Raw genomic sequence first — 56856 nt, 5'->3', positions numbered from 1 at the left:
GGGTGCCGACGCATGACCGGCGAGAAGATCCTCGTGGTGTGCGCCGCCAACGTCTGCCGCTCGCCGCTCGCCGAGCTCGCGCTGCGGCGGGGTCTCGGGGCGGACTCCACGATCCAGGTCGACAGTGCCGGCATCCGCGCGACCGCCGGGGATCCGATCTGCACCCTCGTCGCGTCCGTCCATGAAGACGAGGAGTGGCGCGCGCAGGCGCAGACGCATCGCGCCAAGCCCGTCACGCTCGAACTCATCGAGCAGTCGAGCATCGTCCTCGCCGCTTCGCGCGACATCCGCGGCGACCTGGTGCGGCTCGCCCCGCGATCACGGGACTGGATGTTCACGATCAAGGAGGCGGCTCATCTGGGCGCCGGCTTCTCCTCGTCGGCACCGGACCGGGTGGCGGAGTACGTCGCGCATCTCGACCGTGCGCGGTCTCGGGCCGTGCCGCTGGTCGGCTCCGACAGCGCCGGTGGTCGATTCCGGCGGCTCCTCGGGATCCGCGACTCCGGCGACCCCGCCAGCATCGCCGACCGGCACGGAAGCCGCGGCCACCGCGACACCATCAGCGAGGTGGAAGCCGCGGTCGCCACGATCCTGGCCCAGCTCGGCGGGCAGCGTCGGCACGCATCCTGAGCGGGGTCTTGTGGATTCCCGCCCTGCGCACTACCATTAGCCGACGCCGCGTTCTGCGTGGTTGAAGGGGAATACCGAGGCCGAGGGGGCCTCGGCGGGGATTCTGGCTTGTGGGGAGCTGCAGTGTTCAACGTTTCATCATGCCGTTCTGGGGACGGCTCTTCGCGCAGACGTGGCGCGATGTTCATCGCGCCTCTGGTCGCGCTCGCACTCCTGACGGCAGGCTGCACCGCAGCCCCTGAGGCCTCGGAGTCTCCTGCGCCCGAGGGCACCAGCACGACCGACTGGACGGCACCCGCCGACCCGGAGGCCGAAGGGCCCACCGAGGCGCCGGCACTGACCGAGGAGAGCGGGAAGCTCGCGGAGCCGATCACCCTCTCCACCGACATGGTCGTCACGATCGACAAGATCGCGACCACGACCATCAAGCCGCAGACGCCCGGCGAGTACGCGGGCTCCGCGGTCGTCGTCACGATCTCGGTGGCCAACGACTCGAAGCGGGCGCAGAGCGTCGACTCGGCCGTGGTCAACCTCGTCACCGATGACGGTGACATCGGCGTCGCCACGACCGCCGGTGGGAACGATCCCCTCTCGGGGGAGCTCGCCGCGGGCTCCGAGGCGACGGGGACCTACGTCTTCATGCTCGACCCGACGAAGGGGCGCTCGGTGAAGATCAGCGTCAACTACGCCGCAGGAGAGCCGGTCGCGACCTTCGCCGGCCAGCTGTCCTGACACACGCTTTTCGCATCTCGCTGTAATCGGCAAAGCAACACACTCACACTTTCGAAGAAGAAAACTGGCGGCTGGGGAGTCACTATGGGGAACACATCGACCTCGAGGCGGGCGCTGAGCGCTCTCGCCTCCGTCGTGACGGCGGCGTTGCTCGTCGCGGGCATGACGACGTTGGGCGCGCAGGCGGCATCGGCGGACGTGCCGTCGACGCCACCGCCGCTGCTGCAGCGTGACGAGAACGTCGTCACGTCGGATCCGATTCCGACGGTGCAGATCGACAACGGCTATGTCTGGTCGCAGACCGTCATCGGCTCGACCGTGTACGCGGTGGGCAAGTTCGACAACGCCCGTGCGCCCCTGGCGGTGCCGGGAACGAGCCTGACGGCCCGCTCCAACGTGCTCGCCTACGACATCAACACCGGACAGCTGCTGTCGTTCGCGCCGCAGGTCAACGGTGTCATCAAGGCCGTCGCGGCCTCGCCCGACGGCAGCCGCATCTACATCGGCGGATCCTTCAACTCGGTCAACGGCCAGACGCGCTGGAACTTCGCGGCTCTCGACGCCGTCACCGGTCAGCTCGTCCCCGGATTCTCTCCGTCGATCGGCGGCAGCGGCGTCTACGCCCTCGCCACCTCCGGATCGAGCGTCTACGTGGGCGGCCTGTTCACCCAGGGCAACGCCACGGCACGGAAGAACCTGGCGGCGTTCAGCGCCACCAACGGCGCACTGCTGAGCTGGGCACCGCAGACCGACCTCCAGGTCGACGCGATGGTCATGGACCCTGCCGGACAGAACGTCATCGCCGCCGGGCGCTTCTCGCAGGTGAACGGTGACCTGACCATGCGCGGCACCGCCGCCCTGGACAAGACGACCGGTGCCCTCGACACCGCCTGGGCACTGCCGCAGACGGTCAAGAACGGGTCGAACACCGGTGCCAACTCGGGCAAGGCGGGCATCTTCGGCCTGGCCGCCGACTCCACGGCCGTCTACGGCACCGGCTGGGTGTACGCCGACGCCGCGACCGGAAACCTCGAGGGGACGTTCGCTGCCGAGGCCGGCACCGGACAGGTCCGCTGGATCGCCGACTGCCTCGGCGACCACTACGGCGTGTACTCGACCGGCAAGGTCGTCTACACGACGAGCCACACGCATGCCTGCGGGACGATGAGCCTGCACCCCGAGCAGAACCCGCGCACGCACCGCTACTCCGAGGCGTACACGGCCGATGCTCGCGGCTCGCTGGGCAACCAGCCCGCGGCCGGTGGCACGTACAAGAACTGGGCGGGCACGCCCGCACCGTCGCCCTACGCCTGGACGCCCGACTGGGCCGTCGGCGTGACGACGGGAATGGGCCAGGCCGGACTCTCCATCACCGGAGCCGGCAACATGATCTCGATCGGCGGCGAGTTCCGCTCCGTGAACAACGGACGCTTCGAGGGACTCGTGCGCTTCTCGACGAACCCTCCCGGCGGAGCCAAGGACGGCCCGCGCCTGTCCGCGGCGAACTGGACCGGCACCGCGCAGTCGTTCATCCCCGGCCGGGTCCGGGTCTCGATCCCGGCGAACTGGGACCGTGACGACCTCACGCTCACGTATGAGCTGCGCCGCACCGGCACGGCCACCCCGGTCGCCACGACGACGGCCAAGGGCACCTGGTGGAACCGCCCGGCGGTCATCCTGGAAGACAAGACGGCACCTCCCGGCTCGCAGCAGGAGTACACGGTCGTCGCGAAGGACGGGAACGGCAACAGCGTCAGCAGTCAGGCCATGACGGCGACGGTGACCGCGGGAGCCGTCTCGAGCTACGTCAACGCCGTCTCGGCCGACGAGCCGCAGCTGTACTACCCGCTGGGTACTGCGGCCCAGGACTGGGCCGGCGCGAACACCCCCGTGTTCGGATCGGGCGTCACGTCGTCGACCTCCGGCGTCGAGAACACCGCCACCGGTGCCTCGACGTTCACCGGAACCACCACGGGGCGTGTCTCCACGACGGACAAGGTCGCGGCTCCCGAGGAGTTCTCGACGGAGCTCTGGTTCAAGACGAACACCACGACCGGCGGCAAGCTGATCGGCTACGGCGCTGCGGCGACCGGAGACTCGACCAGCTATGACCGGCACCTCTACATGACGAACAACGGTCGGCTCGTCTTCGGCACCTACAACGGGAGCACGCAGACGATCCAGAACAACACCGCTCTCAACAACAACGCCTGGCACCACGCTGTGGCGACGCAGAGCGCGGCGGGTATGAAGCTCTACGTCGACGGCGAACTCGTCGCCTCCGACGCGGGCGCGACCACGGCGGAGAACTACGTCGGGTACTGGCGCATCGGCGGGGACAACCTCACCAGCTGGCCCTCGGCGCCGAGCTCCAAGTACTTCAAGGGAGCGCTCGATGAGGTCGCGGTCTACCCGTACGCACTGACGCAGACCCAGGTGCAGACGCACTACGGCATCGGCAAGGGCTTCCAGGCCCCGACGGCGTCGTTCACCGCGACGGCGACCGACCTCGACGTGGCCTTCGACGCGAGCGCCTCCGCTCCGGCGGGTTCCGCCACCATCGCCGGCTACCGCTGGGACTTCGGTGACGACTCGGGCACGGGCACGGGCAAGACGGTCTCGCACACCTACGCGGCGACCGGCACCTACACGGCTCGGCTCACGGTCACGGACAGCAATGGGCTGGCCACGACGGTCGAGAAGCCGGTCGTGGTGCAGGCGGCGAACGTGCTGCCGACCGCCTCGTTCGAGCTGACCGGCACCGGTCTGTCGGTCTCCGCCGACGCCTCGGCGTCCACCGACTCCGACGGCACCATCGCCTCGTACGCGTGGAACTGGGGCGACGGATCGACCTCGACGGGTCAGGTCGCGAACCACGTGTACGCGACGCCGGGCACCCGCACGGTGACCCTGACCGTCACCGACAACCGGGGCGGGACCGCGTCGACCACGCGGCAGGCCGCCGCGACCCATGCGGACCCTGTCGCGGCCTTCACCTCGACCGCGTCCGGTCTGAGCGTGAGCGTCTCGGGCTCCGGCTCGAGCGCATCCGACGGCGCGACGCTGTCCTACTCCTGGAACTGGGGCGACGGCACTCCCGCCGGAACGGGCGTCACCGCCGGCCACACCTACGCGCAGGCCGGAGCACACGACATCACCCTCACGGTGACCGACAGCCTCGGCGGCTCGGCGACGGTCACGAAGTCCGTGACCGTCCAGGCACAGGTGTTCGCCGCGTCCGATGCTTTCGGTCGCGTCGTGTCGAGCGGCTGGGGCGCGGCTGATGTCGGCGGCACCTGGGCGCCGATGAGCGGCTCGGCCGCCGTCACCTCCGTCGGAGACGGCGTGGGCAAGGTGAACCTGACTCCGGGCGAGACCCGGGAGATGCTCCTGCAGGGAACGTCTCTCCTCGACACCTCGGCGCGCATCAGCTACACGCTGTCCGCCGGTCCGTCGACGGGCGTCGCCTACGAGGGACTGGGCGCACGTCGTTCCGGCTCGAACGGCTACCGCGCACTGGCGTGGCACCGTGCGGACGGGACCACGTGGCTCGTGATCCACCGCAACGGCACGGCGATCGCCAGCACGGCGGTCTCCGGCCTGACCTGGACCGCGGGGAGCACGTTCAACCTCCTGATGGAGACGACCGGCTCCGGCACCACGACGATCCGCGCCAAGCTGTGGGCGGGCGGGGCAGCAGAGCCCGCCACCTGGCAGCTGTCCACCACGGACGCGACGCCGGCCCTGCAGGTCGCGGGGGCACCGACGGTGTTCTCCTACCGTGCCGGCAGTGCGACCGGGACCAACATCGCGAGCTTCGACGACTTCTCCGTGAAGAACCTCGGCGCCGCGGCACCGGATCCCGATCCTCAGCCCGAGCCCGAGCCCGAGCCCACCAACGTCGCACCGACGGCGGCGTTCACGGCCACGGCGACCGCGCTGACGGTCAACGTCGACGGAAGCGCGTCGACCGATTCCGACGGGACCATCGCCTCCTACGCGTGGAACTTCGGCGACGGGACGACGGGCACCGGAGCGACGGCTACGCGCACCTACACGGCGGCGGGCACCTACACCGTGTCGCTGACCGTGAAGGACAACAAGGGTGCGACGCACACCGCGACCAAGCAGGTCACGGTCACGGCGCCTCCGGTCGATCCGGACCCGGACCCGAACCCCGCTCCGCTCGCGGGCGATGAGTTCGACCGCACCGCCGGTCCCGGTTGGGGCAGCGCGGTCACGGGTGGCGCATGGACGATCGCCGGTGGGTCGCAGGCGGCCGCCACCGTCGCCGACGGCCAGGGCAAGCTGGCCCTGATCGCGGGGGACACCCGGCACGCCACGCTCAACACCACCTCGATCGCCGATGCGGTGCTCGAGACGCAGTTCCGTGTCGACCAGGCACCGGCGGCGGGAGGCGCGTACATCGGCGTCATCGCGCGACAGTCCGCCGCGGGGAAGTACTTCGTCCGCGCCTGGCTGCGTCCTGACGGCACCGTCTGGCTCGTGGCGCACCGCGAGGGAACCGTGCTGCTCACGCAGGCCGTGCCCGGTCTCACCTGGTCGGCGAACACCTCCTACAACCTGAAGGTGTCCGTCACCGGAACGTCCTCGGCGACCCTGTCGGCGAAGTTCTGGGCGACGGGTGGCACCGAGCCGGCGAACTGGCAGCTCAACGCCACGGATGCGACGCCCCTGGGCGCCGGTGCCGTCGGCCTGAGCGGCAACCGGTCGGGGAGCTCGACCGCGGCACTGGGCGTCTCTTTCGATTCGTTCCGCGTCACCGCGCCCCAGTAAGATCCAGACGCATGGCCACTGCTGTTCCGATCGCGCTCCTCGCCGTCGGAGGAATCGCAGCAGTGGCCATCGTCGTGTTCGTCCTCCGACTGCTGCCGCGGGCCGCATTCGTGGTGTGGGCCTGCGTGCTCTTCTTCATCCCGCTCTGGGTGGGCGTGAACATCGGCTTCTACTGGGCTGCGATCACGCTGCTCACCGCGCTGATGATCCTCGTCAACTGGTCCGTCGTACCGCTTCGGGCCGCCGACGCCTGGGTCGCGGTGTTCATCCTGGTCGTGGTCGGCCTGTACGGCTTCGGCTCCGTCGACCTCCCGTCCCTCGTCGCGGCGCTGCTCGAATGGGTGATCCCGTACATCTGGGGGCGGGTCGTGCTCGCGCGGGTCGCGCCCGAATGGGTGACGTCGACGATCGCGGTCGTCGCCATCGTGGCGGCGACCCTCGCCGTCGTCGAGTTCTTCACCTCGTTCAACCCGTTCGTGCTCATCCCGGGTTCCGGCGTCGTCTACGACACCTGGAGTCCGCTGCAGGAGCGCGGGGGCGTGTTGCGCGTGGAAGGGGCGTTCGGACACTCGATCGCGCTGGGCGCGGCCCTGGCGATGTCGTCCGCGTTCGTCGTCGCCACCAAGTGGAGGCTGCTGCCCAAGATCAGCGGCATCGTGATCATCGCGGTCGCCACGGTGCTCACCTTCAGCCGTGTGGGACTTCTCACGCTCGTCCTCACGCTCGTGCTCTCGACGTTCCTGATCGTGGGCGTCTCCACGCGGTTCCGGGTGACCGTGGCGCTTGCCGGCGTCATCGGCACGGCCATCGTCATCCCGATCATCGACACCGTCTTCGGCGCCGCAGGGGAGGAGGCCGGCGGCAGCGCGGACTATCGCACCGATCTGCTGGTGCTCCTCGAACAGGTGCAGTTGTTCGGCAACCCGGGCGACTGGCATTCGCTGGTCTCCGGCGACTACTACCTGGGCTACTTCGCCCGCTCCGTCGACAACGCCCTGGTCCTCACCCTGCTCCGCTACGGCTACGTGCCGACGCTGCTGATCATGGCGGCGGTGGTGTGCGCGGCGGTGATGGCGTGGAAGCGCTCGACGCGGAGTCCGGCATCGCTCGCGGTCGTCGGACAGCTCCCGAGCCTCGTCGTCGTCGCGCTGATCACGCAATACAGCATGTTCCTCTGGTTCTGCGTGGGGCTGGCCATCACGTGGGCGAGGGACTCGGACGCCCTTCGCGGGGCGCCCGGCGCGTCGTCGGAGGTCGGATCCGGGTGGTCGGAGGGCGTGCGGATGCCCCTCGGGACGTCACCGCCGCAACCATCGTCGTGAGGGTGCCGAAACGGTGATTCCTCTAGTATCGAAGTCTCAGGGGGAATGGGGAGTCATGGGCGAGAGCCGGGTCAGTCTGCGCGTCATAGCCAGTTCGCTGCGGAAGTTCTGGTGGCTGATCGTGCTGTCGGCGGTCCTCGGCGCGGCGGGTTCCTACGGGTACGCCTCGCTGCAGACGCCGTTGTTCCAGGCGACCACCTCGCTCTACTTCGCGCTCAATCAGGGCACCAGCGCCTCCGACCTCAACCAGGGTTCGGTGTATACGCAGAGCCAGATGCTCTCGTTCGCCCAGCTCGCCACGAGCTCGCGCGTGCTCGAGCCGGTCATCGAAGAGCTCGGCCTCGACACCACGCCGCGTGCGCTCGCCCGCGACATCGAGGTCTCGATCCCGCAGAGCACGGTCACCCTGCGCATCACCGGGATCACCGATGACGCCGAGGCGGCGGCCGAGCTGGCGAATGCGGTCGCGGATCAGCTCATCGTCGTGGTGAAGGATGTGGCTCCGAAGGATCCGCAGGGCGAGTCCACCATCACGGCCCAGGTGATCGACGACGCGGTCGTGCCCGAGTTCCAGTTCACGCCGAGCAAGCCGCGCGACGCGCTCCTCGGCGGCTTCCTCGGAGGCGTCCTGGGGCTCGCGGTGGCGGTGCTGATCGGTGTGCTCGACACGCGTGTGCGCAACGAGGAGGCTCTGACCCAGGCGGGTGGAGACCCCGTGCTCGGTGTCGTCTCGAAGTCGCCGCTGCTCGCGACGCGGGGGATCGCCGTCTCGCAGGAGCCGCTCGGACACACCTCGGAGGAGTTCCGCCGCATCCGCTCGGCGCTCGCCTATGCGAACGTGTCGTCCCGCGTGAAGGTTCTGCTGGTCACATCGGGCATGCCCGCGGAGGGCAAGTCGACGATCTCGGTGAACCTCGCGATGACGCTCGCCGGACTCCGCAACTCCGTCCTCCTGATCGATGCCGACATGCGGCGCCCGCGCGCGCACGAGCATGCGGGTATCGACGGCTCGATCGGACTCACGAGCGTGCTGCTGGACGAGGTGGACTTCGAGGTCGCCAAGCACAGCGTCGCCGACAGCACCCTCGACATCCTGCCCGCCGGGACCGTGCCGCCGAACCCGGCGGAGCTGCTCACCTCCTCGCGCATGGCTCAGCTGCTCGACTTCGCCGCCGCCGAGTACGACTACGTGGTGATCGACTCGCCTCCGACGCTGAGCGTCGCCGATGCGAACCTCTTCGCCACGCAGACCGACGGCGTGATCCTCGTCGTGGACGCGACCAAGACGCGTCGCGCCGCGCTGGCGAAGAGCATCAAGTCGCTCGAGTCGGGCGGTGCCCGCATCCTCGGGACGGTGCTCAACCGTGCGCGTCCCGACCGTCATCGCAGCGAGTACTACAGCGACTGAGCCCCCGCGGCGCGCGGCGTGAGCGGCGGACGGAGCGAGTGCTCCATATCGGTATTTGCGTCGTACAGGTTTGTCTTGCCCGGATACCCGGGTTAGTCTTCATGAGTTGCGAGGGGGGCTCGCTCTTTGCCGCCGGGGTTTAAACTGCGGCGAAGGTGCTGGTTGATCGTAGAATCTCCCCAGAAGACGGTGACATCGTGTCCTTTCCGTTCCTCCCCCGCGCGTCATCTCGTATGACCGCTCTTCCGCCGCGGCGTCGCCGCGTCCGAACCACCGCCGGTGCACTCGCCGCGGTCCTCGCCGCGACCGCGGTGCTGACGGCGTTCCCGGCCTCCGCTCTCGCGGACAGCCCGCGCGCCTCGGCGCAACCGACAGGCGGCGCGCAGCCGGCAGCCGCCGTGCGATCGGCCGCCGCGACGTCGACGTCGGTCATCGACGACAAGATGGAGCGCGCCGTCCGCTCGGGATGGGGATCCTCGCCCGTCGGCGCCTGGCGCGTGGTCGAAGGCACCTCGAGCGTCTCGGGCGGCAAAGCCCAGCTCGCGAGCCGCAAGCCCGGGATCACGGCCAGGGCGACGGCAGACGGTGTCAGCGCCGCCGACGTGAACAGCCGGTTCGCCGTCACCGTGCCGACCCTCCCGAAGGGTGGTCCGCTCTACCTGGCCCAGGCCGTGCGCGTGTCGGGCAAGGACTCCTACGGCGTGCGGCTGCGCGTGCATCCGGACGGCTCGGCATACGTGTCGGTCGTCCGCCTCACAGACCTCACCGGCGTCAAGAGCCTCGCCGAACGCCGGCTCCCGCTCACGGTGAAGAACGGCACGACACTGAACGTGGCGCTCAGCGTCACCGGCACGAACCCCGTCGCCCTTTCGGCGAAGGCCTGGGCCGCGGGGGCCGCGGAGCCGGGTGCCTGGCAGGTGTCGTACTCGGATGCGTCCGCCTCGCGGCTCCAGGCCCGTGGCGGCTACGCGTTCGCGCTCTACACGTCTTCGGGGGCGAAGGCGGCTGTTCCGGTCCGGATCGACAACGTGCTCGCCACGACTCCGGTGGTCACGCCCCCGGCGCCGAAGCCGACGCCCACACCGACGCCCACACCGGTGCCGACGCCGACGCCGACGCCTACGCCGACTCCTGCTCCGGTGCCGACACCCACTCCGACTCCGACGCCGACGCCGACTCCGGCGCCGACGCCGACGCCCCCGACCGTGCCGGTTCCGCCGACCACCCCCGAAGGCGTGCGCGGTACCCCCGGTGCCGGAGCGCCCGGCTCACTGTCCTACCCGGCACCGGCGACGGCCGTCTACGCGGCGCCCGGAGGATACGACGGAGCGACCGGAACCCAGAACTCTCCGGTCAAGACCGTCGCGGCCGCGCTGCGGCTCGTGCCGAACGGCGGAACGATCGTGCTCCGCGGGGGCACGTATCACGAGGAGATCATCGTCCCGGCGCAGAAGCGCGTCACGATCCAGCCGGCGCCCAACGAGGCGGTTTGGCTCGACGGGACGAAGGTCGTCACGGGCTGGCAGGCATCGGGGAAGACCTGGGTCGTCAGCGGGTGGACCACGGCGCTCGACTCGAGCCCGACGTACACCCAGGGCGCGCCGGACAACACCCAGGCCGAGTGGCGCTTCGTCGACCCCGCCTATCCCATGGCGGCGCATCCTGATCAGGTGTGGATCGCCGGCGCCCAGCTGCGCCAGGTCGGGTCCGCGGCGCAGGTGACGACCGGCACCTTCTTCGTCGACACCGCGGGGAAGCGCCTCGTCATCGGAACGGATCCCAAGGGCAAGACGGTCGAGGCGAGCGTGCTCACGCAGGCGCTGTCGATCCGGTCGGCCGGCAGTGAGGTCCGTGGGATCGGCGTCCGCCGCTACGCGACCAGCGTTCCTCAGATGGGAACAGTGATCGCTGCCGCGGCGAACATCTCCCTGACCGACGTCACGATCCGCGACAACTCGACGACGGGCTTCTACTCCTGGGCTCCCGGCACCTCGTTGACCCGGGTCTCGTTGATCGGCAACGGTCTGCTCGGCGGCGGTGCCTCGCAGGCCGACGGCCTCAAGGTCACGAAGATGCTCTCCACCGGCAACAACTCCGAGCGCTTCAACCACTCGCCCGTGTCCGGTGCCTTCAAGGTCACGAGGACGCAGCGGGTGACGGTCACCGACAGCGCGTTCACCGGCAACTACGGACGTGGTCCCTGGTTCGACGAGTCGGTGGTGGACATCGCGTTCACGGGCAACGACGTCATCGGCAACGCCGGCCACGGCCTGCTCGTCGAGCTGTCCGAGCGTGCCGTCGTGGCCGACAACATCATCGCGCGCAACGGTGACTTCGGACTCTTCGTGCTCAATTCCGGAAACGTCAAGATCTGGAACAACACCTTCGTCGGCAATGCGAATCGCAACATCAGCATCGGGCAGGACGCTCGCCGTGCCTCCGACCCGAACGCGGCCGGTCACGACCCGCGGACGCGGTATGCACCGCTGGCGCCGTGGATCGTCCGCAACGTCGTGATGTCGAACAACGTCATGGCGGAGAGCGCCGGCAACTGCCTGGTCTGCGTGCAGGACTACTCGCTGCAGTACACCGGCTCGCAGATGGTGTCGAGCGTCAACGGAAACCTCTACCACCGGACCGCGGCCGGCACCCCGAGATGGTTCTCGGCGTGGTCGAAGGGCGCGGTCTCGAGAGATCCTGCGGTGACCGACACCCTGGCCGCCTTCGCCGCCTCGACCGGGCAGGACCGGCGGTCCCGGTTCGCGGAGGGGACGAGCGTGGTCACCGGTGCGTACGCCCTGCAGCCTGCGTATCGCGCGGTTCAGGCGTCCGTGGCGGTCCCGGTGCCGACGGATGTCGCTTCGGTATCGCGACTCCCCGGTAACAGCGCGACCCTGGGGGCCCTGCCACGGTGACGATGTAGGTATGGGTTCACTTCTCGCTGTCGGCGCCCGCGCGCTGACGATGGTCATCGCGCTGGTCTGTGGCGTTCTCACGACCCGGATGATCATCGGCGGCGCGGGCGTCGACAGCTTCGCCCTCTACACGCTGCTCACCACCATCCCCTCGCTGCTCACCTTCACCGACCTCGGCAGCGGGGCGGTGCTGGTCAATGCGGTGGCGACGAGTGACGATGTGCGCACCGATGAGAAGCTGCGCTACCAGCTGACCTCGGTCGGGCGCGTGCTCCTCATGTTCGCGACGACCGCGATGGCGATCAACACGATCCTCGTGCTCACGGGCGCCTGGGAACTGGTCTTCGGAGAGGCGGGCGGACGGCCGGGTGCGTCGCTGGCGGCGTTCTACTGCGTGACGATCTTCTGCCTCGGGATCCCGCTCGGGATCTGGGCGCGCATCATGCTCGGGCAGCGCCGGAACCACATCGTGATCCTGCTGCAGGGGCTCATCTCACCGCTCACCCTGGCCGGCGTCTGGCTGATCCTCACGTTCGGCGGCGACGACCTGCACTCCTTCGTGGCCGTGGCGTCGTTCGCGGCCTCGTTCCTGGTGTCGGTGCTGGGCGTGCTCATCACGGCCCGCACCACCTCCCCGTTGATCCCGGCGGCCGCCCGGATGGTCCTGCGTCCTCGTCGCTATCCCGGTGTGCGCGTGATGGATGTCGGCTGGCCGATGCTGGCGCAGATGGTCACCTATCCCATCGCCGTCGGCTCGCAGCGTTACGTGATCGCGCAGCTCGGCGGACCGGCCGACGTGGCCGAGTACGGCGTGGCGGGGCAGGTCTTCTTCGCGCTGAACGGCCTCGTCATGGCGGGCGGGCTCGCGCTCTGGCCGCACTTCGCGCGGATGCGACACGACGGTGGACTCCGCCGCGGACCGTTCCTGCTGTCCGCCCTGTTCGCCGCCGCCATCGCGATCGCGACGGTGATGGTGTGGCTGGTCGGTCCGTGGCTGTTCGGGTTCATCACTCAGGGCGAGCTGACCGTCCGTCCGACCACGATCTTCGCCTTCGGGCTGATGATCATGATGACCGCGGCCGTGTATCCCCTCGGCATGTTCATCATGGACAAGCCGGGCATCCGGTTCCAGGTCATCCCGACGCTCAGCATGGCGGCGGTGGGGATCGTGCTGTCGTTCGTCCTGACACCGGTGCTCGGCATCGCCGGTCCCCTGATCGGAGTCGCCTTCGCGCTCGTCGTGTGCCAGCTGATCCCGTTCTCGATCTACATCGTGCGACATCGCTCGCGCCTCACGGCCGGAAGCCGCGAATCGGTCGCGCAGGCCGGCGACGGCGGCGCGTAGGCGGCGGCCGTCAGCTCAGGACGTGTGCCGTGATGCTCGACCGGTACACAGCCGGAGCGTGGCGGCGAAGCGCCTCGGCACGGCTGTCGGCGACGGTCGAGACCATCTCGTCCCACCGGGTGTCGATGTCGGTGAGCGCGGCCGCGATCGAATCCGGGTCTCCGGGCGTGATGAGCTGCGCGGTCGCGTAGCCGCCGGCCGCCTCGCGCAGCCCGCTGCTGTCGCTCGCGATCACGGGACGCAGTGCGAGGATGCCCTCGACGGCGGTGTTCCCGAACGGCTCGTCGACGCGTGAGGGCACGACGAGCACGTCGGCCTCGGCGAGGAACGGCCAGATGTCCGGATGGAATCCCGCGAAGTCGACCGGGACCCCGGCCTCCGCGGCCTGCTGGCGCAGGTCACGCTCGAACCACTCGTACCCTTCGAAGACGGCGCCGAGGAGGGTGACGTCGACCGGGCGTCCGGCCGCGTGCATCCGAGATGCGGCGTCGATCACGAGGTCGGGGCCCTTGCGCGGCGAGAGGCGTCCGACGTAGAGCACGCGGAGCGCACGCTCGACGCGCGGTCGCGGGGCCAGGGGATGCGGCGGTGACGCGACCCCGTTGTAGACGACGTGCGAGCGGCGGGCGAGAGCGGGGAGCGCGGCGCGGATCGTGTCGAGGCTGAAACGACTGTTCACCAGCGTGCGGTGGGAGGCGAGGTGGGGGGAGTAGAGGATGCCGTTGACGAGGCGGTTGCCCGACGCCTCGGCCTCGTGGACGTGGCTCACCGAGCGCGTGCGCCGCAGCCGCGCGACGAGCGGCCACTGCGGGATGATGATCGTCGAGACGTAGACGACGTCGGGACGCAGCCGTCCGATCAGTCGCCACGCGGCGCCGAGACCGCGGAAGGTGTCGCGGAAGAGACGCGGAAGCCCGCGCGGTGTCAGCAGGACCTTGCGCAGGACGAGCATCGGGACGATGACGACCTCGGCGCCGGCCGCGACGAGTTCCTGGACGAGGAGTCCGGAACTCGGCAGAGCGACCACGACGCGGGCGCCCGTCTCGACGAGGCCGATGGCGCTCTCCAGGAGCATCCGGTCGGAGCCGAACAGCTCCGCACCGGGATGCACGAGGAGTACCGTCTGCCGTGACGTGTCGTTGCTCACGGCGCAGCCGATCCGGCAGGTGCGGGAGCCCAGTCGGTTGTCCGGCGCCGAGCGCGCCGGGCGCCCGGATGGATGGTCGAGCGCTCCGCGAGCCGTCGGGCCAGAGCTTCGTACTCGTCGGCGACGTCGTCCCAGCGGAAGCGCGTGCGTGCGAGTTCCTGCACGGTCGTCGCGAAGGAGGCGGTCCGCTCCGGGTCGGCCTCCGCGGCCATGACGTGCGCGGCGACGTCATCCGCATCGGAGAAGAACCAGCCGTTGCCGTCGAGCACCTCGCGGTTGAAGGGCACATCGAACCCGATCACGGCGGTCCCGGCACCCATGGCACGGAGCAGAGAGGGGTTGGTGCCCCCGACCGAGTGGCCGTGCAGGTAGGTCAGTGCGTTCGCGTACAGGGCGTCGAGGAGCTCCTGGTCGTAGACCCCGCCGACCAGCCGGATCCGGTCGTCGCTGTCGGCCACGCGCTGGATCTCCTGGGTGTACCCGGCGCTGTAGGGCGCGGAGCCGACCACCACGAGCGGCAGCTTCGCGTCGCTGGCGTGATAGCCCTGCACGATCTCGAGCACGTGGTTCTCGGGCTCGAACCGGGCCACCACCACGTGGTACCCGCCGGGCGTGAGGTCCATCTCGGCGACGCCGCGTGCGGGCAGCTCATCGAGGATCGGGGCGCCGTAGCGGATGAGCTCCGTCGGCACGTCGAACTGGTGGCGGTAGTAGTCGGCGATGCCGGGTGCGTCCGCGATCAGCGCGTCGGCCGTGCGCACGCCGAACTGCTCCGCCCAGCGGTAGTACGCCTTGCCGCGCGGTCCCCACTTCGAGCGCCGCCACTCGAGGCCGTCCATGTGCAGCGCGACGGGCGCGCGGCGCATCCGGAGCAGTGGCAGGAACGGCGAGTTGGCGGCGTTGAAGACGAAGGTGGCATCGGGTCGCCGTCGGAACATGAGATGCAGTGCCGACAACCCGGTGTGCGAGAGCGTCTCGACCTGCTTGATCGGCACCGCGGGGAGGTGCACGACCCGCATGCCGAGGTACTCCTTCTCGCGCCGCTCCGAACCGCGGGTGTACACGACGACGTCGTGGCCGCGGTCCGCCAGTCGGCGACCGACCTCCTCGACGGCGGTCTCGAAACCGCCATAGGCCGCGGGCACTCCTCGGGTCCCCACCATCGCGATGGTGAGGCGGTTCGAATTGCTCATCCGATCAGTATGCCCCGCTGGGCTGCACCATGACCTTGGCGGTGCGCCACATGATCTGCAGATCGTTCATGACCGACCAGTTCTCGACGTACCGCAGGTCGAGGCGCACGCTCTCGTCCCACGAGAGGTCGCTGCGACCGGAGACCTGCCACAGACCGGTGATCCCGGGCTTGATGTAGAGGCGACGGAACACGGTGCCGTCGTAGGCGGTGACCTCGGTGGGCAGCGGCGGGCGCGGCCCCACGACGCTCATGTCGCCGATGAGGACGTTCCAGAACTGCGGCAGCTCATCCAGCGAGAGCTTGCGCAGGACCCTGCCCACACGAGTGACGCGCGGGTCGTCCTTCATCTTGAAGAGGAGGCCGGCTCCCTCGTTCTGCGCCTTGAGGGTGGCGAGCTGCTGCTCGGCATCCGTCTTCATGGAGCGGAACTTGACCATCTTGAAGCGGCGTCCGTCGCGGCCGACACGCTCCTGGAAGAAGAAGACCGGACCGGGCGAGTCGAGCTTGATCAGCAGCGCGAGCACGGGTGCCAGCAGGCCGATCGGGATCAGCGCGAGCGTGGCGACCGCGACGTCGAGGGCGCGCTTGAGGAGGTGCTGGCCACCCTCGTAGGTCGGGATCTGCACCTGGATCAGGGGCAGGCCCTCGACCGGCGCGAAGGAGATGCGGGGGCCGGCGACATCGGTGAGTCGGCTCGAGAGCACGAGCTCGGCAGCGGTCCCCTCCAGCTGCCAGCTGAGCTGCTTCACGAACTCCGGCTCACCCTCGGGCCGGCTCGCCACGATGATCGTGTCGGCGCCGACCTCGGCGGCGACCGACGACACGGAGTTCACGTTCCCCAGAACCGGGAACCTCGTGTCGTCGATCTCGATGTCGCGTGCATTGCCGTCGAGGAGAGTCGCTCCGACCACCTGGTAGCCGGAAGCGCCGATCGGATGCAGCGTGCGGACGACGTACTCCACGTCGTCCCGATTGCCCACGACGAGCGTCCGAGAGGCGAATCGCCCCTGCGAACGCTGCGTCTGCAACCAGTGGCGCCACAACCACCTGGTCACCAGAAGCGTCAGAACACCGAGCGGCAGCCCCAGCAGCAGCATCAGTTGCATCGACTTCCATGCGAGCAGCACCGCCACGATGGCGATGATCCCGAAGGCGAGCCCCGAGGCGTGGACCACGCCTCGGTACTCGGTGGCACTCGCGCGGAACAGCGCGGCGTCCCGCGTGTGCAGCGCACTGAGCATGAGGTACCACAGCGCGGCGAGGGGGACACCGTCGCGGAGGACCTCGAGCCCGGAGACGCCGGTGGCCAGCTGGATCGTCGCGGTCAGGCCGACGGCGAACAGGATGACAGCTGCATCCGTGATCCGCAGTCGCATCCGATAGCGACGCTCCCACTGACGGCGTCTTTCCAGCGTCGCCGAGGCACGCGGTGTGACCACCGTGCGCGTCACCGACTTGGTGGCTCGCGGAGCGGCGACCGGCACGAAGCCCGTACGAGTGATGCTCAGGGCATCCTCGACGGAAGTCATGCCGAGGCTCCTTGAGCCGTGAATGTACGCAGATATCCCCAGTGCGTCATCAGATTTCCCCAGATTCCCCAGACCATGAACCCCACGTTCACGGCATCCGTCTGCGTCCCGACCCCTCGGGTCCTGCTGAAACTCTCCGTGATTCCCACATCGCGGAGTGCGTTTTTCGCCGTCCCACACGGCGGTCGCTGACAGCAGGCACTGCAGACTTCTCTCACTGTAGCGGAACATGGCCGCCATCGGAAGGTAATTCTGTCGAATGGACGAATCCGCTCTCCTCCTCGCGCCGCGCGAGCGCTATCCTTTCGCGGTGACCGCGAACTCAGACGCTCCGCGCTTCCGGCTCCATCGGATGCTGCCGCGCGATCCCGCCCAGCCGCATCGCACAGCGAGCACCCTCGAGCTGTTCTTCGACCTCGTGTTCGTCGTCGCCGTGAGCATCGCCTCCGCCCAGCTGCATGACGCGCTGCGCGAGGGCGAGTTCCTGCACGGCATCACCTCCTACGCGATGCTGTTCTTCGCGATCTGGTGGGCCTGGATGAACTTCACGTGGTTCGCGACCTCGTTCGACACGGACGACTGGCTCTACCGCGTCACCACGTTCGTGCAGATGGGCGGCGTCCTCGTGTTCGCCGCCGGCATCCCGAGCGCGTTCGACGAGGGCGACTTCACGATCCCCGTCATCGGCTACGTCGTCATGCGCATCGCCATGGTCGCGCAATGGCTGCGGGCGTCCCGGACCGCGGGGCCGCTGCGCTCGGCCACCCTTCGCTACGCATTCGGCATCGCGGCGGTCCAGGTGCTGTGGATCCTGTTCCTCCTGATCCCGACCGGACCGCTGCAGTTCGTCGCCTTCGCGGTGTTCGCGCTGATCGAGATCGCCGTGCCCGTCTTCGCCGAGTACCGCAGGCAGACGCCCTGGCACCCACACCACATCACGGAGCGCTACGGGCTGTTCACCCTCATCGTCCTCGGCGAGAGCCTGCTGGCGTCGGCGAACGCGATCGTGGACGCGCTGGACGAGGTCGAGGCGCTCGGGCCGCTGGTCGCGATCGCCGTCCTCACGCTCGTGGTCACCGCCTCGCTGTGGTGGATCTACTTCTGGCCGCCGCATCACCGCGCCATCACGAGCTTCGGCCGCTCCCTCCGCTACGGCTACACCCACTACTTCGTGTTCGCCGCAGCCGCCGCCTTCTCGGCGGGGATCGAGGTCGAGCTCGACGTGCTCACGGGGGAGAGCCACCTCTCCAACATCGCGGCGTCGTTCACCGTCACGGTCCCGATCGCGATCTTCCTGATCGGGATCTGGTGGATCGCCATCCGCGAGAACGCCGATCGGGTGGTGAACACGGTGGTCCCGATCGGTGCGCTCCTGGTGCTCCTCGATCCGGTGCTCCCGGTGCCCGTCACGCTCACGGCGCTGATCCTCGTCGGGATCGTCGTGGTCCTGGTGATCCGGCCTCCGCTGCCGCAGGCGGACATAGACAAGACATAGCGCAGGCAGAGAATGCTGATCGGAAGCTTCGCGAGCATGGTGGCCGGACACCAGCCGCCCGCCGAAGGAGCCAGATCATGAGCATTCCCGAACCGACCCAGACGCCCGACGGCCCCATGTACGAGGGGCGACTGCTCGACCGCGCCGACGAGGAGGTCGTCGATCAGGGCGCGGCGTTCGACATCCGCACCCTGATGAGTCGGCGCGGAGTGCTGGGGCTGGCCGGCGTCGGTCTCGGCACCGTGGTGCTGGCCGCCTGCGCGCCCGCGGCGTCCGGTGGGTCGACGAGCACGCCGACGCCGAGCGCGACATCCGGTTCGACGGCCTCGGGGGCGACGGTCGCCGAGATCCCCGACGAGACCGCAGGGCCCTATCCGGGCGACGGATCGAACGGGCCCGATGTGCTGGAGGATTCCGGGATCGTCCGCCAGGACATCCGGTCGTCGATCGACGGTGGCGCGACGGCCGAGGGCGTTCCTCTCTCCTTCGAACTGCAGATCCTCGACCTCGCGAACGGGGGAGTCCCCTTCGCCGGAGTGGCGGTGTACGCCTGGCACTGCACCGCCCAGGGCGAATACTCCCTCTACTCATCCGGCCTGGAGGACGTCACCTATCTCCGCGGCGTGCAGGTGGCGGATGCTCGGGGCCGGGTGTCGTTCACCTCCATCTTCCCCGGGTGCTATTCGGGTCGCTGGCCGCACATCCACTTCGAGGTCTATCCGGACGTCTCGTCGATCACCGACTCGACCACCGCGATCGCGACGTCGCAGCTGGCGCTTCCCGAGGCCGCCTGCACCGCGGTCTACGCGGAGAAGGCCTACGACGGGTCGTCGCAGAACCTCTCCCGGATCACGCTCGCCACCGACAACGTCTTCGGCGACGACGCCGGTGCGCTGCAGGTGGCGACGGTCACCGGAGACGTGTCCGCGGGCTACGCGGCCACCATGGTCGTGGGCGTGGACACGACGACGGCACCCGTCGCCGGCGCGGCGCCGGGCGGAGGGCAGGGGGGACCGGGCGAGGGCGGGCAACCGCCGGCGGGCTGAGCGGGAAGACGCGGATTCGGGCGCTGGGTCTGCGGTCTGCTATGCTGATGACGCAGCGTGTGTGCTTCGCCCCTCTCGGCCGCCACGTCGCCACTGATCAGGGCCATCACGGACCGCGAACATCGATGCGTGCGGAATCCGCCCTCGATCTCACATCTTGCGGAGCGCCGACGCGTGTCCGCCACACAGCAATGAGCATCACCATGAGTACGACCACCTTTCCCCCTTCCGATCCGTTGACCTGGAAGCAGGCCGACACCGACGTTCACGTCGCGACCCGCGGCGGCGAATTCGCCGGCTTCGTCGAGTTCGACGGCACCACGCACCTCGTGCGCGACAACCACGGCACCGAGCTCGGCACGTTCGACGCGCTCGACGACGCCTTCCGCGCTCTCGAAGAGGCGCACGAGCCGGCCCGCCGCGGACCGGCATTCCCGCCGATCCTTCCGCGCGCCTGGCGCCGGATGGCGCGTCGCGCCCGCGCCTGACGGCTCGTCAGCCCGCCTGCTCCTCCGGCCAGGTCTCCGGGATGCCGCCGTCCGGTGTCGCCGGAGTCACACCCTGCCAGGGCGTGATGATCTCCCAGCCGGTCGCGCGCTTGCGCAGGAAGAAGACGAGTTCGTCCTCGTCCTGCATCTCGGCCATCGCATCGGTCGTGTCCCCGCAGCTTCGGGGAAGCGAGGTGACCACGATCTCCGCGTCACCGTCACCCTCGAGCCAGTCGTCGACCTCGACGTTCCACGTCGTGGCGGGGATGTCCATGTACGACGTCGTGCCCGCCTGATCGGCGATGTGCCCGCGCGCGACGGCGTCGGCCTCCGAGGCCGCATCCGCCGGCGCGTCGAAGAACACCCAGTCGATGCACGTCTGCGATGTCGTCAGGCTCGTGCACGACAGGAGCGGCACCGTCAGCGCAGCGAGTCCGATCGTCGACGCGGCGGTGCGGGCGAGGAGGCGGTTCATGCAGGGATCATCGCACATCGGGGCGAAGAGGACACGGCGGGAACCGCAGCCGGACCCCCCTTTTCATGCACACGCGCAGCCGCGCGTCAAGGGTCGACGATGTATTCCCGAAGGCGCATGGGGCCGGGGCTACTGTGAGGTAAGCGTTGGGCAATCGCCTTGGGCTTTCACAGCTCAAGGGCTCCGATCGTCAGGAGAAGATCATCTCCATCACACAGATCGAACCGACCGCGGCAACGCTGGGTCCGATTCGCCAGACGTACTCCGGCAACGCGGACTTCCCTCCCATGGCCAAGGCGTACAAGCAGGTGTCGCAGGTCGTCAAGGAGATGGGTCTGCTCCAGCGTGCCCAGTGGTTCTACGTCTTCGTCGCCGCCGGCATCGCCGTCGCCCTCGGTGGCCTCATCACCGGGTTCATCCTGCTCGGCGACAGCTGGTTCCAGCTGCTCATCGCCGCGGGCCTCGGCATCGTCCTGACCCAGATCGCGTTCCTCGGGCACGAGGCCGCGCACCGTCAGATCCTGACCACCGGGCCGGCGAACTTCAAGCTCGCCCGCATCGTGATCGCCAGCATCGGCATGAGCTACTCGTGGTGGGACTCCAAGCACACCAAGCACCACGGCAACCCGAACCAGGTCGGCAAGGACCCCGACATCGAGGTCGACACGATCTCGTTCCTCGAGGAGGACGCCGCGAAGGCGAAGGGTCTGATCAAGCTGATCACCCGCAAGCAGGGCTGGCTCTTCTTCCCCCTGCTCACGCTCGAGGGACTGAACCTCCACTTCCTCGGCCTGAAGTACCTGCTGACGACGAAGAACGTCAAGGGGCGCTGGATCGAGCTCAGCATCATCGCGCTGCGGTTCGCCCTCATCCTCGTGCCCGTGTTCATGATGCTCCCGCTCGGAATGGCCTTCGCCTTCATGGGCGTGCAGTTCGCGGTGTTCGGCGTCTACATGGGAGCCGCGTTCGCCCCGAACCACAAGGGCATGCCGATCATCGAGCCCGGCGCCCGTCTCGACTTCTTCACCAAGCAGGTCCGCACCTCCCGCAACATCAGCGGCGGATGGTGGACGACCTGGCTCATGGGCGGCTTGAACTACCAGGTGGAGCACCACCTCTTCCCGAGCATGCCGCGACCGTACCTGTCCAAGGCGCGCGAGATCGTCCGCGACTACTGCGCGGCGAACGACGTGCCGTACACCGAGGCCAGCCTGGGCCGCTCGTACATGATCGTGATCGAGTACCTGAACCGGGTGGGACTCTCCGCCGGCGCCGATCCGTTCGACTGCCCGGCAGTGGCGCAGTTCGGTCGGGCGTAGCCCCAGACTTCACCGGGCCCGATCAGCCCGGGAAACACAGAGGCGCGAGCAGGAATCCCTGCTCGCGCCTCTGTCGTCGGTGCGGTCCTACTTGGACTTCTTCTTCGTCTCGACCACGTCGATGGTGATCTTCTCGAGGGGACGGTCGTCGTCCAGCTCGTCGTCGAGAACCTCGTCGCCGAGGAACGTCTCCGCGGGTGCCTCGTCGGCCGGTGCCTCGGCGGTCTCCGACGGTGCGACCGCCGCGAACTCCGTCGGCAGCGAGTCGTCGGAGAAGATGCCGTCGGGGCGGATGAGCTCCTTGACCTCGGCCATGAAGCTCGTGAGCTGCTGCTGCTGCCAGCGCAGCTGCCGCGTACGGTCCTCGGCGTCGTGCAGCACGGCCGTGGTGTGACCGGTGACCGAATCGACGATCTTCTGCGCCTTCGCACGAGCACGCTCGAGGGTCTCGCGAGCACGGACCTGCGCCTCGGCCTCGATGGCCTGCGCCTGGGAGCGGGTCAGGCGCTCGTAGTCCTCTGCGCGCGCCGAGATGCGCTGGGCGTGCTCGAGGGATGCGGCGACCTGCTCGTTGGCGTCGTTGGTGATGCGCTCGGCGTGCGCCACGGCCTGGTTGTGCAGCACGAGGAACTCCTGCTGCGCGTCGTCCTGCCGGCGGGTGAGGGTCTCCTCGAACTCCAGCACACGCGCGTTCATGTCGCGCACCTCGCGCTCGGCGTCCGCCCGCAGCTGGGTGGTCTCGCGCGTGACGAGGGAGCGCAGCGCGGCCGCGCCCTTCTCGGCCTCGGTGCGGATCGCGGTCGCCTCCTGCGCGGCCTGGTTGACCTTCTCGGTCGCGTGCGCGGCCTCGCGCTCGATGCGCGCCTCGTGCGCGGTGTACTCGGTGTCCATCTTGAGGCGCACCTGGTCGGCGTCGCGCTGCGCCTGGGCGGTGATCCGCTCGGCGTCGGCGTCGGCCTCGGCGCGCTGCGCGGTGACCTCCTCGCGGGCGGACGTCATCAGGCGATCGGCCTGGACCGCGGCGTTCTGGATGAGGACGTTCGCCTGCTCCTCGGCGACACGCAGGATCGCCTCGAACTGCTGACGCGACGGAGCCTCTTCGCCGTCTGCCTGCGGCGCGTCGACGAGCTCGGAGGTGAGGGTCGCGACCTGCTGCTCGGCGTCGGAGGCCTTGGCGTTCGCGGCGGTCAGCTCGCTCTCGAGCGCTTCCCGGGCCTTGCGCTCCTCTTCCCGCACCGCTTCGACGGCCTCCTCTTCGCGCGCCTGAGCCTCGGCGACATCGGCAGCGGCCTGCTTGAGCTGGTTGCGGAGGGTCGCGAGTGCGGCGTCGACCTCGCCCTTGTCGTAGCCGCGGAAGCCGACGGTGAACGCGCCCGTGCCCGCGCCCTGCTGGTCGCGAGGCGGGGTCTCGATCAGCTGGTCGAAGAAGTCCGGCGAGCGCTCGCCGTCGCGGTCGGCGGATCCGGAGGAATCGCTCATGTGGTTCATGCCTTTCTGGCGTGGCCACACGGCGGAGCTGCGGCTCCATCCCGATGGACGGGATCGTGCGACCGGAGGAGGTCGTCTGGGCTCACGCCACGACCGTGACCCGGCGGAGGGCCGGCCAGGCGAGGCGCGCCTCTCAGCCTAGTTGCGTCGGCGGGATCCTGCGCGTCCGGTTTTCGGTGCGTGGGCGGCAGGTGTCCCGTCGCGGGGGATCAGGCGTCGCGCTCCCAGCGGGCGTTGCGGTCATCGAGGAGCGGGCCCCGCCGATACCCGATCGTCGCGCCGTCGCCGACGGTCACCCCGTGTGCGTCGGCGATCGAGGCCACGCGGGATCGCAGATCCGTCCAGGGCTGCGCCGTCTGCGGGAAGCCCAGGTACTCGCGGAACGTCTCGACCTGCATCCGCGTGCCCTCCGGATCGGCCACGAGGCGGACGATCGTGTCATCCGGTTCGGCGAAGCGGATGCCGTAGCCGCCGTCCTCGCGGATCGTGCACTCTTCGCGCGCCGTCACCGTCGCCGACGCCAGGATCTCCCGCGCGAGCGGCTCCGGGGCGTGGATGACGAGCGGGGTGCCGAGCACGTCGAGCGTCTCGGCGAGTCGCGCGGCGGCGTACCTGTTCCCCGTGTGCTCGCCGTCCTGTGCGGCGCGGCGCTTCGACCGGCTCCTCAGGAGAGGGCCGCCGATGATCAGCGCGAGGATCAGCAGACCGAGCAGGAGATAGAGGGGAAGGTCCACGGCGAACGCGGCGCCCGTCAGCGCAGCGGGATCAGATGGTCGAGGACGAGCTCGCCGGTCGCGTTGAGCGACTGCATCATCTCGGCGATCAGTCGTGCGTCGATCGGAGGGTTCTCGGCGGCGTCGAAGCCGAACTGCAGGGGGATCGCGGGGTGGATCCACACGGTCGCGCGCTGGTCGATGCCGCTGTCGACGGGACGCCAGGTCATCATGAAGCTCTCCTGGCGGCGGAGCTTGGTGGCGATCACGATCTTCAGGTGTGCGAGCGTCACATCCTCGATCAGGATCGGGTCGGACGTCCCGTCGTACCTGAGTCTTCCCATGCTTGCACGCTACACCCGGCGCGGACCCTGCCTCTTCCGGAGCCGTCGCGCAACCCCCTCTGCATCCGCGGGACGGGTCGATAGCGTCGCAGGAGGATACGGAGGAAGAAGACGAGCGGAGGGCAGGATGCAGACCATGGTGCGCGCGCGGATCGCACTCAACGAAGCAGAGTTCTTCCTGGCTCAGGGCCAGGACGTCGCGGATCTCCGACGGCGGATCGAGGAGGCGATGCACTCCGGCGGGCGGTTCGTGGACTTCGTCGTGGTCGGCAATCGTGCGATCAGCGTCCTCATCGCCTCGGCCACCCAGGTCGTGATCTCGGTCGAGACCGTGGACTTCGACGCCAGGGACACCGGCGACGACGCGATGCCGTACGGCGGGGAGTTCGACCTGCTCTGACGCGGCGATCCGACGCGGATCCGCCGCGCCCTCGGAGGTGCACGCGGACGCACGTCGCGGCACTGGTACGGTGACGACGGAGGGCACACGCCCCTGGGGCCGCCGAACGAAAGAGAACCTTCGAGATGAAGCGACCGTCCCGCGTGCGCCTCGGCCGCATCGGGATCGCCGCCGTGCTCGCGGTCGCGATCGGCGCACTCGCGCCCCTGCTCTCGTCGAGCACCCCGGCGGTCGCCGCCACGGACGGCCGGATGGTCTATCCGGCTTCCGGCAACATCCAGTCCAAGGTCGGCGACGGCTGTCGCAACAACTACCGCGCACACGACGGCATCGACATCTCGGGCCAGGGTGGAACCCCGATCCTCGCGGCCTACGACGGCGTGATCAAGTCGCGGACGGTCAACAGCGGCTACGGGAACTACACCGACGTCGAGCACCCGGGCGGATACGTCACCCGGTACGCCCACATGGCATCGCCCGGGACCTATGCGCCGGGGACCAGGGTCGTCCGGGGGCAGCAGATCGGCGTGGTCGGCAACACGGGCAACTCGCCGGCGTACCACCTGCACTTCGAGGTGCGGCTGAACGGGACCGTCTACACCGCGGTGAACAACGGCTTCACGTGTCTCTCGAACATCACGCGCGGCGGGACGATCCCCATGCTCTTCCCCGGTCTCGGCTCCGGGCCGGCACCGTCGGTGGGCGCGGCCGACTACACCGGTGACGGCAAGGCGGACCTGCTGGTCGTCGCGGGGAACGGCGACCTCCGGCTCCGCGCCGGGACGGGGACCGGCGGCTTCCAGGCTCCGACGACGCTCTTGTCGGGCTGGGGCAGCACACGGCGCCACGTGACCCACACCGACTTCAACGGTGATGGGAAGGCGGACATCCTCGTGGCGCGTCAGGACGGCGCCCTGGAGTTCTACGCGGGGACCGGGAACGGCAAGCTCGCCCGCGCGACGACTCCGGGCGCAGGCTGGTACGGCATGCTCCACGTGGTCTCGGGTGCGGACTACACGGGTGACGGGCGCCAGGATGTTCTCGGTGTCTCTCCGGGAGGGGTGCTGACGATCTACCGCGGCAACGGTGCGGGTGGGTTCAGCACCCCGAACATCACGGTCGGCACGGGCTGGCAAGGTTTCCACTTCCTCATCGGCGGGGACTTCGACAACGACGGCCGCGGCGACATCATCGCGGTCGCGGACACCGGGACCCTCTACTTCTACCCCGGGACGAGCGGCGGCTTCGCCGCTCGTCGAGTCGTCGGCGAGGGGTGGCAGGAGATGACCGCTCTCACCGGCGGCGTCGACTACAACGGCGACGGCCGCGCCGACCTGCTCGCACGGACCCCGTCCGGCCAGCTCTACCTGTATCCGGGCAACGGCAACGGCACGTTCGGAACCCGGTCGCTGGTCAGCGCGGACTGGGCCGACCACCTCGCCATCGAGTAGCCGTTCCCGAGGCGCGGTCGCGCCGAGGGAGCGCGGTGCGCGGGGCGTATCGTGGGCCCATGGCAGACCCCACGTTCGAGGAGATCGCCGCGGCACTCTCCGCGGGACCGCCGGAAGCGTTCGTCTCCTCCCGCAAGGCCCGGGCCGAGGAATCCGGGAGTCCCGAGCTCGCGTCGCGGATCCTCGCGCTCCGCAAACCGTCGATCGCCGCCTGGGTCCTCAACGTCTTCGCTCAGGAGCGCGCGGCACAGCTGGGGGAGGCGCTGCAGCTGGCGGCAGAGCTGCGTGAGGCGCAGGACGATCTGGACGCGCGAGCCCTGGCGAAGCTGGGACGCGAGCGGCGTGCCTTGACCCGCCGTCTCGCCGAGGGCGCGGCCGAGCTGGCGAGATCCCGAGGGGAGCGCATCACGTCCGCGACGGTCGAGGCCGTCGAGCAGAGCATCTCCGCGGCGTTCTTCGATCAGGACGCCGCCGCCGCGGTCGCCTCCGGCCGACTGGTGCGGGCGCTCGAGGCGGGGGCGACATCGGACGACGTGCGCGATGCCATCGCGGGAGAGCTGCCGGGGTGGGAGCCCGTGCCGCAGCGCCCGCCGGATGAGCTTCAGGCACGACGGGTCCGCCGTGAAGCCGAACGCCGACTGGCTGCGGCGGAGAAGGAGCAGGCGTCCGCGAAGAAGGAACTCGGGAAGCGCGATGCCGAGCTGGAGACGCTGCAGGAGCGCACGGAGGCGCTGTCCGAGAGGGTGACCGCCCTCGAGGAGGAGCTTGCCAAGGTGCGGGAGGAGTCATCGCGCGTGCAGCACGACCTGCCGCGGGCGAGGGAGACGCGCGCCACGGCGGCGGAGCAGGCGGATGCCGCTGCCGATGCGGTGGCGGAGGCGCGGCGGGCGCTGGAGGAGCTCTAGACGCCCGGGCCATAGCCGGCCGCGTACGGCCTCAGGCCTCAGCTCGAGCGATGCCGGAGGCGCCCCGGGAGGAAGGGGAGGATCGGTGCGCGGTACTCGAGGGCGCCGGCATCCTCGGGGCGGAGGGTGATCTCCGCGCTCCCGAAGCGCCAGAGCCGGTTGAACAGGAACACGCCGATGGTCACGGCGCGATCGGCCGGGACCTGCCAGGTGCCCGCACCCCACTGCGTCGGCTGGCCGCGTCCGCCGATCACGAGCGTCGGTCGGATGCCGCCGTAGAGCGCGAGGGGCGGCTTGCGCAGCAGGAGGTCGATGCGTCGGGTCGCGTCGTCAGCGGTCACCGCCCGAGTCTACTTCGGGAGCTTCGGGCTCCCGTGCCGGTGGTGTACGCCTCCCAGGTGCCGAGGGAACCGGGGGCCGCGGACGCGAGGGGAGGTCCGCAGCACCCCGGCCGTCACGCTCGGTACGAGACGATCTCCGCGGCCAGCGCGGCCAGGGACTCGCCGGCGAGGGAGGGGTAGAACAGCCCCTCGATGCGGTCGATCGACTCCGGCAGTCGGGTGCCGAACCCGCCTGCTCCCGATGCGGCCCCGCAGAGAGCGCCGACGAACGCGGGGACGCTGTCGGACTCACGGGCGAACAGTGCCGCGAGCGGGAGCGCGGTCTCCGCCCGACCCTGTGCGGCGCGCAGGAGCAGGAACGCCAGGGGGAGTGTCTCCGCCGCCGTGCCGGGCTGGCTGTACAGGCGCGGGCTCAGCGCCGTCAGGATGCGCGGCAGGTCGAGGAAGACGTCGACGGGGCCGAGGTCCGCGGCGGTGCGGAACCCCGCAGCGAGCCAGGAGTCCTCCGGCGCCTCGTGCACCGCGAGGTCGAGAGCGTCGTCGATCGAACGACCGGCGGCCAGCTCGGCGACCGCGACCGCCATGGCCGCAGCTGCCCACACACCGTCCCTGCCGTGCGTGATCGATGCCCAGCGGGTCGCCTCGCGGGCCGCGCTCGCCGGGTCGCCCGCGTGCAGGAGCCCGTGGACCACGCCGGACGGGACGGCACTGTCGGAGGCGTCGGCGGGGTTGTCGCTCCCGGTGACCGGGGGCACGTCGCCGCGCTGCGCGTTCACGATCGCCGAGCGCTCGGCGATGCCGGACCAGACGTCGTCGGCCAGCGCGTGACGACGCCACTCGGCGAACAGCGCATCGGGGTCGTCCGGATCCGCGCTCAACGCGGCGCGGGCGGCGAGCACGGCGGCCTCGGTGTCGTCGGTCGGCATGAGCCGCGTGCCGTCCACGGTGATGGCGTCGAAGGGGATGAGCGGCTTCGCGACCTGCGCGCGGTCGAGGTCGGCGGACCCGAGCCACATCCGCGAGCGCACCCAGGGGGAGCGCACCGTGCGGTGGTAGTCGGCGGGCAGGCCGATCGCGTCGCCGACGGCGAGGCCGAGGAGCGCGCCGTGGACGCGGTCGAGACGATCAGGAGACATCGATGAGCCCTTCGTCGGAGCGTCGCGTGCGGTCGGAGGGGAGGGAGGCGTCGTGCAGACGGTCCGCCAGGTCGAGCAGGTCGGTGCCGGCGGTGGCGAGGATGCAGCGGCCGTGCACCTCCAGCACCTGCGCGGTCCACTCGGGCGGGAAGGCGTCGAACCCGCACATCGCGCCGGTCAGTGCTCCGTTGATCGCCGCGATCGTGTCCGAGTCGCGGCCGATGTTCACGGAGGCGATCAGGGCGTCCTGGAAGTCGCCGCGCGCGGCCTCGAACAGCCCCATGGCCAGGGCGACGGCCTCGGGCGCCGCGTCCGCCCAGGGGTAGTGGAAGAGCGAGATCTCCTCGTAGAGCTCCGCCATCGCGCCTTCCGCCGAGGAATGGGTCGCCCCGATCCGCACGGCGCGCTGCACGAGGCGGGCGGTCCAGGAATCGACCGGAAGCGCGGCGATGACGGCGTCGCGCACCTCTTCGTACGAGGTGGTGACGAGGGCGGTGGCGACACCGGCGGCGATCGCCTCCGCCGCATAGATCCCGTCGTAGGCGTGGCTGACGCGCGCGTCGATCCGCGCGAGGCGTCGGGCTTCGAGCGGGTCGCCGCTCGCGAAGATGCCGATCGGGGCGACGCGCATCGCCGCGCCGTCGCTCCAGCGCTCGTAGTTGCGCATGCCGGATGCCGGCGGGTTCACGCCGTGCGCGAGATTCGCGATGGCGACCATCTCGCTGAAGCCGGCGCCGTAGAAGCCGCCGCGCTGCTCGGCGACGGCCTCGCTCCACGCGGCGGCGACCTTCTCGGAGGTGAGCGCGCTGCCGTGCGCGAGGATCGCCGTGGCGGTGAGGACCGCGTACTCCGTGTCGTCGGTACCCGCGGCATCGGGCGCGAGGGACGCCACCCGGCCGAACTCCTCGTGGATCTGCTGGATGGTCATGCCCTCGGTGGGGGCGCCCATCGCATCGCCGATGGCCAGACCGACCAGCGCCCCCCGGGCGCGGTCACGGCTCACGCGAATCCAAATCGTTTTGCGTTCATGCTTGCCACTATAGGCGAACGAACTTCTCCGTTGTTGCCTGAGATTGCAGAAATGTTTTGACATCCTCCGGGGAATGGATCATGCTGATCTCGCGGTGAACGCAAAACGTTATGAGTCTCAAGGAGGTGGCGTCGATGGCACCAGAGGTAGGCATCGCAGAAGTCGCACGGGCAGCCGGCGTCAGTGTCTCGACCGTCTCCCAGGTCCTCAGCGGCAACCGTCCGGTGAGCGAGGCCACGCGCCGCAAGGTGACGGCGGCCATCGAGAACCTCGACTATCGGCCCCACCCCGGCGCGCGCAGTCTCCGGAGCCGTCGGACCGAGTCGATCGCCCTCCTCGTCCCCGACATCACCAACCCCTTCTACCCCCTCGTCGCGGTCGGGATGCAGGACATCCTGATGCCCGCCGGATATCTGCTCTCGGTGGTGGATGCGGGCAGCCAGACCGGGAGCGGCCACCTGCTGCGCCACGTGCTCGAGCGCCGGTTCGACGGCGTCGCGCTGCACGCGGACGGACTGTCCGAGAACGATCGTCGCCGCATCACCGACTCGCAGACGCGTGTGGTGGCCCTCGGCAGCGACATCGAGATCGAAGGCAGCGACTACGTCGAGTCCGACGACGTCGGCGGTTTCGCGACGGTCGTTGCCCACCTCCTCAGCACCGGGCGCCGCGCCATCGGCTTCATCGCCGGTGAGGAAGTGGCCGACCCCACGAAGCTCCGCGTCCGCGGCTTCCGGGAGGCGTTCGCCGCCGCCGGTCTGTCGGTCGCGGAATCCGACATCGTCTTCACCTCGTTCACCCGCGAGGGCGGCCATGCCGGCGTCGAGGCGCTCTATGCGCGGAGGACCGACTGGGACGCGATCGTGTGCGCCAACGACCTCATCGCGATCGGCGCCATGGAGTCGCTGCGCGAGCGCGGCATCCGCATCCCCGACGACGTCGCGGTGAGCGGCTACGACGACATCGAAGCCGCCGCCCTCGTCCACCCCAGCCTCACGACGGTGGAGAACCCCGCCCGCGAGATCGGGCGCACGGCCGCGCGACTGCTCCTCTCCCGTCTCTCCGGCGACAACGCCGACGGCCCGACTCAGCACATCACCCTGGCGACCCGACTCGTCGTGCGCGAGTCGACCGCCTCCGTACCCGAAACCCGCACGAAAGGCATGCAATGACAAAGAAGTTCACGCGCTGGAGCGCCGTCGTGGCGATGACCGCCGCCGGTGCTCTCCTCGCCGGATGCGCATCCTCCGGCACGCCCTCGGACACGGTGACCTACTGGAGCGCCTTCATCTCGAAGGACACCGAGCGCTACTACCAGGAGCACTACGTCGACGCCTTCAACAAGGCCTCCGACGACGCGCAGGTGAAGATGGAGGTCAAGCAGCTGCAGAACCTCGGGTCTCTCACCGACACCGCCGTCTCCGCGGGCCGCGGTGCCGACGTGGTGTACTCGGCCGGACCGTCGAGCGCCCTCGGATTCGCCGCCGCGGACCGCATCGACTCGCTCGACGACTATTCGGCGGAGTACGGGTGGGAGGACATGCTCCAGCCCTGGGCGTATGAGGCGAGCAAGGTCGACGGCGAGCTCACCTCGGTGCCCGTCGAGTACGGCTCCATCGTGCTGTACTACAACCCCGGCGTGTTCGAGGAGCACGGCTGGACCGTCCCGACCACGCGCGCGGAGTTCGAGAAGGTCGCGCAGGAGGCCCAGGACGCGGGGATCATGCCCATCGGCGCGGGCAACAGCGGCTACCAGGCGCAGAGCGAGTGGTACCTCTCGGCGTTCCTCAACATGGCCGTCGGCCCGCAGAAGCTCTACGAGGCGCTGACCGGAGAGGCGAAGTTCACCGACCCCGAGTTCGTCGACGCGATCGCCCTCTTCCAGGACCAGATCGACAAGAAGTGGTGGGGCGGCGGCAAGGACCGCTGGTTCACGAACACCGACACCGACATGCTCACCGGTCTCGCCGATGGCAGCATCGCGATGTACATCACCGGCACCTGGGCGTTCGGCGACGCGGAGTCGTACTTCGGCGAGGCGGCCGGCAACGATCAGGAATGGGACTGGGCACCGCTGCCGTCGCTCAGCGATGACGTCGCGCCCGGGGTGTACCCGATGGCGATCGGCACGTCGCTCTCGGTGAACTCGGCCTCGAAGAACAAGGACGGCGCCGCGGCGTACATCGACTCGGTGATCAACGATCCGGCGAAGTCCTACGACTACCTCGCCGCGACCGGTCAGAACCCGCCGCCGCTGGTGGATTTCTCCACGATGCCCGCCGAGGTCGACGAGCGCGCCGCACGTCTGTACACGGATGCCCCGGAGAGCGGCAACCTCGGCTACGCGAGCTGGACCTTCTTCCCCGCTGCGACCGACACGTACCTGTGGTCGGAGTTCGACAAGGTGATCCTGGGCGACATGACGCCGAAGGACTACCTCGCCGGCCTGCAGAAGACGTTCGACAAAGAGCTGAGCGCCGGCAAGGTCGTCACGCCGTTCGCTCCGTCCGCCGACTGATGACGACGGCGACGCACACCCCGGGGGCGGCCAGGCGCCGCCCCCGGGTCCGCCGTACCCGAGTGGCGGCGTGGCTCTTCATCTCGCCGCTCGCGATCGTGAGCTTGCTCGTCATCGGCGGGCCGGGCGTCGCCTCCCTCGTCTTCTCCTTCACCGACTGGGACGGCCTCGGCGCCGCCTCGTTCATCGGGATCGACAACTACATCGAGCTGTTCCAGAGTCCCGCCGTGCTCTCGGCGATCTGGCACAACCTGATCTGGACGCTCTTCTTCCTGGTCGTGCCCATCACGATGGCGCTGCTCGGGGCGTTCCTGCTGTCCCGCATCCGTCGCGGTCAGGCGGTCTTCCGGGTCCTGTACTTCATCCCCTACGTGCTGGCGACGATCGTCTCGGCGACCATCTGGCGCCAGATCCTCAGCCCCACGGCGGGAATCGGCCCGGCACTTTCGTCCTTCGGGCTCGACTGGCTGGCCGACGTGAACTTCCTCGGCGATCCGTCACTCGCTCTCGGCGCGGTCGCGTTCGTCAACAACTGGCAGTGGTGGGGCTTCCTGCTCGTGCTGTTCGTGGCGGCGATGCAGGGTGTGAACCCCGCGCTCTACGAGGCGGCACGGCTCGACGGAGCGAACGCGTGGCAGGAGTTCTGGCACATCACGCTGCCGGGCATCCGTCCGACGTTCATGTTCCTGGTGCTCATGACCGTGATCTGGTCGTTCCTGGTCTTCGACTACGTGTACATCCTCACGCAGGGCGGGCCGGCCGGTTCCACCGACGTGCTCGCGACGGTGCTGTACCGCACCGCGTTCGCGGAGCAGCGCGCCGGGTACGCCTCCGCGATGGCGATGCTGCTGTCGGTCATCAGCGCGGTCGTGGTCGGCGGATACCTCTTCCTCCGCAAGAAGCTCGATTGGGACGTGTGATCATGACGACAGGCATCGACCTCCCGCGCACCGGGAGCACACGTCGCGAGGCCTCGGCACGGCGCCGGGGCGAGACCGCACGTCGCGACCCCCGGAGGCCGCGGCCGCTGAGCTGGCTCGTGCTCATCGTGCTCGCGGTGTACGCCGCGGGTCCGCTCGTGGTGTTCCTCTTCAATGCGCTGAAGACCCCGGCGGAGATCAGTCGCTCCCCGATCGGCGTTCCGACCGAGTGGCGCTGGGACAACTTCGTGCAGGCGTTCACGGATGCCGACATGGGTCAGGGCCTGCTGAACAGCTTCCTGATCTCGGTCAGCACCGCGGCCGGCGTGTGCGTCATCGCGAGCATGGCCGCGTACTCGATGACGCGTCTCGACCTGCCGGGCAAGGGGGCGTGGATCCTCTACATCCTGGTGTCGACGTCCCTCCCGATCCAGCTGTTCCTGGTGCCGCTGCTGTCGCTGTGGTCGACGCTCGGCCTCTACAACAGCCAGTTCGGGCTCATCGTCATCTACTGGGCGGTGTACTCGCCGTTCGCGACGATGCTCCTGCGCGCGTTCCTCCTCACCATCCCCAAGGAGTACGAGGAGGCGGCGCGTCTCGACGGTGCGGGGGAGTGGCGTCTGTTCTCGCGCGTGATGGTGCCGATGATCTGGCCGGGCATCCTCACCGTCGCCCTCGTCTCCGGGCTGCAGGCGTACAACGAGTTCCTGCTCGCGGTGACGTTCATCCAGGACAGCGACAAGCTTCCTGTGGCCCTGTCGCTGTTCTCCTTCCAGCAGTCGCAGTCGCCGAACTGGGCTCTCGTGAGCGCGGCCGGCCTCATCATGGCCATCCCGGTTATCGTGGTGTTCCTGCTGCTGCAGCGGAAGTTCATCGAGGGATACACCCAGGGAGGGCTGGCGAACTGATGGCACGGATCACGGTGGTCGGGAGCGCGAACGTCGACCTCGTGGTCGGCGTGCGCTCCATCCCGTCGCCGGGGGAGACCGTGCTCGGCGGCGGACTCGTGCGGCATCCGGGCGGCAAGGGCGCGAATCAGGCCGTCGCCGCCGCGCTCCAGGGCGCGGAGGTCGATCTCCTGGTGGCGGTCGGCGACGACGACGAAGGCCGCTATCTGACCGACCGGATCGGTGCGGCGGGCGTCGACGTGTCCCGCCTGCAGGTCGTCTCCGACCGACCGACCGGCACGGCACTGATCACCGTGAGCGACGACGGAGAGAACGCGATCGTCGTCTCGCCCGGCGCCAATGCGGAGCTGCAGGTCGCGGAGCTCCGGGGTGACATCGTCAGCGTGAGCTGCGAGATCTCGACCGGCGCGGTGCGACAGGCGCTCGAAGCCGGGCGAGCGGCGGGCGCGATGACCGTGCTGAATCCCTCCCCGATGCCCGACGAGCCGACCGCGCTGATGCCCCTGGTCGATCTGGTCGTGCTCAACCATCACGAGGTCGAGCAGCTCGCCGGCGTGTCCGTCGCCGATGTCGACGCCCTCGTCGCGCGGCTGGGAGAGATCGGATGCCGGGCCGCGGTGATCACGCGCGGCTCTCGGGGATCTCTCGTGCTCGAGAACCTCGACGGCCCGGCGCCCCGCGTGAGCGTCGTCGACGCCTTCGCTGTCACCGCCGTCGATACGACCGGGTGCGGCGATGCCTTCACCGGGGCGATGGTCGCGTCTCTGGCCGCAGGTGCGTCGTTGGTCGTGGCCTGCCAGTCCGCATCGGCGGTCGCCGCGATCGCCGCGACCCGGCCGGGTGCCCAGAGCTCCTACCCGACGGCGGATGAGGTCGAAAGCTTCCGTGCGCAGTCCGCTGCGCGTCGCTCCGCGTAGGAGGGCTCAGGAAGCGGTCCGGTACCTGAACGGCTCCCACCGGGCAAAGCAAAACCCCCGCCATGTAGAAGCTAGGCGAGGGTTTCTGGGCTGATTGTAATGATCAGCCGTGTGGCTCCGACCGGCATCGATCCGGTGACCTTTCGATTTTCAGTCGAACGCTCTACCAACTGAGCTACAGAGCCGCGCGACTGGCGAACCTGTCGCGTCCTAGACGAAGAGCCCTCTCCGAAGAAAGAGCTCGTCGCACGGAGCGACCCTGACGGGACTTGAACCCGCGACCTCCGCCGTGACAGGGCGGCACGCTAACCAACTGCGCTACAGGGCCATACTTGTTTTCAATTGTACCGGAAGGTGTGACCCCAACGGGATTCGAACCCGTGCTACCGCCGTGAAAGGGCGGCGTCCTAGGCCGCTAAACGATGGGGCCGAGTCAGTCCCGGGGGACTTCCTTGCCGACGCTCAAGCATAAGGGATGATTCGGGCAAATCGCGAATCGAGGGCGCGGCGCCTACCCCCGGGCGTGTTTCGGGAGGACGATGGAGTGATCACGAGTGTCGCCATGGACCCCCGATCCGCCCTGGTGCGGATGTGAAAGTTGTTGTTAGTGTGGCATTTGTGAAACCGGCGGAAGGGGCCGTGTGAACGACGACCAGAACACTCTGGATGCTGCGGTTGCCGCGGCTTCAGACGATTGCGGCTGCGCGCCCAGCCCGGCGGAGAGCCGTGCCTTCAGCAAGGAAGGCGTCAGCAGGCGCGGTGCTCTCGGCATCGGCGTGCTCAGCGTCGTCGCGCTCAGCGCCTTCGGCATCTCCAACGGCGTCTCCGCCGCCTACGCGGCCTCGTACCCGAGCTGGGACGACGTGCAGCGCGCGAAGCGCAGCGAGGCGGCCAAGTCGGCAGAGGTCTCCCGCATCGAGGGGCTCATCCAGTCGCTGACCCAGAAGGTCGCCGAGACCCAGGCGGCCGCGAAGGCGGCGTCCGAGGAGTTCTACGACGCCCAGCAGAAGTTCTTCGCCGCGGCCACCCAGGCGGACAGCCTCCAGGCGAAGGCCGACGAGCAGTCCGCGAAGGCGGACGAGTCCGCGAAGAAGGCCGGACAGGTCGCCGCACAGCTCTACCGCAACGGCGGTGACGACACCTCGCTCGAGCTGTTCTTCACCGGTTCCGCGAACAACGCCGACGAGCTGCTGGCTCGGCTCGGCACCATGGACAAGCTCTTCGAGTACAACCAGTCGGTGTACGACGACGCTGTCGCCGCTCGGAACTCCGCGCAGTCGCTCAGCGACCAGGCCGTGGTCGCCCGCGATGAGCGCGACCGGCTGCAGAAGATCGCCGAGGAGAAGATGGTCGTCGCGCAGCAGGCTGCCGACGCCGCCCAGGCCGCGCTCGACGAGCAGTCGGCGAACCTCGCCACGATGCAGGCGCAGCTCGCCGCTCTCAAGGATGCGACCGCCAAGACGGTCGAAGGCTACAAGGCCGGCGTCATCCTCGCGGAGAAGCGGCGCAAGGAGCGCGAAGCACGCGAGGCCGCAGCAGCCGCAGCCGGCAACGGCGGCGGTGGAGGCGGCGGTGGCGGAGGCGGCGGAGGAGGCTCCCAGGGAACGGGCGGCTGGTGCCGTCCTCACGGCGGCGGCAAGAGCTCGGGCTACGGGCCTCGCTCGCAGCAGTGCGGCCCCCAGGGATGCTCGTCCAGCTTCCACTACGGCACCGACTTCGCGAACGGCTGCGGTGCGGCGATCTACGCCGCGCAGTCCGGCACGGTCGACTACGCGGGCTACAACGGCGGCTACGGCAACTACATCCGCATCCAGCACGGCGGCGGCATCGGCACCGGCTACGCGCACATCCGCGACGGCGGCATCCAGGTGCGTTCGGGCCAGTGGGTCCGCTCCGGCCAGATCATCGCCTACGCGGGGAACACCGGTCGCTCGTTCGGCTGCCATCTGCACTTCGAGGTCTACGTGAACGGCAGCGCCGTCAACCCGGTGCAGTTCCTCGGCCGGCACGGCGTCTCCGCCTGAGCCGCGAGTTCACGACGCACGACACAACGAAAGACCCCCGGGCCGCTCTGCGGAACCGGGGGTCTTGTCTTATCGCTCAGCGGGTCAGTGGCCCTGCTCGCCGAAACGGACGATCGCCTCGTCGAGGATGCGCTGCGCCTCGGCGGCGTCGCCCCACTCGTCGACCTTGACCCACTTGTTGGGCTCGAGGTCCTTGTAGTGCTCGAAGAAGTGCGAGATCTCCTTCTTCGTGTACTCGGCGATGTCGTCGATGTCCTGGATGTGAGCCCAGCGCGGGTCCTTCGACAGCACGGCGACCAGCTTGTCGTCTCCGCCGGCCTCGTCGCTCATCTTGAGCACGGCCACGGGACGGACCTCGACGACGACGCCCGGGTAGATGGCGTGGTCGAGGAGCACCAGCACGTCGAGCGGGTCGCCGTCCTCGCCGAGCGTGTTGTCGAAGTAGCCGTAGTCGGCCGGGTAGCCGAACGTCGTGTAGAGCACGCGGTCGAGGTGCACTCGCCCGGTCTCGTGGTCGACCTCGTACTTCACGCGGCTGCCGCGCGGGATCTCGATGACGGCGTCGTGTGCGCCCATGCGTGTGCTCCTCAGGAAAAGTTCGGTTGGATGCCGCGGACTAGCCTACCCGCGGCGCTCCCACACCCGCGGGCAGTGACCGCTCAGGTTCCGCTGTCGACCGTCGGCTCCGGGGTGCTGTCGCGCTTCCGGAGGAGGCGGTTGATCAGGCGGCTCGCCGGGCCGCTCAGCACGAGGAGGAACAGGCCGGCATACCCGTTGGGCGATGCGGCGACCGCGATCGCCAGCGCGCCGGAGAACAGGACGATCGCGGCCAGGTCGCCGATCGCCCCGGCGCGGATCGTGGAGGCCGACACCGTCCCGAGCTCGCGGTGACGTGACAGGTAGAGCCACCCGGCGAGCGTAGTGACCTGGGTCATGATCAACGTGCCGATGTAGACCACGGCCTGGAGCGGGTCGGTGTCCATCTGCCCGATCATCGCGGTGGGGACCGGCAGCCAGACGATGGTTGCCATCCACGCGACATTGATCCACAGCAGCGGCGGGGTGATCCACTCCACGTCGCGATACTGCCGGTGGTGCCCCATCCAGAACGTCGCGATGAGCAGGAAGCTGAGCCCGAAGCTGAGCAGCTGGCCCGAGTGCTCGTCCAGGAACTCGGCCGTGCTCATGTGGCCGGACGCCGCCTCGGAGACGGACTCCATCAGCGGGAGGATCAGCAGCGTCATGGCGATCGCGACGACGGCGTCGACGAACGCCTTGAATCTCTCGGTTCGGAACGGCCTCGAGCGCGGGTCATCGGTCACGGCGTCAGGATAGACCCGACCGCCGGCTCGTCGCACTCGCGAGACAGCGGGGGACGGGACGGTGCCCTAGCGTGGAACCGTGCCGTCTCTCTCCCCCGCCATCGCCGAGATCCGCCTCGCCGTGCGCACCGCGCTCGCCGACCTGCCCGACGGGGCGACCGTGATCGTCGCGCTCTCCGGGGGAGCCGACTCCCTCGCGCTCGCCGCGGCCACGGCGTTCGAAGCGCCGAAGCTCGGTCTCCGGACGGCGTCGCTGACCGTCGACCACGGCCTGCAGCACGACTCCGCCGAGGTCGCCTCCCGAGCGGCGCGGGCGGCCACCGCGCTCGGCCTCGACGCGCTGATCGTGCGCGTCGACGTGACGGGGGAGGGCGGCCCGGAGGCCGCTGCCCGTGACGCCCGCTACGGGGTGCTGCGCGATGCGGCGGCGGACGTGCGCGCGGCCGCGGTGCTGCTCGGCCACACTCTCGACGACCAGGCCGAGACCGTGCTCCTCGGACTCGCCCGCGGATCGGGGGCCGCCAGCCTGCAGGGCATGGCCCCGGTCCGCGAGGACGACGACGGCGTGCGCTGGATCCGTCCGCTGCTGGGCGTGCGTCGCGAGACCACCCGTGCGTTCTGCGCCGCCTCCGAGCTCGAGGTCTGGGACGACCCCCACAACGTCGAGGACCGCTTCGCCCGGGTGCGCGCCCGGGAGCGCGTGCTCCCGGTGCTCGAGGCCGAGCTGGGTCCGGGCATCGCCGAGGCGCTCGCCCGCACGGCCGAGCAGCTGCGGGAAGACGCGGAGGCCTTCGACGAGATGATCCACGAGACGATCGAGGACATCGTCGAGCACGCCGAGGCGGGGATCTCCGTCAGCGTGGCGGCGCTCGCCGCGAACCCGGCGGCGCTGCGCAACCGCATCATCCGCCTCGTCGTCGACAGCGAGTTCGGAGTGAGTCTCACGCGGACGCAGACCATCGAGGTCGCCCGCCTGGTCACCGACTGGAGCGGTCAGGGGCCGATCGACCTGCCCGGCTGCTCGGCCGTGCGCCAGGGCGGGCGCATCGTCTTCACCGCGTCCGCTCGCTGACCGCGTTTCGTCTCGGGCGCCTCCGGCGTCCTCGCTCGACGACCGGGGCCTCCGGCCGTCGAGCGAGCGCAGCGAGACGAAACGCCTTCGCCGGGTGCTGCCCAACCCGATCGTTGAGCGAGCGCAGCGAGACGAAACGCCTTCGCCGGAACCTCTTACTTCTTGCCGCCGAACAGGCCGCCGAGGATGCCGCCCAGATCGATGCCGCCGCCCGAGCCGCCGCTGTTGCCGCCGCCGAGCAGTCCGCCGATCACGTCGCCGATACCGCCGCCGGAGCTGCCTTTGCTGTTGCCGCCGCCGAGGATGCCTCCGATGAGGTCGCCGATGCCGCCGGAGCTCTCCGCGCCGGCATCCGCCTTCGCGGTCTTGTCCTTGTTCGCGTTCGCGATCAGGCCCATCACGATGGGAGCCAGGATCGGGAGGAGCTTGCCGAAGTCGATGCCGGGGGTCGCCTTCGACTCGGTGAGTTCCTTCGTGACCTCCGTCTTCTTCGAACCGAGGATGTGCGAGACGATCTTGTCGCCGTCGGCCTGATCGATCTCGTCGACCTTCGACGCGCCGCCGGTGCCGACGTGCTTCTTCAGCGCGGCCTGGATCGCGGCGGAGCCCTCGTCGGACTGAGCGTTCTTCGCGAGTCCGCCGAGGAGGACGGCGCCGCCCTGCTCGACCGCGACCTTCGCCTCGTCCCGCGAGACACCCAGCTTCTCCGCGATGTCGTCGATCGGCACCTGGTTGAGGATGTCGTCAAGAGCCATGGTGAATCCTTCCGTCGGGGGCGTCCGCCCGCATCTCCGCTCACAGTAGTGCGGATGCCGCGGGATGGGGAGATCCCCTGCCGATACTCGAACCTGGACCCGAGCATCGGATCGCGTCGCCTAAAATCGATCCATGCGCGCCGCGGAAATCCAGGACGACCTCACCAGCATCCTCGTCACAGAGGAGGAGATCCTGGCCAAGCTCGATGAGCTCGCGGCCCAGGTCGCCAAGGACTACGAGGGCAAGGACCTCGTCCTCGTCGGCGTGCTCAAGGGCGCCGTGATGGTGATGGCCGACTTCGCGCGGGCGCTGCCGTTCCACGCCCCGATGGACTGGATGGCCGTCTCGAGCTACGGCGCCAGCACCAAGTCGAGCGGTGTCGTGCAGATCCGCAAGGACCTCGACACCGACCTGAACGGCAAGCACGTCCTGATCGTCGAGGACGTCATCGACTCGGGCCTCACTCTGAGCTGGCTGCTGGAGAACTTCGGATCCCGCGGTGCCGAGTCGATCGAGGTGCTCGCCCTGCTGCGCAAGCCCGAGGCGGCGAAGGTCGTCATCGACTGCAAGTACGTGGGCTTCGACATCCCCACCGACTTCGTCGTCGGATACGGCCTCGACTACGACGAGCGCTACCGCAACCTGCGCGACGTGGCCGTGCTCGCGCCGCACGTCTACAGCTGACGCTTCGACGCACGGTACGCCGTGGGTGAACGCACAGCGACCCCCTAGGGCGCGCGCGATACGCTGATCCGATCATGGATGTGAAGAAGCTCACCCGGAATCCGCTGATCTACGTCGCGCTGATCGGCGTGCTTCTCTTCGGCGGATTCCTGCTGATCTCGAATCTGGGTGCGCCCAAGCAGATCACGACCCAGGAGGGCCTCAAGCTCCTCTCCGGCACGACGGTCACCGAGGTCGTGAACACCGACGGCGACCAGCGCGTCGACATGACGCTCTCGAAGCCGTTCAAGGATTCCGAGAACGTGCAGTTCTACTACGTCGACGCCCGCGCCGACGAGGTGGTCACCGCGATCAACGACGCGGCGCCGAAGGACGGCTTCAACGACGCCGTCCCGCGCGCCACCTGGTTCGACGGCTTCCTCTCGCTCCTCCTCCCGCTCGTGCTGCTCGGCCTCCTGTTCTGGTGGCTCCTGTCCTCCATGCAGGGCGGCGGCGGCAAGGTCATGCAGTTCGGCAAGTCCAAGGCCAAGCTCGTCAACAAGGAGACCCCGACCGTCACCTTCGCCGACGTCGCCGGTGCCGACGAGGCGATCGAAGAGCTCCACGAGATCAAGGAGTTCCTGCAGGATCCGGCCAAGTTCCAGGCCATCGGCGCCCGTATCCCGAAGGGCGTGCTCCTGTACGGCCCTCCCGGAACCGGCAAGACGCTCCTCGCCCGCGCCGTCGCCGGCGAAGCGGGAGCCCCGTTCTACTCGATCTCCGGATCGGACTTCGTCGAGATGTTCGTCGGCGTCGGAGCCTCCCGCGTGCGCGACCTCTTCGGTCAGGCCAAGGAGAACGCTCCGGCCATCATCTTCATCGACGAGATCGACGCCGTCGGCCGCCACCGCGGTGCCGGCATGGGCGGCGGAAACGACGAGCGCGAGCAGACCCTCAACCAGATGCTGGTCGAGATGGACGGCTTCGACCCGAACGCGAACGTCATCGTGATCGCGGCGACCAACCGTCCCGACATCCTCGACCCCGCGCTGCTGCGTCCCGGCCGCTTCGACCGCCAGATCGGCGTCGACGCCCCCGACCTCAAGGGCCGCCAGCGGATCCTCGAGGTGCACAGCAAGGGCAAGCCGCTCTCGAAGAACGTCGACCTCGAGGTCGTCGCCCGCAAGACTCCGGGCTTCACCGGCGCCGACCTGGCGAACGTGCTGAACGAGGCCGCCCTCCTCACCGCGCGCTCGAACGCGCAGCTGGTGGACAACCGCGCCCTCGACGAGGCCATCGACCGCGTGATCGCCGGCCCGCAGCGCCGCACCCGTGTGATGCGCGACAAGGAGAAGCTCATCACCGCGTACCACGAGGGCGGACACGCGCTCGCGGCGGCGGCCATGAACTACACCGACCCGGTGACCAAGATCACGATCCTGCCCCGCGGCAAGGCCCTCGGCTACACGATGGTGCTGCCGCTGGACGACAAGTACTCGGTCACCCGCAACGAGCTCCAGGACCAGCTGACCTACGCCATGGGCGGCCGCGTCGCCGAGGAGATCGTGTTCCACGACCCGACCACCGGCGCCTCGAACGACATCGAGAAGGCGACCTCGATCGCCCGCAAGATGGTCATCGAGTACGGCATGACCACGCAGGTCGGCCCGGTCAAGCTCGGCTCCGAGGGCGGCGACATGTTCGTCGCACGCGACATGGGCCGAGGCCGCGAGTACTCCGAGAAGGTCGCCGAGCGGGTGGACGCCGAGGTGCGCGCCCTGATCGAGCAGGCCCACAACGAGGCGTACGAGGTCATCAGCGCGAACCGCGACATCCTCGACAAGCTCGCTCTGGCGCTGCTCGAGGAGGAGACCCTCGACCACAACCAGATCGCCGAGATCTTCACCGAGGTGAAGAAGCTTCCGGAGCGTCCGCTCTGGCTGTCGAGCGAAGCCCGTCCGGTGTCGGAGCGTCCTCCCATCGAGGTGCCGAAGAAGGACGTGTCGCTCGCGGCCTCCGTCGAGGCTCCGGCCGGCGCACCGCGCACGCAGCAGGGATCGGCGGGCGCCGGTCACCCGCGACCCGCGACGGCGTGACGTGACCGTCGACAGGCAGCGCGTCGAGCGGCTGACCAGGGAGCTGCTCGAGGCGATCGGCGAGGACCCGGATCGACCGGGGCTCAAGCAGACGCCGTCGAGGATGGGTGAGCTGTACTCGGAGTTCTTCTCCGGCGTCGGCGAAGACCCCGCGGCCCCGCTCGCGCACACGATCAGTGTCGCGCGCGGTCCGGCACCCGACACTCTGCCCTCTGGTGCGGTGCTCCTCCGCGACATCCGCTTCCGCTCCGTGTGCGAGCATCACCTGCTGCCCTTCGCCGGGCATGCGCACATCGCGTATCTGCCGGGCGAGCAGGTCGTGGGTCTCGGAGCGCTCGTGCGCGTCGTCGAGATCCTCGCCGCGCGTCCGCAGGTGCAGGAGCGTCTCGGCGAGCAGATCGCCGACACGATCGCGGAGCACCTCGACACCCGCGGTGTGCTCGTCGTCCTCGATGCCAGCCACGGGTGCGTGACGATGCGGGGCGGACGGCAGACGGAAGCCTCCACGCTCACGATCGCCGCACGCGGGGAGTACACGGATGCCGTCGCCAGGGCCGAGCTCATCACGCTGATCGGCGCCTCGATGAGCTCCGGCGCCTCGGGATCCGGTTCGGGAACCCCGCGTCGATGACCGGCATCTGGGGCATCGTCAACGTCACCCCCGACTCGTTCAGCGACGGCGGCCGCTACTTCGACGTCGACCGGGCCGTCGCGCACGGTCTGCAGCTGCGCGCGGACGGTGCGACGGTGCTCGACGTGGGCGGAGAGTCGACACGGCCCGGAGCGGAGCGCGTCGGGACCGCGGTCGAGCAGCAGCGCGTGATCCCCGTGATCGAGCAGCTCACCGCCGCGGGAGTGCCGGTCAGCATCGACACCCTCAGCGCCGCCACGGCCGCCGCCGCCGTGCGTGCGGGCGCGAGGATCGTCAACGACGTGTCTGGCGGTCTCGCCGACCCCGAGATGCGGGCGGCCGTCGCCGAATCCGGCGCCGACTTCGCGATCGGGCACTGGCGGGGATTCTCCGCGGACATGTATGCGAACGCCGAGTATCGACGGGTCGCGCGTGAGGTCGCGGGCGAGCTCCAGGAGCGCATGGGCGAGGCCGCGGCGTCGGGGATCGCCCCGTCACGGCTCATCGTCGACCCGGGTGTGGGCTTCGCCAAGGCTGGGGCGCAGAACTGGGATGTGCTGCGCGGGCTCGACGAGATCCTCGCACTCGGACCACGGGTGCTCATCGGCACCTCCCGCAAGCGATTCCTGGCGGAGACACTGCGCCAGGAGACCGGACCGGACGACGAGGTCTCCGAGGCGCGCCGCGACCTCGCCACCGCCGTGACCAGCGCCCTCGCCGCGCGTGCCGGGGTGTGGGCTGTGCGAGTGCACGACGTCGCCGCGACCCGCGACGCGCTCGCGATCGCGCACGCCTGGGCCGGGTGAACTCCGACCCCGCCGACGGCGGGCGTCCCCCGTACGCTAGAGGAATGGATTTCCTCGACGAGATCGTCCTCACCGGGCTGACCGTGTTCGGCCGCCACGGCGTGTACACGCGCGAGCGGGAGGAGGGGCAGGAGTTCACGATCGACCTCCGTCTGCGGTTGTCGCTGGAGCAGGCCGCCGCCTCCGACGAGGTGGGCGACACCGTCCACTACGGAGAGCTGGCGGAGAAGGTGGCCGCCGTCGTGGCGGGCGAGCCGGTGAACCTGATCGAGACGCTCGCCGAGCGGATCGCGGACGTGGCGCTGGCCGACGCGCGGGTGCAGAACGTGAGCGTCACGGTGCACAAGCCGCACGCTCCGATCGCGCTGAGCTTCTCCGACGTGTCGGTCACCGTGCACCGCAGCCGCAGCTCCGATGCCCTGGAGGACATCACCGTATGAGCCGCGACCTCGCGAAAGCGCCCGAGTTCCCGCCTCCCCGCCCCGCACGGCCGGAGAGCGTGGCCGTCGTCGCGCTCGGTGCGAACCTCGGCGACCGCTCGGCGACCATCCGCGGTGCCGCCGAGCGGATCGCCCGCCTCCCGCTGGTCAGCGATGTGCGCCTCTCCCGTCTCTTCGAGACCGTCGCTCTCCGCCTCGACGGGCCGGATCCGGACGCGCCCGGCTATGTGAATGCGGTCGCGCTGGTCACCACGCGGCTCGCGCCCGGGATCCTCCTCGGGATGCTGCACGCCATCGAGGACGAGAACGGCCGGGAACGCCGGGAGCGCTGGGGCGACCGCACCCTCGACCTCGACCTCATCGCGTACGGCGACGTGGTCTCGGACGACCCTCAGCTGCAGCTGCCGCACCCGCGCGCCGGGGAGCGGCTCTTCGTGCTCGACCCCTGGCTGGACCTCGACCCGGACGCCGAGCTGCAGGGTCGCGGAAGAGTGGCCGATCTCGCGGCGGAGCTGCATGCGCGGGGCGAGGGATGAGGCGCACCTCCGCGGGGGTCCTCGTCGTCCTCGCGCTGCTCGCGGGCGGCGGCGGCTTCCTGCTCGATCATCTGCTCACGGCGGCAGGGCGGGTCACGTTCACCCCGTCGCTCCTCCTGCCGGTGCTGCTCCTGCTCATCGCCGCGGCATCGCTCGGCGTCGCGTGGCCGGTGCGGCGCAGCGTACGGTCCGGTGTCCGCATCGATCCCTTCCGCGCGCTCAGGGCGGCTACGCTCGCCCGGGCCTCCAGCCTGCTGGGCGCGATCATGGCGGGTTTCGGCGCCGGACTGCTGACGTTCCTCCTGTCGCGGCCCGTCGTTCCACAGGTAGGGTCGACTGTGGCCATGCTGGCCCTCATCGGCAGCGCGATCGTCCTCGTGATCGCCGCGCTCATCGCCGAACAGTTCTGCACCCTGCCGAAGGATCCTGATGACTCAGAACCCAGAGACCGCGCCCCTGAACCCGGCGGAGGGCACTGACCTCGACGCCCTCGACCAGGGGACGTACACGCAGCTGCGCACGGCCCGGAACGAGGCGCGGCTGGAGCTCGACGGCACGTGGCACCAGATCTCGCCGCGCTACGTCGTCTCGCAGATCCTGCAGAACGTGATCTTCCTCGTGCTCGTCGCGGCCGCCGCCGTGGTGCTGAGCCTCGTGCTCGACCAGCAGTGGGTGTGGATCCCCGCCGGCGTCATCCTGCTCATCACGGTGTTCGCGCTCATCATCCTTCCCCGCCAGGCGAAGGCGATCGGCTACATGCTGCGCGTCGACGACATCGTCTTCCGCAAGGGCATCCTGTGGCAGCGCATGATCGCGGTCCCGTACGGTCGCATGCAGCTGGTGGACATCACGCAGGGCCCGCTCGACCGCGCGTTCGGCATCGCCCAGCTCAAGATGGTCACGGCGGCGGCCACGACCGGAGTGCAGATCCCCGGCCTCACCCAGGAGGCGGCGGAGGCGCTGCGCGACACCCTCATCCACGTCGCCGAGACCCGTCGGATCGGCCTGTGAGCGAGCCGCAGCCCCCTCTCGCGCCGAGCGCGCAGCCCGCGACCGGCGAGCCGCCGACGACGCTCGCGAACGGCGAGTGGCACCGGATGCATCCGCTCACCCCGCTGTTCAAGGGCGGGCTCGCGCTGATCATCATCGCCGGCATCGTGATCGCGAACATGCGCGATCGCCTCATCGCCTGGGCCGTCGACCTCTTCACACCCGAAGAGGCGCACTATGACAACTACGGCGGAGCGGATCCCGTCGACTGGGTGCTCTCCAACAACCTGATCCTCGTCGCGCTGCTCAGCGTGCTGGGACTCGTGATCGTGCTGGTGCTGATCTTCTGGTTCATCTGGCGTTTCCAGCAGTTCCGGATCACCGGGGACCACGTCGAGGTCCGCAAGGGACTGATCTTCCGCTCGCACCGACGGGCACCGCTCGACCGGGTGCAGGGCGTCAATCTGACCCGGCCGTTCCCGGCGCGCATCATCGGCCTCGCCAAGCTCGAGGTCGTCGGCGCGGGCAACGACGCGAACGTCGAGCTCGAGTATCTCGCGACCCCGCGCGCCGAGTCGGTGCGGGCGGACATCCTGCGACTCGCCTCGGGTGCCCGCGCGGCACGTCACGCGGCCTTGAACCCCCAGGCGGCAGGAACGCCGGCAGCGCCGACATCCGCTCGCGCGCAGCTCGTCGGATCGATGAACGCGGGCGTCAACGGGCTCATCACCGGCGTCGACCTCGCTGACGTGGTGCCGGAGAGCGTCGTCAAGATCCCCACGGGGCGTCTGGTCGGCTCGCAGCTCATCTCCGGCTTCCTGTGGTTCGTGTTCTTCGGCGCGATCTTCGCGATCGCGATGGGCAGCGCGCTGATCGGCATGCTGGCCGACGGCATCTCGGACGGCGGGGTCGTGATCCTCGGGCTCGGCCTCGGCATGGGGGTGCCGATGGTCGTCGCCGTCGTCGGTATCACCTGGGCGCAGATCTCGAAGTCGCTCCGCTACTCCATCGCGCCGACCCCCGACGGCGTGCGCATCACCTACGGTCTGCTCACCACCGTGACCGAGACGCTCCCGCCGGGACGCATCTTCGCGGTCGAGGTGTCGCAGTCGCTGCTGTGGCGCCCGTTCGGATGGTGGACGATCAAGATCAACCGGATGAGCGGCAAGAGCGCGGCCCAGCAGTCGTCGGGAAGCGGTCAGCAGTTCAACGTGGTGCTGCCCGTCGGCAAGCGGGCCGACGTCGAGCGCGTCCTCGCACTCGTGCTTCCGGACGTGCCCGCGGAGAGCATCCCGCAGCTCTGGGAGCAGGGCGTCGTCGGGCCGACCGACAGCGACCCGTATCGCACGATGCCCCGGCGGGCGTGGTGGCGGCGTCCCTTCTCGTGGAAGCGCCACGGCTACTCCGTGGCCGACTTCGGGCTGCTGCTGCGTCGCGGGATCGTGTGGCGCAAGCTCGCGGTCTTCCCGCTCGCACGTCTGCAGGGCGTCTCCCTCAACCAGGGACCGATCGATCGCGCGCAGCGCGTCTCGGGCGCGCAGGTGCACACGGTTCCCGGGCCCATCACCGGGTACCTCTCCGGGCTCGAGCGCGCCGATGCGCTCGCGCTGCTCGACGATGTCAGCCGCGCCGCTGCTGAGGCGGCCTCCCGCGACACGAGCCACCGGTGGAGCGAGCATGCGACCCCGGCGCCGGCTGCGCCCCCGGTCGCTCCGCCGCCCTACACCGGACCGCCGCCGGTCTTCCCGAGCCCCAGGCAGTCGGCTCCGCCGGCACCTCCGGTGGGGTCTCCCACGCCTCCTGTGACGCCGCCTCCCGTGATGCCGCCTCCCGCGATGGCGCCTCCCGCGGCGCCTCCGGTCGCCCCGACGGCCCCTCCTGCGCCCCCGGCACCTCCGGCTCCTCCGGCACCTCCGGAGAGTTCTCCGGTCGCACCGCCCGCGGCGCCGGTGCTTCCGGCACCGCCCGCACCGCCGGTGGCTTCTCCGGTGCCACCGGTGGCACCTCCGGTTCCGCCGGTGCTCCCGCCGCCCGCACCGCCCGCCCAGACGGGGGAGTGATGGTGGCGCGTGACGGGCGTCTCGGCGTCGGCATCATCGGCGCGGGACGCGTCGGTCCGATCGTCGGGGCGGCACTCGGCGGCGCGGGCCACGCGGTGATCGGCATCACGAGCGGGTCCGATGACGAACGGGCGTCCGCCGTGCTGCCCGACGTCCCGGTGCTCGACGCGCTGGAGGTCGTGCGCCGCGCCGAGCTCGTGATCATCGCGGTCCCGACGGAGCAGCTGCCGTCGCTGGTCGCCGGCATCGCCGAGGTGGGCGGCTGGCAGATCGGGCAGCTCGTGCTGCACACCGATCCCGCATACGGCATCGAGGTGCTGCGTCCGGCGGCCGAGCGTGGGGCGATCCCCCTCGCCGTACACCCCGCGATCACCTTCACCGGGACATCGATCGACCTGCGGCAGTTGCAGGCCGGTTTCGCGGCCGTGACCGCCCCCGCCGCCGTCCTGCCGATCGCGCAGGCGCTCGCGGTGGAGATGGGATGCGAGCCGGTGGTGATCGCCGAGGCCGACCGCCCCGCTTACGCGGATGCCATCGCGACGGCCACCGAGTTCTCCCGGTCGATCATCGGCCAGTCGACTGCTCGGCTGCGCGAGATCGGGGTGGAGAACCCCGGCGGGTACCTTTCCGCGCTCGTCCAGTCGACCGTCGAGCGGGCGCTGCGCGAGGCGTCGGACGCTCCGCCGCTGATCTGACCACGGCGCTGCGCGGCGGCGGCTCGACCTCAGCGACCGCCCGAGAAGCCGCCGCCTCCGCCGCCTCCGGAGAACCCGCCGCCGTACGAACCTCCGGCGCTCGAGCTGCTCGACGAGGGGGCCGAGTAGGTCGCCGCGGACTGCGACGAGGCCATGAACGACGCGAGCTGCACGCGAAGGGCGAAGGACGTGGGATCACCGATCCACGAGGCGCCACGCTGCTCGGCGGTGTAGGCCCGCTCGAGCACGTCGCCCCACTCGCTCTCCATGCCGAACAGGATCGCGTAGGGGAGGAGCCGTTCGTACACGTGGATGACGTCGGCGCTGCCATCCTGGCGCCGCTCGGCGCCGCTGTACGACTGCAGCATGCGCAGGCGGTCGGCGTCGGCCACTCGGATGAACTCCTTCACTCCCTGCAGGTACTCGTAGGTGCGTGCCCCCTCGGCGGTGAGCACCGTGTGCTTCGAGAAGCCGTAGATGCTCGAGAGCAGCACGAGGAACGCGACGATGGAGGCCACGACGAGTGCGGGGGTCGCGGAGAGGCGTCCGCTGGTCGCGCTCCAGATCGCGAACACGAGGGTGATGACGGCGACGCCGACCGCACTCCACTGCAGGATCACGGCTCCGCGGCTGCGCACCTTCTCGGTGAGTCCGCGGGCGGCTGCCGCCGTGACGCCGGCCTGCTGCAGGGCGGTCATACGCGCGACGAAGACCTCGTCGGCCGCAGGCACATCGACCACACCCTCGGCGTCGGCTCCCTCGAAGAGCGCTTCCATCGCCTCGGCATCGAGCTCGTCCGGTGCGGTGGTGCCGGCGATACGACGCAGGCGGGGTTCCTCGGCCTCCGTCCCTTCCTCGATGCGCAGGGCCCCGCGCACGGCGAGGTGCACGATCTCGGCCGGGACGACGTCCTTGGCTCCGGGGACCACGGCTGCCGCGATCAGCGGAGGCAGCGAATCCGGCACGTCGTACTGCGCGACGACGATCCCGGTGGCCACCCGTCGCCTGCGGGCGAACGCGGATACGGCCACCCAGCTGCCGACCGAGAGACCTGCGGCCCCGACGGCGGCGACGATCGGCGCGACGTCGGCCACCGGATCGGGCGTGCGGGCGAGCGGCTGGGCGACCGTGCCCCGCTCGAACCCGATGGCCACGGTGACGCCGTCGCCGGCCGGTCGCTCCCCGGACTGGACGCCGAAGACCGTGGCCCGGCCGTCGGTCTGAGGACCCCGCAGCTCGCACTCGGTCCGAGAATTCGATGGTCCGGTGTAGCAGCGCGTCGAGCCCGTGAGCGCCGCGCCCAGCTCCTCGTCGAACGCGATGTCGGCGCGGAACCGCTCGATGGGCTGCGTGCTCTCGAGGGGGAGGAGGTTCCAGTAGAACTCGTCCACCGCGGGAGTCGACGAACCGGCGGGCGGGGAGGTGGCGAGGATCACATCGCGCATCTCGTACTCGATCACGTAGGTGGTGAGCCCGTGCACGTAGTTGTCGTCGTCGCCCGTGAGCACGTACAGCAGCCCGTCCTCCTCGTCGGTCTCGTAGGACACCTCCTTCCCGTCGTCGTCGGTCACGGAGAGGACCCGCGTCTCGGTGCTCGCCCCCTCGTACGAGGTCGCGAGCCCGCGCACGATGCCGTGATTCTGGTCGGTCTCGGGGAAACGGGCCACCAGGGTCTCGGTCACGTGCATCCGGGAGCGGCCCTCGTCGTCGAGGCCGATCTCGTAGAGGGCGTCCCACGAGGCATACGAGAAGTCGTTCGTGTCGTTCATGTCGCTCGATGCCGCGAGCTGCTGCCGTGGAGCGCCGGCGGAAGGGCTCCCGTCGGCGGCTGCCGATGCGGCGGCCGGCATGGCCACGGTGACGACGGCGAGGGAGAGGGCGGCGAGCGCGCGGAGGATCCGTGTGGGGGCCATTCTTCGAGGCTACCCAGCCCGCGCCGAAGAGCGGCAAGCCGCCTCGGTAAACTGGGAGGGACTTCCAAGGAGCCCCGCACATGACTGACGCGTCCGCCGCGCCCGAATCGGCCTCGACCGACCCTTCCCTCGAAGAGGACGTCCACGAGCAGAAGGCCGTGCGCCTCGCCAAGCGCGAGCGCCTGATCGAGAAGCGGACGGACGCCGGTGGTGGGGCGTTCCCCGTCTCCGTGCCCGTCACGCACACCATCCCTGCCCTGCGCGCCGAGTACGGCGAGCTCGAGGCCGGCGCCGAGACCGGTGTGGTCGTCGGCGTCGCGGGACGCGTGGTGTTCAGCCGCAACACCGGCAAGCTCTGCTTCGCGACGCTGCAGGCCGGGGACGGCTCGCGCATCCAGGCGATGATCTCCCTGGCGAACGTCGGCGAGGAGTCTCTCGCCGATTGGAAGGAGTACGTCGACCTCGGTGACCACGTCTTCGTGCACGGAGAGGTCATCTCCAGCCGCCGCGGTGAGCTGTCGATCATGGCCGACGGGTGGGAGATCGCCTCGAAAGCGATCCTGCCGCTCCCGAACGCCTACTCCGAGCTCAGCGAGGAGGGCCGCGTCCGCAGCCGCTACCTCGATCTCATCGTTCGCGAGCAGGCCCGCACCACGGTCCGCGCACGCGCCGCGGTGAACGCGAGCCTGCGTTCGACCTTCACGAGCCACGACTACCTCGAGGTCGAGACCCCCATGCTGCAGGTGCAGCACGGGGGTGCGTCCGCCCGCCCGTTCGTGACGCACTCGAACGCCTTCGACACCGAGCTCTACCTCCGGATCGCGCCCGAGCTGTACCTCAAGCGTGCGGTCGTGGGCGGCATCGAGCGGGTCTACGAGATCAACCGGAACTTCCGCAACGAGGGCGCCGACTCCACGCACAGCCCCGAGTTCGCGATGCTCGAGGCTTACCAGGCGTACGGCGACTACAACCAGATGGCCGCGCTCACGCAGGAGCTCGTGCAGAACGCCGCCATCGCGGTCTCGGGCTCCACGACCGTGACCTGGGCCGACGGCACCGACTACGACCTCGGTGGCGAGTGGGACCGCATCTCGATGTACGAGTCGCTCTCGGCCGCCTCCGGTCGGACCGTCACTCCGCAGGACTCGGTCGAGGACCTCATCGCCTTCGCCGAGGCCAACGATGTCGACCTGCCGCCGCAGGCGACCCACGGCAAGCTCGTCGAGGAGCTGTGGGAGCACTTCGTGAAGGGTGACCTGGTCCGCCCGACGTTCGTGATGGACTTCCCCGTCGACACGTCGCCCCTGGTCCGCGAGCACCGCTCGATCGCGGGGGTCGTGGAGAAGTGGGACCTGTACATCCGCGGGTTCGAGCTGGCGACCGGGTACTCCGAGCTCGTCGACCCGGTGATCCAGCGCGAGCGCTTCCTCGAGCAGTCGAAGCTCGCCGCGCGAGGAGACGTCGAGGCGATGCCCGTCGACGACGAGTTCCTGCGGGCGCTCGAGCACGGCATGCCGCCGTCCGGTGGGATGGGCATGGGGATCGACCGTCTGCTGATGGCGATCACCGGCCTGGGGATCCGCGAGACCATCCTGTTCCCGCTCGTCAAGTAGCGCGCGGGGCCCGGCGCTCATTCCGCCGGGGTCCTGTGGAAGGCCCAGTCCGGCAGCATCGCGCCGCCGATCATCGTCTCCAGCAAGACGGCGAGGGAGTACTGCGGGTCGATCTCGCGCACGAGTCCGAGATAGTGGCCGGCATGCGTGGCGCGCCCCTGCGCCCACGACAACCACGCCGCCGCGGTCAGCGGTGCCGGTCGCGAGGCGCGCGGCGCCCGTGCCGCCGCCTCGCGGACGACGGCGAGGGCGAGCCGGAGGCGGTCGAGGTCGGGAGCGGGCCCCTGCCCCAGGAACACCCGCCCGACCTCGTCGGGGATCGTCTCGCCGGACGCGGCGAACGTCGTCTGAGCCTCCAGCGCGCGGATGCCACCCGCGAGATCGGTGGCCCACTGCGCAATCGCGACGTCGCGCAGCAGCGGTTGTGCCAGACACCACAGCAGCGTGGCGGTCGCGAAAGGGGGAAGCGCGTCCGGCGCCGCCAGCACGGACTCGAAGAACGCAGGGATGTCTTCGAGCAGCACCAGAGCAGCGATCAGCTGCGGATTCTCCCGCCCGGTCAGGCGTCCGGTGCCGTCCCGGTCGAGCAGCGCGCCGAGTTCGAGGGACGCTCTGCCCACGCGTTCCTTCTCGGCGAGGTCGACCGGAGGGAGCCCGACCCCTGCGGACTGGTCTCCCGCGACGTCGCCGACGGCCGAAGCCTCCGGCGGCGTGCGGATCTGCGTGAGGGAGCGGAGTTCCGGGGACTCGTCGATGTAGCTCGACCATCCCGAGGGCGTCACGCAGAGCGCATCGACCACGCGGAGCCCGGCATCCTCCGCGCAGCCCAGCAGCTCGTCGACCGCCACGGCGTGCGGAAGCACGAGCCCGTCCCTCGTCGCCTCCGCCTCGAGGTCGGTGTAGACCACGGCGGCCACGGCATCGGTCCCCGAGACGCGGGCCACCAGGCCGACCGCCGCATCGGCATAGGCTTCGAGGTCGGTTCCCTCGTGCGGCAGATCGAGGCGCATCGCTCCCTCCGTGCGCGTACCTCGGAAGGGGAGCAGGGCGATGCTGCGTCGGGGCGTGAAGCCGGCGAGGGAGGGGACGATGCCGAGGAATGCGGCGGAGTCGGTGGCTCGAAGCACTGTTGTCATCCCGAGAGTGTCCCCGCTGGGCGAGGCGGCGCGGGGCGAAAGAGCCGCCTGTGGACGCAGATCCTGGGAGCCGGCGAATGTGCATGAAGAGTGGCGGGCGTACCATGGGGGGATGGAGAACTTCTGGCTTGCCGCGGCATGGTCGCTCCTGCCGACCGTCGGAGTGAGCCTCGTGTTCGTCTTCGTGCTCCGTGGCATCCTGCGGTTCGACCGCACCGAGCGCAAGGTCCACGCGCAGATCGAGGCCGAAGAGCGTGCAGCGCGCGGCCTCCCGCCGCGCTCCTGAGTCCGACCCATCCGCTACTGTGAAGCCAAGCGCACCGGTTCCGGTGCGCTCGGATGTGATGGTCACTGCGGTGGCGAGGGGACACGATGACTGCGGAGACCTGGGGATGGTGGATCGCCACCTTCCTGCTGGTGCTCGACATCATCATCCGCGTCACGGCCATCATCGTCATCCCGCGCAATCGCCGTCCCACGGCGGCGATGGCCTGGCTCCTCGCGGTCTTCTTCATCCCGTTCGTCGGCGTCTTCCTCTTCCTGCTGATCGGCAACCCGCGCCTTCCACGGGCACGGCGACGCAAGCAGGACCAGATCAACGAGTACATCGCGGAGACGAGCGAGCACCTGCACTTCGGGACGCTGCGACCGAACGCCCCGGACTGGTTCGGGCCGATCGTGCAGATGAACCAGAAGCTCGGAGCGCTCCCGCTCTCGGGTGACAACGGCGCCCACCTGATCTCCGACTACCAGGAGTCGCTCGACGAGATGGCCGAGGCCATCCGCACGGCGCAGGACTACGTGCACGTCGAGTTCTACATCCTCCAGTCGGACACCTCGACCGACAACTTCTTCCGTGCGCTGGAAGAGGTCTCGGCGCGCGGCGTCGAGGTGCGCGTGCTCCTCGACCACTGGGCGAACCGTGGCAAGCCACGCTACAAGCAGACCATCGCCCGGCTCAACGGGATGGGGGCGGACTGGCACCTGATGCTCCCGGTGCAGCCGCTCAAGGGCAAGATGCAGCGCCCCGATCTGCGCAACCACCGCAAGCTCCTCGTCGTCGACGGCAACATCGCCTTCCTCGGCTCGCAGAACATCACGGACTCGACGTACAACCTGCCGAAGAACATCAAGCGCGGTCTGCACTGGGTCGACCTCATGGTCCGGCTCGACGGTCCGGTGGTGCTCAGCGTGAACGCGATCTTCGTCGCCGACTGGTACAGCGAGACGGACACCGTGCTGGAGGGCATCGACATCGCCCATGCGAACATCGGCTCGGGCGATCTCGACTGCCAGGTCGTGCCGTCGGGACCGGGGTTCGAGGTCGAGAACAACCTGCGCCTCTTCCTCGGTCTGCTCTACGCGGCGAAGAAGAAGATCATGATCGTCAGCCCGTACTTCGTCCCCGACGAGGCCCTGCTGCTCGCTGTCACCGCCGCCGTCGACCGTGGCGTGCAGGTCGAGCTGTTCGTCTCGGAAGAGGGCGACCAGGCGATGGTCTATCACGCCCAGCGCAGCTACTACGAGGTGCTCCTCAAGGCCGGGGTGCGCATCTGGATGTACCGGAAGCCGTACATCCTGCACACCAAGACGCTGACGATCGACGACGGTGTCGCGGTCATCGGATCGAGCAACATGGATATGCGCTCCTTCGGTCTGAACCTCGAGGTGTCGATGCTGGTGCGCGGCGAGGAGTTCGTCGCCGAGATGCGCGAGGTCGAGGACAAGTACCGCTCGCTCAGCCGGGAACTGACCCTGGAGGAGTGGATGGAGCAGCCGTTGCGGTCGACCGTCCTCGACAACCTCGCCCGCCTCACCTCCGCCCTGCAGTAGCGACCGTCGGCTTTCCCGGCGATCTCCGTGCGGGCTACCCTGTGAGCATGACCTCTGCGCTCCGTCCCCTCGCCTCCGTCGTCGGTCTCTTCGCCGCCGCGCTCCTCGTCGCGGGATGCACCGCCGGACCGGGATCGGAGACGCCGACCAGCTCGCCCGCCCCCAGCGCCGACAGCGTCGACGACCAGAACGACATCGAAGCGGCGCTGCTCGATGACGGCCGCATGTTCGCCGTCATCACCCTCGGCTCGTCCACCTGTGTGCCGCAGGTCGACCAGGTCACCGCGGACGGTCAGACCGTGACCGTCACGCTCGTGGACCCCGACGAATCGCAGCCGTGCACGAAGGATCTCGCGCCGCGGGCCAGCATCGGCGCGCTGCCGGAGGGCGTGGACCCGAAGTCCGACATCACCCTGAACGTGACGTACGGCGACCTCACCGACGACGTCGATCTCGACGGCGACCCCGCAGCCACCGGCACGCCCGGAACAACGACCGAGTTCCAGCCGTCGGCCGGCTGGTTCGACGACGGCGGTCTGGTGCTGCTCACCTGGGGCTCCTCGAGCTGTGCCCCTGTGCTCGAGTCCCTCGAGGGCTCCGGCAACGCGGGCACGGCGACGTTCGTCACCGACGAGGGCCAGGTCTGCACGATGGACATGGCGCCGCGCGCGACGCTGCTCACCTTCGGCGACGACGTCGTGGACGACGACGGCCCCTTCACGCTGACCCTCGTCGGCGGCGGTCTCGACGGCACGGTCGAGGTCCGCTGACCCGCGGAGCAGGCGCCGGGATCAGATCATCGTCACCGGGTGACCGGCCGGCAGCGCGAGCAGCAGGGCGCCGGGGCCGGCCCAGCAGGTGATGCGCACGGCCGTACCGAACTCGTCGCCGTCGAGCTCGATCGGGATCGGACCGGGGGCGGCTGCTTCGGCGGCGACGCCGTGGAAGTAGTGCACCGAGGCGTTCTTGCCGCGGCGTTCGAGCACGCGACGCCCTGCGCGGAATCTCCGCAGCACCGAGTTGTCCCACCAGATCTTGCGCCACACCGCGAACCAGCCGAGCACCCCGGTGGGCTGGATGACGGCGATGTCGAGTGCGGCGTCGGTGATCGACGCGTCGGGGATCAGCGCGATGCCGGCGGGCAGCGTGCCGCAGTTCGCGAACAGCAGGCTGTACGCCCGGTGCGAGTGCAGGCGCCCCTCGTCGATCTGGTAGACGGCACGGAACGGCTTCGCCCGCGGAAGCGATCGTGCAGCCCCGTCGACATAGGCGATCCAGCCGACGGACTTCTTCAGATCGGGGCGCGTGTTCGCGATCATGTCGGCATCGAGCCCCATGCCGGCGAGAACCACGAAA

At 69.6% G+C, this 56856-nt stretch carries 52 protein-coding genes and 3 tRNA genes (2 of these 55 running past the window's edge); 36 read left to right on the top strand and 19 right to left on the bottom strand.

Features of this window, described 5'->3' with window-relative positions; genetic code table 11:
- The 8 genes from AC07VM_RS12085 to AC07VM_RS12050 all read left to right on the top strand — a co-directional run.
- Positions 1-16: the final stretch of a CDP-alcohol phosphatidyltransferase family protein gene (locus tag AC07VM_RS12085; protein ID WP_494911393.1), read on the top strand. It extends 704 nt beyond the left edge of the window; only the last 16 of its 720 coding nucleotides appear in the window; its start codon lies beyond the left edge, outside the window; it ends in the stop codon at positions 14-16.
- Positions 13-630, top strand: a complete 618-nt coding sequence (locus AC07VM_RS12080; protein WP_494911391.1) for an arsenate reductase/protein-tyrosine-phosphatase family protein — start codon at positions 13-15, stop codon at positions 628-630. Before AC07VM_RS12085 ends, AC07VM_RS12080 begins: the two co-directional genes overlap by 4 nt.
- A 180-nt stretch (positions 631-810) precedes the next feature.
- On the top strand, positions 811-1362 hold the full coding sequence (locus AC07VM_RS12075; protein ID WP_267417180.1) for a DUF4352 domain-containing protein: 552 nt from the start codon (positions 811-813) through the stop codon (positions 1360-1362).
- An 84-nt stretch (positions 1363-1446) separates the two neighbouring features.
- Positions 1447-6159, top strand: a complete 4713-nt coding sequence (locus AC07VM_RS12070; protein WP_494911389.1) for a PKD domain-containing protein — start codon at positions 1447-1449, stop codon at positions 6157-6159.
- Positions 6160-6170: 11 nt separating this feature from the next.
- The gene (locus AC07VM_RS12065) at positions 6171-7481 is read left to right on the top strand and encodes a hypothetical protein (RefSeq protein ID WP_494911387.1); all 1311 of its coding nucleotides are present in this window, start codon (positions 6171-6173) and stop codon (positions 7479-7481) included.
- 55 nt (positions 7482-7536) lie between these two features.
- Complete coding sequence (locus AC07VM_RS12060) at positions 7537-8889, top strand: tyrosine-protein kinase domain-containing protein (RefSeq protein ID WP_267417184.1); 1353 nt, start codon at positions 7537-7539, stop codon at positions 8887-8889.
- A gap of 233 nt (positions 8890-9122) precedes the next feature.
- Positions 9123-11804, top strand: a complete 2682-nt coding sequence (locus AC07VM_RS12055) for a right-handed parallel beta-helix repeat-containing protein (protein WP_494911386.1) — start codon at positions 9123-9125, stop codon at positions 11802-11804.
- Positions 11805-11814: 10 nt separating this feature from the next.
- The gene (locus AC07VM_RS12050) at positions 11815-13149 is read left to right on the top strand and encodes an MATE family efflux transporter (protein ID WP_494911385.1); all 1335 of its coding nucleotides are present in this window, start codon (positions 11815-11817) and stop codon (positions 13147-13149) included.
- A 10-nt stretch (positions 13150-13159) separates the two neighbouring features.
- On the opposite strand, the gene AC07VM_RS12045 is transcribed toward AC07VM_RS12050, so the two are convergent.
- From AC07VM_RS12045 to AC07VM_RS12035, 3 genes are read right to left on the bottom strand one after another with little or no spacing between them, the layout of a single operon-like run.
- Positions 13160-14296 carry a glycosyltransferase family 4 protein gene (locus AC07VM_RS12045; RefSeq protein WP_494911384.1) on the bottom strand — a complete coding sequence of 379 codons (1137 nt, stop codon included), beginning with the start codon at positions 14294-14296 and terminating at the stop codon, positions 13160-13162.
- A complete protein-coding gene (locus tag AC07VM_RS12040) occupies positions 14293-15489 on the bottom strand; it encodes a glycosyltransferase (protein ID WP_494911383.1) in 1197 nt (398 codons plus the stop codon). Before AC07VM_RS12040 ends, AC07VM_RS12045 begins: the two co-directional genes overlap by 4 nt.
- Before the next feature lie 4 nt (positions 15490-15493).
- Positions 15494-17020 (bottom strand): sugar transferase, encoded by a 1527-nt coding sequence (locus AC07VM_RS12035; RefSeq protein ID WP_494911382.1) that lies wholly within the window; start codon positions 17018-17020, stop codon positions 15494-15496.
- 352 nt (positions 17021-17372) lie between these two features.
- On the opposite strand from AC07VM_RS12035, the gene AC07VM_RS12030 reads away from it, so the two are divergent.
- The 3 genes from AC07VM_RS12030 to AC07VM_RS12020 all read left to right on the top strand — a co-directional run bounded on the left by AC07VM_RS12030 (position 17373) and on the right by AC07VM_RS12020 (position 20049).
- Positions 17373-18515: a low temperature requirement protein A gene (locus AC07VM_RS12030; RefSeq protein WP_494911712.1), complete on the top strand. Its 1143-nt coding sequence runs from the start codon at positions 17373-17375 to the stop codon at positions 18513-18515.
- A gap of 77 nt (positions 18516-18592) precedes the next feature.
- Positions 18593-19561 carry an intradiol ring-cleavage dioxygenase gene (locus AC07VM_RS12025; RefSeq protein ID WP_494911381.1) on the top strand — a complete coding sequence of 323 codons (969 nt, stop codon included), beginning with the start codon at positions 18593-18595 and terminating at the stop codon, positions 19559-19561.
- A 203-nt stretch (positions 19562-19764) separates the two neighbouring features.
- Positions 19765-20049: a hypothetical protein gene (locus AC07VM_RS12020; RefSeq protein WP_267417192.1), complete on the top strand. Its 285-nt coding sequence runs from the start codon at positions 19765-19767 to the stop codon at positions 20047-20049.
- A 7-nt stretch (positions 20050-20056) separates the two neighbouring features.
- On the opposite strand, the gene AC07VM_RS12015 is transcribed toward AC07VM_RS12020, so the two are convergent.
- Positions 20057-20524, bottom strand: coding sequence for a hypothetical protein (locus AC07VM_RS12015; RefSeq protein ID WP_267417193.1), 468 nt, complete (start codon positions 20522-20524; stop codon positions 20057-20059).
- A gap of 200 nt (positions 20525-20724) precedes the next feature.
- Between AC07VM_RS12015 and AC07VM_RS12010 the strand changes: the two genes are divergently transcribed.
- On the top strand, positions 20725-21843 hold the full coding sequence (locus AC07VM_RS12010; RefSeq protein ID WP_494911711.1) for a fatty acid desaturase family protein: 1119 nt from the start codon (positions 20725-20727) through the stop codon (positions 21841-21843).
- A gap of 87 nt (positions 21844-21930) precedes the next feature.
- Here the strand turns inward: AC07VM_RS12010 and AC07VM_RS12005 are convergent, their stop codons facing one another.
- The 3 genes from AC07VM_RS12005 to AC07VM_RS11995 form a co-directional block, all read right to left on the bottom strand.
- A complete protein-coding gene (locus AC07VM_RS12005) occupies positions 21931-23322 on the bottom strand; it encodes a cell division initiation protein (RefSeq protein ID WP_494911380.1) in 1392 nt (463 codons plus the stop codon).
- A 218-nt stretch (positions 23323-23540) separates the two neighbouring features.
- Positions 23541-24065: a hypothetical protein gene (locus AC07VM_RS12000; protein WP_494911378.1), complete on the bottom strand. Its 525-nt coding sequence runs from the start codon at positions 24063-24065 to the stop codon at positions 23541-23543.
- A 17-nt stretch (positions 24066-24082) separates the two neighbouring features.
- Entirely contained in the window at positions 24083-24388 is a 306-nt protein-coding gene (locus AC07VM_RS11995; protein WP_494911377.1) for a DUF7882 family protein, read from the bottom strand.
- 136 nt (positions 24389-24524) lie between these two features.
- On the opposite strand from AC07VM_RS11995, the gene AC07VM_RS11990 reads away from it, so the two are divergent.
- The 3 genes from AC07VM_RS11990 to AC07VM_RS11980 all read left to right on the top strand — a co-directional run bounded on the left by AC07VM_RS11990 (position 24525) and on the right by AC07VM_RS11980 (position 27144).
- A complete protein-coding gene (locus AC07VM_RS11990) occupies positions 24525-24788 on the top strand; it encodes a hypothetical protein (RefSeq protein WP_267417199.1) in 264 nt (87 codons plus the stop codon).
- 125 nt (positions 24789-24913) lie between these two features.
- Positions 24914-26239, top strand: coding sequence for an FG-GAP-like repeat-containing protein (locus AC07VM_RS11985; protein WP_494911375.1), 1326 nt, complete (start codon positions 24914-24916; stop codon positions 26237-26239).
- Between the two features lie 59 nt (positions 26240-26298).
- Positions 26299-27144: a transposase gene (locus AC07VM_RS11980; RefSeq protein WP_494911373.1), complete on the top strand. Its 846-nt coding sequence runs from the start codon at positions 26299-26301 to the stop codon at positions 27142-27144.
- A gap of 38 nt (positions 27145-27182) precedes the next feature.
- On the opposite strand, the gene AC07VM_RS11975 is transcribed toward AC07VM_RS11980, so the two are convergent.
- From AC07VM_RS11975 to AC07VM_RS11965, 3 genes are all read right to left on the bottom strand, one after another.
- Positions 27183-27485 (bottom strand): hypothetical protein, encoded by a 303-nt coding sequence (locus AC07VM_RS11975; protein WP_267417202.1) that lies wholly within the window; start codon positions 27483-27485, stop codon positions 27183-27185.
- Between the two features lie 113 nt (positions 27486-27598).
- The gene (locus AC07VM_RS11970) at positions 27599-28621 is read right to left on the bottom strand and encodes an ADP-ribosylglycohydrolase family protein (protein ID WP_494911371.1); all 1023 of its coding nucleotides are present in this window, start codon (positions 28619-28621) and stop codon (positions 27599-27601) included.
- Positions 28611-29624 (bottom strand): ADP-ribosylglycohydrolase family protein, encoded by a 1014-nt coding sequence (locus AC07VM_RS11965; protein ID WP_494911370.1) that lies wholly within the window; start codon positions 29622-29624, stop codon positions 28611-28613. Before AC07VM_RS11965 ends, AC07VM_RS11970 begins: the two co-directional genes overlap by 11 nt.
- Positions 29625-29785: 161 nt before the next feature.
- On the opposite strand from AC07VM_RS11965, the gene AC07VM_RS11960 reads away from it, so the two are divergent.
- The 5 genes from AC07VM_RS11960 to AC07VM_RS11940 are packed head-to-tail and all read left to right on the top strand — an operon-like array spanning position 29786 to position 34914.
- Complete coding sequence (locus tag AC07VM_RS11960) at positions 29786-30823, top strand: LacI family DNA-binding transcriptional regulator (RefSeq protein WP_494911369.1); 1038 nt, start codon at positions 29786-29788, stop codon at positions 30821-30823.
- The gene (locus AC07VM_RS11955) at positions 30820-32169 is read left to right on the top strand and encodes an ABC transporter substrate-binding protein (protein ID WP_494911368.1); all 1350 of its coding nucleotides are present in this window, start codon (positions 30820-30822) and stop codon (positions 32167-32169) included. The genes AC07VM_RS11960 and AC07VM_RS11955 overlap by 4 nt, the downstream gene beginning before the upstream one ends.
- Positions 32169-33089: a carbohydrate ABC transporter permease gene (locus AC07VM_RS11950; RefSeq protein WP_494911367.1), complete on the top strand. Its 921-nt coding sequence runs from the start codon at positions 32169-32171 to the stop codon at positions 33087-33089. The genes AC07VM_RS11955 and AC07VM_RS11950 overlap by 1 nt, the downstream gene beginning before the upstream one ends.
- Positions 33090-33091: 2 nt before the next feature.
- Positions 33092-33997 (top strand): carbohydrate ABC transporter permease, encoded by a 906-nt coding sequence (locus AC07VM_RS11945; RefSeq protein ID WP_267417210.1) that lies wholly within the window; start codon positions 33092-33094, stop codon positions 33995-33997.
- Positions 33997-34914 (top strand): ribokinase, encoded by a 918-nt coding sequence (locus AC07VM_RS11940; protein WP_494911365.1) that lies wholly within the window; start codon positions 33997-33999, stop codon positions 34912-34914. The genes AC07VM_RS11945 and AC07VM_RS11940 overlap by 1 nt, the downstream gene beginning before the upstream one ends.
- A 112-nt stretch (positions 34915-35026) precedes the next feature.
- On the opposite strand, the gene AC07VM_RS11935 is transcribed toward AC07VM_RS11940, so the two are convergent.
- From AC07VM_RS11935 to AC07VM_RS11925, 3 genes are all read right to left on the bottom strand, one after another.
- Positions 35027-35099 (bottom strand) — tRNA-Phe (locus AC07VM_RS11935).
- A gap of 69 nt (positions 35100-35168) precedes the next feature.
- Positions 35169-35242: transfer RNA gene (locus AC07VM_RS11930), tRNA-Asp, on the bottom strand.
- 29 nt (positions 35243-35271) lie between these two features.
- Positions 35272-35344: transfer RNA gene (locus AC07VM_RS11925), tRNA-Glu, on the bottom strand.
- Positions 35345-35555: 211 nt separating this feature from the next.
- Here AC07VM_RS11925 and AC07VM_RS11920 point away from each other — a divergent pair.
- Positions 35556-36938 carry a M23 family metallopeptidase gene (locus AC07VM_RS11920; RefSeq protein WP_494911364.1) on the top strand — a complete coding sequence of 461 codons (1383 nt, stop codon included), beginning with the start codon at positions 35556-35558 and terminating at the stop codon, positions 36936-36938.
- Positions 36939-37022: 84 nt separating this feature from the next.
- Here the strand turns inward: AC07VM_RS11920 and AC07VM_RS11915 are convergent, their stop codons facing one another.
- Together AC07VM_RS11915 and AC07VM_RS11910 are read right to left on the bottom strand one after the other, a co-directional pair.
- Complete coding sequence (locus AC07VM_RS11915; RefSeq protein ID WP_215168831.1) at positions 37023-37514, bottom strand: inorganic diphosphatase; 492 nt, start codon at positions 37512-37514, stop codon at positions 37023-37025.
- An 83-nt stretch (positions 37515-37597) separates the two neighbouring features.
- The gene (locus AC07VM_RS11910; RefSeq protein ID WP_494911362.1) at positions 37598-38260 is read right to left on the bottom strand and encodes a TMEM175 family protein; all 663 of its coding nucleotides are present in this window, start codon (positions 38258-38260) and stop codon (positions 37598-37600) included.
- A 79-nt stretch (positions 38261-38339) separates the two neighbouring features.
- Between AC07VM_RS11910 and tilS the strand changes: the two genes are divergently transcribed.
- The gene (gene tilS, locus AC07VM_RS11905) at positions 38340-39332 is read left to right on the top strand and encodes a tRNA lysidine(34) synthetase TilS (protein ID WP_494911360.1); all 993 of its coding nucleotides are present in this window, start codon (positions 38340-38342) and stop codon (positions 39330-39332) included.
- Positions 39333-39487: 155 nt separating this feature from the next.
- Here the strand turns inward: tilS and AC07VM_RS11900 are convergent, their stop codons facing one another.
- Positions 39488-40087, bottom strand: a complete 600-nt coding sequence (locus AC07VM_RS11900; protein ID WP_494911358.1) for a DUF937 domain-containing protein — start codon at positions 40085-40087, stop codon at positions 39488-39490.
- 133 nt (positions 40088-40220) lie between these two features.
- Between AC07VM_RS11900 and hpt the strand changes: the two genes are divergently transcribed.
- From hpt to AC07VM_RS11850, 10 genes are all read left to right on the top strand, one after another.
- The gene (gene hpt / locus AC07VM_RS11895) at positions 40221-40772 is read left to right on the top strand and encodes a hypoxanthine phosphoribosyltransferase (RefSeq protein WP_267417230.1); all 552 of its coding nucleotides are present in this window, start codon (positions 40221-40223) and stop codon (positions 40770-40772) included.
- 74 nt (positions 40773-40846) lie between these two features.
- Positions 40847-42847 (top strand): ATP-dependent zinc metalloprotease FtsH, encoded by a 2001-nt coding sequence (gene ftsH, locus AC07VM_RS11890; protein WP_267417231.1) that lies wholly within the window; start codon positions 40847-40849, stop codon positions 42845-42847.
- 1 nt (position 42848) lies between these two features.
- Positions 42849-43478, top strand: coding sequence for a GTP cyclohydrolase I (gene folE / locus AC07VM_RS11885; protein ID WP_267417232.1), 630 nt, complete (start codon positions 42849-42851; stop codon positions 43476-43478).
- Positions 43475-44284: a dihydropteroate synthase gene (gene folP, locus AC07VM_RS11880; protein WP_267417233.1), complete on the top strand. Its 810-nt coding sequence runs from the start codon at positions 43475-43477 to the stop codon at positions 44282-44284. Before folE ends, folP begins: the two co-directional genes overlap by 4 nt.
- Positions 44285-44328: 44 nt before the next feature.
- Positions 44329-44724, top strand: coding sequence for a dihydroneopterin aldolase (gene folB, locus AC07VM_RS11875; RefSeq protein WP_267417234.1), 396 nt, complete (start codon positions 44329-44331; stop codon positions 44722-44724).
- Complete coding sequence (gene folK, locus AC07VM_RS11870) at positions 44721-45260, top strand: 2-amino-4-hydroxy-6-hydroxymethyldihydropteridine diphosphokinase (protein ID WP_267417235.1); 540 nt, start codon at positions 44721-44723, stop codon at positions 45258-45260. The genes folB and folK overlap by 4 nt, the downstream gene beginning before the upstream one ends.
- Positions 45257-45739, top strand: coding sequence for a DUF3180 domain-containing protein (locus AC07VM_RS11865; protein WP_267417236.1), 483 nt, complete (start codon positions 45257-45259; stop codon positions 45737-45739). Before folK ends, AC07VM_RS11865 begins: the two co-directional genes overlap by 4 nt.
- Positions 45690-46271, top strand: coding sequence for a PH domain-containing protein (locus AC07VM_RS11860; RefSeq protein WP_494911355.1), 582 nt, complete (start codon positions 45690-45692; stop codon positions 46269-46271). Before AC07VM_RS11865 ends, AC07VM_RS11860 begins: the two co-directional genes overlap by 50 nt.
- On the top strand, positions 46268-48310 hold the full coding sequence (locus AC07VM_RS11855; protein ID WP_494911354.1) for a PH domain-containing protein: 2043 nt from the start codon (positions 46268-46270) through the stop codon (positions 48308-48310). The genes AC07VM_RS11860 and AC07VM_RS11855 overlap by 4 nt, the downstream gene beginning before the upstream one ends.
- A gap of 2 nt (positions 48311-48312) precedes the next feature.
- Positions 48313-49005: a DUF2520 domain-containing protein gene (locus tag AC07VM_RS11850; protein ID WP_267418511.1), complete on the top strand. Its 693-nt coding sequence runs from the start codon at positions 48313-48315 to the stop codon at positions 49003-49005.
- A 29-nt stretch (positions 49006-49034) separates the two neighbouring features.
- Here AC07VM_RS11850 and AC07VM_RS11845 read toward each other — a convergent pair whose 3' ends face one another.
- On the bottom strand, positions 49035-50918 hold the full coding sequence (locus tag AC07VM_RS11845; protein ID WP_494911352.1) for a DUF2207 domain-containing protein: 1884 nt from the start codon (positions 50916-50918) through the stop codon (positions 49035-49037).
- Between the two features lie 80 nt (positions 50919-50998).
- Here AC07VM_RS11845 and lysS point away from each other — a divergent pair, with 80 nt between their 5' ends.
- Positions 50999-52531, top strand: coding sequence for a lysine--tRNA ligase (gene lysS / locus AC07VM_RS11840; RefSeq protein ID WP_494911351.1), 1533 nt, complete (start codon positions 50999-51001; stop codon positions 52529-52531).
- A 17-nt stretch (positions 52532-52548) separates the two neighbouring features.
- Here the strand turns inward: lysS and AC07VM_RS11835 are convergent, their stop codons facing one another.
- Positions 52549-53667, bottom strand: a complete 1119-nt coding sequence (locus tag AC07VM_RS11835) for a DUF4192 family protein (RefSeq protein WP_494911350.1) — start codon at positions 53665-53667, stop codon at positions 52549-52551.
- Between the two features lie 112 nt (positions 53668-53779).
- On the opposite strand from AC07VM_RS11835, the gene AC07VM_RS11830 reads away from it, so the two are divergent.
- The 3 genes from AC07VM_RS11830 (at position 53780) to AC07VM_RS11820 (ending at position 56270) form a co-directional block, all read left to right on the top strand.
- Positions 53780-53953 carry a hypothetical protein gene (locus AC07VM_RS11830; RefSeq protein WP_494911349.1) on the top strand — a complete coding sequence of 58 codons (174 nt, stop codon included), beginning with the start codon at positions 53780-53782 and terminating at the stop codon, positions 53951-53953.
- A gap of 86 nt (positions 53954-54039) precedes the next feature.
- Positions 54040-55500 carry a cardiolipin synthase gene (cls, locus tag AC07VM_RS11825; protein ID WP_267417243.1) on the top strand — a complete coding sequence of 487 codons (1461 nt, stop codon included), beginning with the start codon at positions 54040-54042 and terminating at the stop codon, positions 55498-55500.
- A 47-nt stretch (positions 55501-55547) separates the two neighbouring features.
- Positions 55548-56270, top strand: a complete 723-nt coding sequence (locus AC07VM_RS11820; RefSeq protein ID WP_494911348.1) for a hypothetical protein — start codon at positions 55548-55550, stop codon at positions 56268-56270.
- 21 nt (positions 56271-56291) lie between these two features.
- Here the strand turns inward: AC07VM_RS11820 and AC07VM_RS11815 are convergent, their stop codons facing one another.
- Positions 56292-56856, bottom strand: the 3' portion of a protein-coding gene (locus AC07VM_RS11815; protein WP_494911347.1) for a diacylglycerol/lipid kinase family protein. Its footprint extends 434 nt past the window's final position; 565 of the gene's 999 nt are visible here — the last part of the coding sequence; the start codon falls outside the window, past its right edge; the stop codon is at positions 56292-56294.

It is taken from the genome of Microbacterium sp. GW821-FHT01D02, from assembly GCF_059422585.1.
The sequence above is the reverse complement of the archived record's forward strand: the minus strand, read 5'-3'. Positions and strand labels throughout refer to the sequence as shown.

Coding starts and splice junctions, on each gene's coding strand:
- AC07VM_RS12080 (WP_494911391.1), top strand. CDS start 13: ATGACCGGCGAGAAGATCCTCGTGGTGTGCGCCGCCAACGTCTGCCGC.
- AC07VM_RS12075 (WP_267417180.1), top strand. CDS start 811: ATGTTCATCGCGCCTCTGGTCGCGCTCGCACTCCTGACGGCAGGCTGC.
- AC07VM_RS12070 (WP_494911389.1), top strand. CDS start 1,447: ATGGGGAACACATCGACCTCGAGGCGGGCGCTGAGCGCTCTCGCCTCC.
- AC07VM_RS12065 (WP_494911387.1), top strand. CDS start 6,171: ATGGCCACTGCTGTTCCGATCGCGCTCCTCGCCGTCGGAGGAATCGCA.
- AC07VM_RS12060 (WP_267417184.1), top strand. CDS start 7,537: ATGGGCGAGAGCCGGGTCAGTCTGCGCGTCATAGCCAGTTCGCTGCGG.
- AC07VM_RS12055 (WP_494911386.1), top strand. CDS start 9,123: ATGACCGCTCTTCCGCCGCGGCGTCGCCGCGTCCGAACCACCGCCGGT.
- AC07VM_RS12050 (WP_494911385.1), top strand. CDS start 11,815: ATGGGTTCACTTCTCGCTGTCGGCGCCCGCGCGCTGACGATGGTCATC.
- AC07VM_RS12040 (WP_494911383.1), bottom strand. CDS start 15,489: ATGAGCAATTCGAACCGCCTCACCATCGCGATGGTGGGGACCCGAGGA.
- AC07VM_RS12035 (WP_494911382.1), bottom strand. CDS start 17,020: ATGACTTCCGTCGAGGATGCCCTGAGCATCACTCGTACGGGCTTCGTG.
- AC07VM_RS12030 (WP_494911712.1), top strand. CDS start 17,373: ATGCTGCCGCGCGATCCCGCCCAGCCGCATCGCACAGCGAGCACCCTC.
- AC07VM_RS12025 (WP_494911381.1), top strand. CDS start 18,593: ATGAGCATTCCCGAACCGACCCAGACGCCCGACGGCCCCATGTACGAG.
- AC07VM_RS12020 (WP_267417192.1), top strand. CDS start 19,765: ATGAGTACGACCACCTTTCCCCCTTCCGATCCGTTGACCTGGAAGCAG.
- AC07VM_RS12015 (WP_267417193.1), bottom strand. CDS start 20,524: ATGAACCGCCTCCTCGCCCGCACCGCCGCGTCGACGATCGGACTCGCT.
- AC07VM_RS12005 (WP_494911380.1), bottom strand. CDS start 23,322: ATGAGCGATTCCTCCGGATCCGCCGACCGCGACGGCGAGCGCTCGCCG.
- AC07VM_RS11995 (WP_494911377.1), bottom strand. CDS start 24,388: ATGGGAAGACTCAGGTACGACGGGACGTCCGACCCGATCCTGATCGAG.
- AC07VM_RS11990 (WP_267417199.1), top strand. CDS start 24,525: ATGGTGCGCGCGCGGATCGCACTCAACGAAGCAGAGTTCTTCCTGGCT.
- AC07VM_RS11985 (WP_494911375.1), top strand. CDS start 24,914: ATGAAGCGACCGTCCCGCGTGCGCCTCGGCCGCATCGGGATCGCCGCC.
- AC07VM_RS11980 (WP_494911373.1), top strand. CDS start 26,299: ATGGCAGACCCCACGTTCGAGGAGATCGCCGCGGCACTCTCCGCGGGA.
- AC07VM_RS11970 (WP_494911371.1), bottom strand. CDS start 28,621: ATGTCTCCTGATCGTCTCGACCGCGTCCACGGCGCGCTCCTCGGCCTC.
- AC07VM_RS11960 (WP_494911369.1), top strand. CDS start 29,786: ATGGCACCAGAGGTAGGCATCGCAGAAGTCGCACGGGCAGCCGGCGTC.
- AC07VM_RS11955 (WP_494911368.1), top strand. CDS start 30,820: ATGACAAAGAAGTTCACGCGCTGGAGCGCCGTCGTGGCGATGACCGCC.
- AC07VM_RS11950 (WP_494911367.1), top strand. CDS start 32,169: ATGACGACGGCGACGCACACCCCGGGGGCGGCCAGGCGCCGCCCCCGG.
- AC07VM_RS11945 (WP_267417210.1), top strand. CDS start 33,092: ATGACGACAGGCATCGACCTCCCGCGCACCGGGAGCACACGTCGCGAG.
- AC07VM_RS11940 (WP_494911365.1), top strand. CDS start 33,997: ATGGCACGGATCACGGTGGTCGGGAGCGCGAACGTCGACCTCGTGGTC.
- AC07VM_RS11915 (WP_215168831.1), bottom strand. CDS start 37,514: ATGGGCGCACACGACGCCGTCATCGAGATCCCGCGCGGCAGCCGCGTG.
- AC07VM_RS11900 (WP_494911358.1), bottom strand. CDS start 40,087: ATGGCTCTTGACGACATCCTCAACCAGGTGCCGATCGACGACATCGCG.
- hpt (WP_267417230.1), top strand. CDS start 40,221: ATGCGCGCCGCGGAAATCCAGGACGACCTCACCAGCATCCTCGTCACA.
- ftsH (WP_267417231.1), top strand. CDS start 40,847: ATGGATGTGAAGAAGCTCACCCGGAATCCGCTGATCTACGTCGCGCTG.
- folP (WP_267417233.1), top strand. CDS start 43,475: ATGACCGGCATCTGGGGCATCGTCAACGTCACCCCCGACTCGTTCAGC.
- folB (WP_267417234.1), top strand. CDS start 44,329: ATGGATTTCCTCGACGAGATCGTCCTCACCGGGCTGACCGTGTTCGGC.
- folK (WP_267417235.1), top strand. CDS start 44,721: ATGAGCCGCGACCTCGCGAAAGCGCCCGAGTTCCCGCCTCCCCGCCCC.
- AC07VM_RS11865 (WP_267417236.1), top strand. CDS start 45,257: ATGAGGCGCACCTCCGCGGGGGTCCTCGTCGTCCTCGCGCTGCTCGCG.
- AC07VM_RS11860 (WP_494911355.1), top strand. CDS start 45,690: ATGACTCAGAACCCAGAGACCGCGCCCCTGAACCCGGCGGAGGGCACT.
- AC07VM_RS11845 (WP_494911352.1), bottom strand. CDS start 50,918: ATGGCCCCCACACGGATCCTCCGCGCGCTCGCCGCCCTCTCCCTCGCC.
- lysS (WP_494911351.1), top strand. CDS start 50,999: ATGACTGACGCGTCCGCCGCGCCCGAATCGGCCTCGACCGACCCTTCC.
- AC07VM_RS11835 (WP_494911350.1), bottom strand. CDS start 53,667: ATGACAACAGTGCTTCGAGCCACCGACTCCGCCGCATTCCTCGGCATC.
- AC07VM_RS11830 (WP_494911349.1), top strand. CDS start 53,780: ATGGAGAACTTCTGGCTTGCCGCGGCATGGTCGCTCCTGCCGACCGTC.
- cls (WP_267417243.1), top strand. CDS start 54,040: ATGACTGCGGAGACCTGGGGATGGTGGATCGCCACCTTCCTGCTGGTG.
- AC07VM_RS11820 (WP_494911348.1), top strand. CDS start 55,548: ATGACCTCTGCGCTCCGTCCCCTCGCCTCCGTCGTCGGTCTCTTCGCC.